The following is a 56220-nucleotide window of genomic DNA, read 5'->3' as shown; positions in this document are numbered from 1 at the left end:
GGCTGATCGAAGGCGGCAGCGTGGTGGGCGGCACCTTCGATCTGCTCGATCACGGCGCGCGGCCTCAGCTTTATATCGGGCAGGATCCCACGTATCGCGCCAATACCTATGCGTACCTGGTCTACGATTTGTCCCGCATCGGCTTTGCCGGCGCCTCGCAGCTAGTGATCAACGCGAACGTGCAGGCGTTTTCCTATGTGGGAGAAAATCCGTCCGGCTTCGCCATCAACAGCTTGTACATCACCCAGCGCTTCAACGACGGGCGCGTGCAGGTGCAATACGGATATGAAGAATTGGGCAACCAGTTTTATGGGTTTTCCCTGGGCACTAATTCCACTACTTCGCCGGCGGGTGTCGGCAGTTCAATTCCCTACGAGGTCGGTTTTATTTTCAACAAAACCGCGCCCGAGGCGAATCTGCGCCTGGCTTCGCCCAGCAAGCATTTCTACGACCGTATCGGCGTGACGCGCAGCGCGGATCCGGACGGACCGCTGGCGGACTGGCACAGCAATAATTTCTGGGGCTTGAAGTGGCATATCCCCGGCGCCGGGCCGCTCTATATCAATGAGCTGGGCTATCAGCTGGATGCCACGCCCCAGCAGCACATGATGTGGCTGCGCCAGGGCGTGATCTACAACCAGACACAGTTTGCCAATTTCCGCGGTGGCTATGCCGGCAGCAATTACGCCTATTACCTGGTGGGTGATTATCAAATTCTGCAGACCGATGCCGCGCAGGCGTATCGAGGGTTTTATATCAACGTGAAGGCCGATTACGCGCCGCCCGATCGCAATGTGTACGCCGGGGATGTCGGCGCCACCTTGTATATGCTGGGTCCGTTCGCGCGCCCCTATGACGTGATCGCGCTGGGCTACACCTTTAATCAGCTCAGCCGTTCGTTCGAGCACATGCGCCAGGCCGATGGTTTTACGGCGGTGGATTTCAGCCGCAACTATGCGCTGTCTTACGTGTACCGCGTGCGGCGCGGCATTTATCTATCCAACCAGCTGAGCTATACCGTCAATCCGATTCCCTCGCCGCAGCAGCCGAAGGCGCTGACGTGGATGAGTTCCCTGTCGTTCTCTTATTGAATCGGTGCTTGCGGCAATAAAAAACGATGGCTCGCAGAGCAGGGATCGCGAACCATCGTGGCGCAATCGGCGCAAGCGCTTGGCTCGCGCCGCCGCTTTAAATTACGCGAGTCTTTGCATCAATTGAGTTTGTAGTAGTGGGCCACGTGACCGGGGTCGTAGCAATTGGCGCCGCGCAGTGATTTGTCGCTCGCGTTGCCGGGATTCTTCGGATAGATATGGCAGGCGTCGTATTGCACATGGGCGCCGGCAAAGCGTACGGTGAAATGATTCTGGTCGTCGGAGGCGCTGACATGCACGCCGCCATTTGCCTGGATGGTCACCTGGCAGTCGATGGCCTGGGCTCTCTGGCAGTCCTGCAGTACCGTGCCCAGCTCTCCGCCGATACCGGCGTACATGCCGGATATCCAGTTGTTGATAGTCGAATTGGCATTGTCGTTCCAGACTTTGTCGGCATGAGCGGCCTGGCTGATCGCCAGTGCGCCGGCAAGAAGTATCGCAACCGGTAGTTTCATGGGTAGCTCCGAAAGATTCCGCGGTGAATGCCCGCCCCGTGTGGACGTGCGGAATTCGGAGTTGTGAATACTGCAGCCGGCTGCAGGGGATCTCTGGCGAGAGTCCCCTTTTTTTCAGCGTACTTCTGCGCTGTTTTACGCGCTACATAAAAGTAGCGCTCTCTTTGATGCAAAGGAGGCTTTGCATCATTTGAGTTTGTAGTAGTCCGCTACGTGACCGGGGGCGTAGCAATTGGCACCGCGCAGCGATTTATTGTTCACGTTGCCGGGATCCTTCGGATAGATGTGGCAACTGTCGTAACGCGTATGGCTGCCGGTAAAGCGTACGGTGAAATGATTCTCGACGTCGCTGTCACTGGTGTTGACACCGCGATTGGCCTGGATGACGACCTGGCAGTAGACGGCTTGTGCTGTTTGGCAGATCTGCAGCCAGGAACCCAACGGTCCGTCGATACTGGCGTACATGCCGGATATCCATTTATTGATATCCGGATTGGGATTGGCATTCCAGATTTTGTCGGCATGTGCGCTCTGGCTGATCGCCAGCGCACCGGCAAGAAGTACGGCAACCGGTAGTTTCATAAATAGCTCCGAAAGATTTCGCGTAGCGGATGCCCACCCCCCGTGGACATGCGGAACTTGGAGTTGTGAATGCCCTACCGCGCTCCCTTTTCCCTGGGGTATGGCTGAAGAGGCCCTCTTGCGAGGGCCCCTTTCAGCGTACAGCTACATCGCTTTACGCACCACCGAACAGCGCCGACGCCTGCTCGTTGAATCCATTGACGAAGCCATGCTCATTCGGTCCCACGTTGTTGCGGAACGGATGCGCCGATTCCACCAGCACCTCGTCCGTATCCTTGCCCAGCGCTTCCATCGTTTCGGCGATGAACTGATCGAGCGGCATGGCCTGTTCGGCTTCCTGGCTGTTCAACAGTTCGGTACGCACCCACGGCGGGGCGATTTCCAGCACGCGCACGCTGGTGTCGCGCAGCGCGAAACGCTGCGACAGGAGATAGGAGTGCAGCGCTGCCTTGGTCGAGGAATAAATACCGCTGACGGCCAGCGGTACGAAGGCCAGCACGGAGGTGGTGTAGGCCACCACAGCGTTGTTCTTGGTTTTCAGATGCTCGATCAGCGCAGACGTCATGCGGATCGGGCCGAGCAGGTTGGTGGTGATGGTGGAGGTGAGCAGGGCGTCGTCGATCTTGCCGGCCACCGAGTCGAGCTGCATGACGCCGGCGTTGTTGATCAGCACATTCAGTTCGGGGTGATCGGCGATCAGCTTTTTCGCCACGCGCTCGATGCTGGCCGGATCGGCCACATCCAGCTCCACCGCTTCCATGCCGGGATTGGCGGCGATGACGGCATTGAGATGGCTGCTGCGGCGGCCGGCGATAATCACCTTGTTGCCCAGCTTGTGCAGCGCTTCGGCCAGACCGCGGCCGATGCCCGAGCCGCCGCCGGTGATAAAGATCGTATTGCCATTGAGTTTCATGGGAAGTCTCCTCGTAGGATCAGGCAGGGAAGCGGTCGCCGAACATCGGCAGTCCGCTCTTGGATTCGGTTTGTGTCGCTTCGTCTTGCAGCACGTCCCAGTGCTCGGCGAGCTGGCCGTTCTCGATGCGCAGCACATCGGCGGCGATCCATGCGGCCGGCCGGCCGTGGCCGGAGAAGCGGCCATGCACGATTACGTAATCGCCCTCGGCCAGGATCAGGCCGTGCTCGTAGCGCAAGCCATCGGGGATGCTGCGGATCAGCTTGAACAGGCCATCGCGGCCGGGCTCGATATGCGCGCTGTGCTGGATGTACTGCGCGGACCAGAAGCGCTCGGCGGTGGCGTAGTCGCGCTGGTTGAACAGCGTGTCGAAGGCTTGAAGAACCAGGGCCTTGTTCTGGGCGGGCGAGGTGGTGGACATGGTCGGTTCCTCTGGGATGGCGCGAACACCGGGCTGGGTCGTCGCTGTGGCTTTCGGCACCGGCTGGCGCCGGAGGGAAATCACAATGGCGATCACCATTGACGTGGCGTAGAATGGGCGCGTCGCCATCCATTGTCAATGGTGATCACCATTGTGATGTGAAATAAATTCTCACCGGCCGTGGGCCAGGAGCCGCCAGATGGGCGTTTCAAAGCAGCAAGCTGTTGAAAATAAAAAGGCTATCGTCGCCGCTGCGGAAAAATTGTTCCGCGAACGCGGGGTGTCGGCGGTGGGGCTGAGCGAGCTCACCAAGGCCGCCGGCTTCACCCAGGGCGGCTTCTATAACCACTTCAAATCCAAGGACGCCTTGGTCGCGGCGGTGATGGACAAGGCGATGGAAGACGGCGCCGCCATGTTGCTGGGCTGCTTTGAGACGGCGCGGGCAGCGGAGGCCGACCCCATGCAGCAGCATGTGCAGGGTTATCTGTCCGCCGAGCATTTGGCCAATATCGAGGCGGGTTGTCCGATGACGGCATTTGCCGGCGACGTGCGGCGGCTTGGCGCGGAGGCGCGGCAGGCTTATGCGCGCGGGCTGGCGTGGAATTTCGACGAGATGGCCAAGCTGATCGATGGCGACAACCTGCCGGAAGGCCGGAAAAAGGCGGTGGCCGTGTTCAGCCAGATGGTCGGTTCGCTGGTGCTGGCGCGGGCGGTGGTGGAGGCGGATCCCGATCTTGCCGAGGAGGTCTTGAGGGAAGGGCGCCAGCAACTGCTGCGTGCTATCGATGGATAAATAAAACCTCGGCCATCCGCACTTTCGATGGCCGTTTGCAGACGGCTATCTAGCGCCAATGCTATGGTGCCGGGCGCAGGCGCAGCGCGGTTCGCCAAGGCGCGCGCGATTCAGGGATGGGGGAAGCATGAATTACTCGGATCCACGCGATGCCGGCATGGCCGGCGGCGGCCGCTCGACTATTCGCCGGCAGGCACTGCTAGGCCTGGTGCTTGCGGTATTGGCGCTGGGATATGGCGGCTACGTGTTCACCGGTTGGTACAACACCCGCAACGAGCGCAAGGCCAGCGCGGATTATTCGGCTTTCATGGCTGCCGTGGCCAAGGCCGACACTATCGCCGATCCGTTGCAGCGCTGCCTGAGCTATCCGGATTTGCCGGGGACTCATTGGGACAGCGCCACCACCCGCGCGTATTGCATGTATCTCAACCACAAGACCATCTCCTTGCAGGACATTGCCGCCTTGTTGAAGGCGGGCAAGGCCGATGAGGTGGATCGCATTTTCCAGGGTTATCTGGATAAGCAGCGCCACGATCCGCAGCAGCAAGGCCTGCTGGATATCGCTTTTCAGCATGCGGGATTCAATGACGCCAGCGATGAGGCGCGCAGCGTCATCGATGTGTGGAAGCAACAATCGCCTAATAGCGCTTTCGCCCTTGCCGCCAGCAGCGTGCAATACGTGGAAGCGGCACAGGAGGCGAGAAGCGAGGCGATGGCCGACCAGCTCAACGACCAGCAGGTGGATGGCATGCACCAGCAGCTGGACCTGGCATACCGGGATATGAATCGGCTGATGTCGATCGATCGCTCCATTACGGCGGTCTATCCCACGATGATTCACGGCGCCGGCATGGCGGGCAACGATACCCAGATGTATCAGGCGGCAGCGCTTGGCCTGAAGGCCGATCCGGTCAATTTCGCCATCCACATGGAGATGATGAATCACGCGCTGCCACAATGGGGCAGCCGTTTCGGCGGGATGGATGCGCAGCGTGCCAAGGATCTTGCGCTGGCGTCGAAAAATCCGCTGCTGCGGATAGTGGCGCAGACCCCTCTTGTTTACCGGGCGAGTTGCGACTGCTCAAAGACGGAAAGTCAGCAGCGCACAGTAGCGGCGCTGGATGGAAATATGAGTTCGGGCAAATTGATCAATATGGCATCCGACGTCTACGACTCGGACCGGCGCCTGGCGGTGGAGATCTATAGTGAAACGCTTCGTTTCGATCCCCAACACGTCGATGCACTGCGTTGGCGCGCACAGGAAATGATTGCGCTAGGCGATCGCAAGGACGCCACCGCCATGTTTGCGGCAGTGGCGCAGCGGTTCCCGGATAACAATCCGATGGCCGACGAGCTCGGCAATATTTACGCTCAGGCCGGCGATCCCCAACACGCCGAAGCCACGCTGCTGGCGGTGTTGCAGCGTGATCCGCACAACTATTACGGCATGGGCGTGCTTGGCGATCTCTACAATCATGCCGCTCATCAGCCTGAAAAGGCCGAGGCCCTGGCGGACACCATGATCAAGGAATACCCGGAGAAGCCCGGCGGTTACATCGTGCGGTCCTGCAACCAGATGGACCACAACCTGCCGGGTGTGTACGACACCATCCACTACTTTATCGATCACTTCGGCGACGACCCGCAATGGTCATCGCAAACGGCCGAGATGCGCGCGTATCTGGTCAAGCATCCGGAGAAGACCAGCGCTTAGTTCCGTGCGGCAAGTGCCCGGTGCATAAAGGCCGGGCGCTGGCACGCGCCCTAAGGCTCGATCGCCGCCAGCAAAGGTTCTTCCTGCAGCGACTCCATCACCGCCCGGTAATCGTCGGTCTGCAGATAATCCAGGAACGAGACCGGCGCGCAGTCCTCCAGGCTGTAATCGGTGCGCCCGGAGCTCAGCATCGCCGTGATCGCGCGCAGCAGGGGCAGTGAACGGGTGCGCTCCTCCACGAACAGAAACTGGCCGGCCTGGTTCACTTCCAGGAAATAGGCCTCGCCGTTGCGATCTACTACGAGATCCACGCAGCCAAATACGATATCCAGCCGCCGCATCAGGTCGCGCAGGCGGTCGGTCATGCTTTGCGACAGTTCGAAGGGTTCCATGACGGTTTCTTCGGCGAGCGCGCTCGGGCGCCAGTCCAGATAGGCCTCGCCGTTTTGCTTGAGCATGCGCACCGCGAAGAACTTCGAGCCGATGATGGTGACGCGCACGTCATAGGCTTTGTCGATATAGCGCTGGAAGATGCCGGGGCAGGTGGCGATGGCCTGTTCGGGCAATTCGCTATGCGCATCGAGCAGCACCACGCCGAGGCTGTAGATGCCGCCGGTGGAAGCGCTTTGCCAGCTTTGCGGATAGAAGGTCTTGTAGACCACGCGGCCGTGGCGCTCGATCAGCTCGCGTACGTCTGCGGCATCGTTGGTAACCACCAGTTCCGGAAATGTCAGGCCGGCCGCGCGTGCCGCTTGCAGTTGCACCAGCTTGCTTTCGGCCATCATGCCGGGAACCGGCTGGTTGACCCACAGCGTATTTCCCAGCTGCGCTCCAAGGTCGAACACGTTGCGCTGGAAATAGCGCCATTGGCGCGAGATAAATTCCCGATCCGCTTCCAGCTGCGCCACCGGTTCGGGAAACATGGGGCGCCGGTACCAGGCCGAGCGAAAACCGGTATCGTCGCCGGCGAAATGAGAGCTGTGCAGGCGGGTGTCCTGGTCGCTGCTCCAGATGGAATAGCGCGCTGCGTCACCGGTGAAAAGCGACGGGCTCATGACGGTGTCGACGGCGTTCTTTTCCAGTGCCCAGCGTACGGCGGCGCCGTGGGGATCATTCCAGGCGGACAAGATCAAGACGCGAGTATTCATGGCGTTCCCTGCGAATGGCTGGCGACCCGCCTGCAGGGCAAGCGGGCGCGGTTTGCTTTCAGCTGGGCGCGACGCTACATGTCACGCCCACTCAACACTTAACCGCCGTGCGGCACAGGATCGGCGGCATCGGGAATATCCGTTGCCGTAGACGCTGACTGCGGGGAAAGGAAATGCCCCTTCTCACCGAGCATGATGGTTTCCAGCGCTACCTCGGTAGCAACCAGACGGCCAAACGGACGCACTACATTTTCACTCTGATTATTCACGTGTAATCCCTCACTAAATTAGGAAGTAAACAGAGAAGTGTTGCTCCTGCTCGCACGTACGCCGTCCGGCGTTGGCGAGCGCACCAGCTTATGTCGTCCGGTGCGTGAAGGGATGGTCAAGGTTGCCGCGCAGCGATGCGATCTGCGTCATGTTTGCCGGCATGACTGATGGCATATCCGTCATGTGGAGTGTTATTTCGTAGGCGCAAGCCGGCGTGATCGAACGTCGGCGCATGTCTTTGCGACCTTACATAGCCCTGGTGCCATGGCAGGCTGGATATTTCGCGCAGCCCCAAAAGCTTTCTTTGGTCTTGCGATTTTCTCGCCGCACCATCTCTGCGCCGCATTTCGGGCATACATGATTTTGCGAGATCGCATGTTCAATCGGCGCCGTCATGACCGGCTCGATCCGTACCGCCGCCTTCTGCGCGGATCCCGGCGTCTGCACGGCACGCACCATCGCCAGCAACGCTGCGCCATGAATCAGCTCGATCGGCTTGCCCTGGGCGAAACGCTGCGCGTCCGCGGTGTAGTCGCCAATGGCCACGATCTTTACCGCGGCGGCGCCGCGATCGGTCAGCAGGCCGAACATTTCCCGCACGACTTTCACGTCGACACGCTGGTTCTTCCACTGCTTGCACTGCACCAGCGTGGTCTGGCCATGCTTGCGCAGAATCAGATCGATGCCACCATCCGCGCCGCCAAGGCCGGTCTCCTGCACGACGTAGCCCTGGCGACGGAAGGCTTCGCCCACCAGCAACTCGAACTCGCGCCAGCTGATCGCCCGCAGGCTGTCGAGCCCGGTCTGCGCATCCAGCAGTCGCCGGCGGCGGCCGCGCCCGATGAAAGAAAGGAGTGCGCCGATCCAGCACGCGCCCAGGGAGATCCAGGCCATCACGGCGAAAGCGCCGCCTGCGGCCTGCCTGCCGAGTGTTTGGGAAAAAGGATTGCTTTGCGCCAGCAAATACCAGCCGATGCCGTAGCGAAAGCCTACGTAAAACACGATGCCCAGCACGAAGCCGATGGGCCAGGGCACCGAGGCCAACAGCTCGATGCCACCTTCCTTGCGCCTAGCCATAACTCCCCCCGAGTAATGTGCTCGGCGGCCACCTTATCGCGTTGTCGCCCGGTTTGTTAGTAATGCCCGGCGATTCGGGGGCTTATTTGCGTAACGGGTCGAGCAGCGATTTCAGCCCGTTGTGATCGAGCTCCAGCATCAAGGCCAGCAGCTGGCCAAGTTCGCCGGGCGGAAAGCCCTTGCGGGCAAACCAGGCCAGATAGGCGCCGGGCAGATCGGCAAGCAGGCGCCCCTGGTATTTGCCGTACGGCATGCGGACGGTCACCAGCCGCTGCAGATCTTCCGGTTTCATGCAATGCGACCCAGGCCCATAATGGAAAGCCATCAACATTAGCGCAGTTTCGCCACTGCCGCCCGCGCCAGCATTTAGGAATACACGCATGCTTCCCCAGGGATCCCTGCCGGGCTTCGATCCTCCCGTCCCCACCGATCGCCTGTTTCTCGCTGTCTTTCCCGATGCCGCCTATGCCGCGCGGCTGGAGACTTTTGCGGCCAAGCATCTCGCTGCGCGTCGCATGCCGGGCGATCCGGTGGCGGCCAGCCGCCTGCACGCCACCTTGTTCCATCTGGGCGACTACACCGAGCTTCCGCCTGGCCTGATCGCCCAGGGCGCCGAAGCACTCGCTGCGCTGCAAAGCGAGCCTTTCGAGATCCGCTTCGACCATATCGGCAGCTTCAATCACCACCATCCGCGCGGTGACTTCGTGCTTACCGCCGGCCATGGCAACGAGCCCCTGCATGCGCTGCATCGGCAACTCGCCGCGCATCTGCATGCGGTGGCATTGAGCCAGCACACCAAGGGTTCGTTCACGCCGCATATGACCCTGGCATACAACAAGCCGGCGGTGCCGCTTGTAGCGATCGAGCCGGTGGTCTGGCCGGCGCATGAAGTGGTGCTGGTGCATAGCCTGCTGGGCAAGACGCGACACATTCGTCTGGCTGACAAAGCATTGCAGTGATATCTGCGCGGGCGAGGGACGCTAATTGTTCGTTATTTGGAATTGGAAAATTCCAGTTGGATGCGCCGCCGCTTTGGAGAATCTTCGATACCAGCCCCATAACCGCATAGCCGGTTCGAAAACTTAGGCTGGCCCTGGGCGTATTGCCACAGGATCGACTCACCACCCGCGCAGTTCGGCGTACCGCATCTCTCCCGTTCCTGCAGTTCAGCCGTACTCCGCTGATCGAGACATGACGATGAGCGCATGGATATCGGACGCTGTTGTACGGTGCATCGGCATAGCTGCCGTTGGCATCGCGGGATTCGCTGCCGGTATTTTCAGGCGGATGATGCATTGGCTGCTATTGCCATGGCTGCCCACGCATGACCTCGAAGAGCCGGACAAGCCTTGCGCTTCGAAGTCGCGAAAGTGCCGCCGACGCAAGCGCTTCGATACCGATAGCTGATAGAGGCAAGGGCGCAGACAGCCCGTGCAGCGTGATTTGCCGCTAGCGTGCCAAGCCACAGGCGGATGCTGCCCGAAAAAAAACATCGCATCGACAGCTGGCGGCCCAGCATGGCGTGCACGATCAGGTAGAGGGGTTTTTACTCATTTCTGCCTTGATCATGCGACTTTGGCCCAGCGCCAAAACGGAGGAGCGCCATGCAACGATGGATCATTGTGCTGTGTCTTTTGCTGGCTTGTGCAGGCGTGCATGCGCAGGCCGCGGTCTGGCAGCCCAGTGCCGGACATACGCAAATACCGCTATGGCCCGGCGCCGTGCCCGATGCCCAGGCGCTGCCGGGACCGGAATCGGCGTCCACCGACCCCAAGGCGCTGATTGGCGGCAAGCCTATGCTGGCCGAAACCAATGTGTCGCAGCCGACCCTGACGGTGTATGCACCCAGCGGCAAAAATACCGGTGCGGCGGTAGTGGTGTATCCCGGCGGCGGTTTCCAGATCCTGGCGATGGATCTGGAAGGCACCGACGTCTGCGATTGGCTCACCGCCAAGGGCATTACCTGCATCGTGCTGAAATACCGTGTTCCGGGCGTGCCGTATGTATGGCGATGCGATTGCCGTCCGCACAATCTGACGGTGCCGGTACCGGCCCTGCAGGATGCGCAAAGGGCGATGGGCCTGGTGCGCCTGCACGCGGCGCAGTGGCATATCGATCCGCATAAAATCGGCGTGCTCGGCTTTTCTGCTGGCGGCTATCTGGTGGCGGAAATCAGCACGCATTTCAAGCGCCGCTTGTATGCGCCGGTGGATGAGGCCGACCGGCAAAACATGCGTCCCGATTTCGCGATTGCGATTTATCCCGGCCATCTGGCAACCGAGCAGGACACCTTGAATCCCAACGTGCCTGTCACCCGCGAAACGCCACCCACCTTCCTGCTGCAAGCCGAAGACGATCACGTGGATGGCGTGCAGCAATCGCTGGTCTACTACAACGCATTGCGCAAAGCGGAGGTGCCGGCGGAAATGCATTTGTATGCGCAAGGCGGGCATGCGTTCGGCTTGCGGCCGACGCGGCTGCCGATTACCCATTGGCCGAAGCTGGTCGAGTTGTGGTTGCAGACCATCGGCGTGGTGCCGGGCTGAAACGCGGAACTCTCCTTCCCCGGCGTGAGCAGGGGAGGGGCGGGCTGTATCCAGCTTGACCCAAGTCGACTTGCCCCTCACGATCCGCCCACCAGGGGCGCAGCAAGTACATCAGGGTACCGTTGCGAGCTTGCTATTGCTCTGCGTTCTCAATCACCCGAACGGTATTTTCGCTGCATGGTTGACCGGTCTTCTAGCGACAAAAATGTGCAAATTCGTTGGTGCCCAGCGACGCAATACCTGGGCGGCGACTTTCCCGATCTTCATCTGATCGTGCCGGAGTCAGAGGTGCGGCGGACGCGATGGCGTTCAGTCATCGATGCGTACGTGGCGCGATGCACGCCGGAGCGGATAGCGGCATGGGCCGGTCAGCGCGATGCACAAGTGCTGGTGTTATCCGCGGAGCTGGAACCGGCTGCCCGCTACTTCGCCCGCGTGCTCGGCGCCCGCTTGATGCAAACGGACGATGGCATCTCGGCAGAGCACCCCCTTTACGTATTCGGCAAGCCGCAGGTCATGACCAACCGTACGCTGACCACCCTGCGCGATCAAGCAGAGCGGGTCAGCTTCCTGCCCGCCATCGATCTTGCCGGCGCGAGCTTTATTGCCGCCAAGTTGATCCTGGCCAGCTTGATGGATAAGCCCGCAGGCTATCTGTGTGGCGACGCCATTTTCGGCAGCCAGGCCGATTTTTCACCCCTGATTACCGGCCCGGATGCCGAGGACGAACTAGGCACCGTGATCGTCCAGGCGCATGGCGATGGCGCGCACGCCAATCTCGGCAGCGTAGTGCTGTGCGGGCGCGTCGGCGAGGTGGAGCAGTTATTCGATGGCAACGCCATCCACGGTTGCGAACAGCGCGCGGATGGCGCGCACTGCAAGCGCAGAGGCCCCAAGCATGCCGGCATCTGCGCGCTGCAGGATCTGCGCGCACGGCAGCTGGTATTGCTGACCTGCAACAGCTTCACCATTGGCGATGGGCAATATCCTTCGACTTCGAATTTGGTGGTGGCCGCGCTTGAGGGCTATGCCTCGTCGGTGGTGGCCACGCATGCCAGCTATATCCTCAACCCGGCCGAAATCGCCCTGGTCGAGGCGGCCGCGCGCGATGGCGTTGCACCCGCCCAGCTTTACCTGAAGCTGCGTGCGTTGCATCGGCAGCTGGGCGACCTGGATCCATTTGTGTATGCAGGACTGATCCAGCCGGAAGCGCAGCGGCATGCGCAACTGCCGGGCGCCGATGAGGCAGAGCTTGCGGCAGAGCAGGAACTCGAATCCGCGTTGATCGCCTGGCAAGACCTGCTTACCGGCGTAGGGCAACGATTTATCGAACATCTCTCGGCATTGCAGCTGATTCGCCGCAAGGAGCAGGCCCAGGCGACGGAGCCAAGCGCCAACCTGCTCGCAGCCTATGAAGCGCATACAGCCAGTTACACGGCGTTATTGCAGGCCTTTCATTCCGAGGCTGAGGCCTGGCGGCTCAAGCGGGCCGGCCGGGAGAATGCGTTGCGCCTGCTCCATCAGGTCATCCAGCAGGGCAAGGAATGCGATGCATCGCTGGCGAAAAGCCTGCTCTGGCGCTTCCGCAACAGCGACTACACCTTGGGTGAGTTCGGCAAGCGCAAGGGCGAGTGGAAGAATACGCAGCGTCCTTGTGCGAGCTGCGGCAACGATCTGTTCAAAACGGTGCTGCGCTCATTTCTGTTTCCCAATCTCACCGGCCATCGTATGGCATGCCTCACTTGCGGGGCGTTCGAGGTAGCGCTTCCCGCTGCGGGCAAACTGTCGCTATCTGCGAAAACGACCTGGCAGCGTGGCGACCGCGTGCCGATCAGCGCCAGCTTGCGCCCCACCGGCCGCAGCGGTTCCTTGTGGGAGCAGGTGGGCTGGGGCGCGCAGTTCGGCTTTCATATCACCCATTACGGGCATGCCCCTTATCTGTCCACGCTGGTCGAGCCGCCAGCAGGCGCAGATGCGGCGGTCGAATTTGTATGCCCGGCGGACATGCATCCGGATATTTATTCGATCACGGTTGCCGCCATGCTTGGCGGCCAGATCTCGATCAAGCGCATACGCACGCGATGCTTATAAGAAGCGGCCTGCGGATGGCGCACGATTAACGCTATCCGCAGGCCGGTAGAACTAAAGCTTGGCTAAGACGCCATCAGCTCCACGAATTGGTGTCGTCCGGGCAGAGTCCGGCCAGCACATCGTCGAGGGAGCAATCGGTCGCGCTGGCCGTCGTCGCATGCATGGCGGCTTTGGTTGCGGCCTGATGCATGGCCATGCTGCCGGGTGCGATGGCAGCGATGGCAGCGGTGGCGAAAACCTTGCCCATGATTTCCATTTTCTTGCTTTTCATTCCAGATCCTCTGGCTGTTTCGTGAGGCCGTGCCCAAGGCACGGCCGTCTATGGACATGGACTATGTGATCTGAGCTCTTGAAACAAGCCCAGCAGCACATGGCCTGATGGCGTATCAGCGCGCCATCAGCTCCATGAAAGGTCGTCGGCGGTGCACAGGCCAGCCAGAATATCGGCCGCCGAGCAATCCACCGCGACAGCAGCGGCAGCATGCACGCCCGGCTTGGCTGCTTCCTGATGCATGGCCATGCCGGCAGGCGCTACGGCCGCGAGCGAGGCTGCGGCGAAGATCTTGCCCATAAGTTCGACTTTTTTTCTTTGCATTGAAAATCCCCTGGTTGTGAATCGGGCTGCGCACCTTGCGCAGCCCGATACGAGCAAATCGGCCGGATGGCGTCAAGCCTTAGGCCGCTTAGAAGCTCCAGGTGAAATTCATTCGCGCCGCCTGGTCCTTGGCGCTGCCGGCAAACTGGCCGTTGTAACTGACGTCGGCGGAGAACGTCGGCGACAGCGCAAAGCTCACGCCCGCATCCACCACGCCCGCGTGACGCGCCAACGGCACGCCCGCCACCTGGAAGGCATTGCCGCCGCTTTCGAACTGCACCGTGCTTTGCGTGGCGATATCGCCCCAGGCGCGCTGCCAGCCCACGCTGGCATGGGCATTGATGTCGCCGCGCGCATCCAGGGCGAACACGCCGCGCAGGCCCAGCTGCGCTTCGTTGCTGGCGCTGGTCTGTGCATTTACGCGCAGTGCCGCTGCATCGCTGCTTTCATCGGCGGCATCGGTATGCAACTGCACGCGGGCAAGGTTCACGTAGGGAGACAGCGTGCTGCGGCCGAGCGAGAAGGCGTAGCTGGCATCGACGAAGGCCTGCGCAGTATCGGCGTCGTAACGGCTGGCCGGTGTGGCGTTGAAACCCTGGAAGGCGATCGTGCGGTTGGTGCTCACCTGCTGCCAGGCGTAGCTGGCGCCGCCCAGCAACTGGAAGGCATCCAGGCGGATGCTGCCGTAGGCACCCAGATGCGTGCCGGTGGTGTGCGATGACGAATCGAGCGTATCCAGACGCGCGCTGTTCTGGCTGCTGCCAGCCACTACGCCCACATGCGCCGTACCGAACGGCATGTCAGCGCCGACCAGCAGGCCGCTGCCATCGGCCTGCAGCCGTGCCGCATTGCTGTTGCCATTGTGGTCGCCCCAGTGGCCCCAGCCGTCGGTCCACGCGGTGATGCCGTTGTCGGCGGTGGCATTCAAGCCGTTGGCGCCATTGGCCAGGCCAAGCAGATGGGCCTGCACAGCCTCGCGCACGTAGCGGCTGTCGTCGCTGAGCGCGGTGCGCGTGCTGGCGTAGATCTGGCCGGAGAGCTGGTCGAAGGCTTGTGCGGCGGTGGCGGCATTGTCCAGCACGATGGCGTTGTAGACCGCGCTGTTCCAGCCCAGGCTTTCTATCGCACCGGCAGCTTCGCGTTCGTTGGGCGTTTGCGCGACGCTGGCGAAGGCCGCGTCGTTGCGTTCCAGCGACAGCGTCACGCTATCGGCGGCGTAACTCAGCTGAGGCGTAAGGAAGGTGAGGCTGGACGTGGCCGAGGCGAATTGCCCGCTGATGCCGCCGGCCGCCGTGAGGATGGTGTAGTTGGTGCGCGGTGCCCAATTGCCCGATTGCGCCAGCACGACCGTGCTGCCCTGGATCGAGGCGCTGCCTTTCACCAACAGCAAACCGGATTGGCCGCTGGGCGTGGCGTCGATATTGAGCACGCCCTGCGCGCCCTGGGTGTAATTGCCGTTGATGGTGAGCGTACCGATCGAGCCGCCGGGCCACACTGTGCCGTTGTTCACCACGTTGCCGCCAATGCTGCCGTGACCGCGCAAAGTGCCGCCCGCCGTTACGCTGACATTGCCGGCCACGGCGGCGCCCGGCGTGCTGCTGTCGCCCACTTCCAGGGTGCCGGCCTGCACGGTGGTCGTGCCGGAGTAAGTGTTCACACCATCCAGTATCAACGTGCCGCTACCGGTCTTGCTCAGGCCGAACGCACCGCTGATGGCACCGGCCTGGGTGGCGCTGTTGTTGCCGTCCACTTCCAGCGTGGTGCTGTTGTCGGTCAGCGTGATGGTGTTGGGCAGCACGATGCCGTTGCCGTACGCCACGTTCGCGCCGCTGCCGGTGATCAAGCTGCCGGTACCGATGGCGCTGTTATTGCCGAGCACCAGGGTGCCGCCGGTAAGTGTGGTATTGCCGCTGTAGCTGCTGGCGCCGTTGAGCGTGACGGTGCCCGCACCGAGCGTCACGCCGGCGAAATCGGCGATGGCATCGTCATAGCTGAAGGCATTGCCCGCACCCGGGGTGATGGTAAGCGTGCTGCTGCCGGTGCCGCCGTCGATATTGCCGTTGATCTGCGCCGAGCCGCCCAGGATCTGCAGGCTGCTGTTGGCGCTGCCCAGGTATACGGCCAGGTGGCTGCTGTCGGCGGTGATGGTGCCGTAGTCGATCACGCTGGCCTGGTTGGCGCCGGTGTTGACGGCCGCCGCGGTGGCGCCGCCGCCTTCCAGCGTGCCGCCGGCAAGATTGGTGATGGTGACGGTGAAGGCATTGGCGGCACCGGTCACGGCAATGGCCGAATCGCTCTGGCCGCGAATCAGCCCGCTGTTGGTGACGGTGGTATTGCCGTAGATGCCCTCGATCGGAATCGGGTTGCCGGTGGTGGGATCTTTGTCGATGCCGGCCAGCGTGATGCCGCGGCCTATGCCGGTATTGGCGGTGCCGTCGGCATTGGTGGCGCTGTTGAGGCCTACGATGGTGCCGCTGTTGACGATGCTGCCTCCGCCGACGGTGATGCCTTCGCTGTTGTCGTCGTAGGCGTGCAGCGACTGGATGGTGCCGGTGTTGGTGATATTGACCATGCCATCGACGTCCACGCCATCGCCGTCGCGGGTGACGCCATTGCCGGTGATGGTGCCGTGGTTGACCACCGTCACCACTTCGTTGGCATTGAAGCCATCGATATTCATGCCCGAGCCGTCGTCGCCCTGGATCACGCCGCCCTGGTTGTTGGTGACCGACATGGTGTAGGCGCCATTGGTGGTCACATCGGTGTTGCCGCCGGTGATGCCGTGTCGCGCGCCTTCGATCTTGCCTTGCGTATCGTTGACCACGCTGATGCCGGTATTGCTCTGCGCGTCCACGCCGTCGCTGCTGTCGGTGCTGCCGGGATTGTTGGTCGCCAGGATCAGGCCGTTGTTGTACACCTGCCCATTCACGCCCGGGCGCACCGCATCGGCCTCGTTGGCCTTGATCACGCCGGTGGCGTAGTTGTTGACGATATTGACGCCGCTGGTGATGGCGTTGAAATCGATCGCCTGCGCGCCGCCGGCCGACTGGTTGAGCGAATTGAGCGTGCCGTAGTTGTTGAAGGTAACGTTGCTGTTGGCCTTGTTCATCTGGATGACGTCGTCATCCGCCGTCTGCATCAGCGCGCCTGCGCCATTGGTGACGGTAAGCGTCAGGCCGCCGGTGTTGTCGCGGATATCGCGCGCGGCGTTGTTGCCGGTGGCGGTCTGTTCCAGCGTGCCGTCATTGACGATGGTGGCGTTGCCCGACACCGTGATCGCGTTGCTGGTGCTGCCGACGATCAGCGAGCCGCCAGCCTGGATGGTGCCGGTCTGGCCACCGTTCAGCGCCTGCGCGGTGGTGACGGTTTGGCCATTGATGACGGTAAAGCTGGCGGTGGCGGCGCCGTGGGCGGGATTGGCCTGGATCAGCGCCAGTACGATCACCGCGGCTAGTGCTTTTTGCTTCATTACGACAGTCCCCTGTTTGCACAAGCGCGGGAGTGTCGTGGATGAATTGCACACTATTTATGACACTGGGGTGACATCGTAAGGCTCATGACAGAAGTCATGGCCGTCTATACTCCCCGCTGCCGGCTGCTCAGCATCTTCTTGCGACGGAAGTGGCGATCGGCAAGGTGGATGACGCACATGGCGCGATTTTTTACGGACGGAGAATGAGCATGTCAAAGACAGTCATGCCGCAGCATCGATCCATGGGCTGCCGCTTGCCGATCAGCCTGGTTGTGCTGGCGATGCTGTTTTTCGCTCAGCTGGTGCATGCCGACGCGGCCCAGGATTTCGGCATGAGCGGCACCGTCGGCAGTTATCCGATAGCCATGCAGATGCGGGTGCGCGAGCAGGGCGAGATCGTGCAGGCGCATTACTCCTATGCCAGCAAGGGCACCGAGATTCCCTTGACGGTGGCCACCGCTGCCGATGCGGTGACGCTGACGGAGCCGGGCGGCGGTGTGTTCCATCTGCATTTTGTCGGCTCGCCCGGCGAGCCTGCGCACGATATGCAGCACGCCATCGGCCTAGCCGGCACTTGGGTGAAAGGGGCGGTGACGCTGCCGGTGAAACTCCAGCTTGAGGCCGCCGAGGCCGCCGGGGCCAATGTGCCCGATTGCGCTTATTACCCCGCGCTGACGGCGCCGGGGAGCAAGCCCGCTTTCCCCGACGCCGGCTGCACGCATATTCCCGATCAGACCGTACTGGATCGCTGCATCCAGGCAAGTTTTACGACGACGCACGCAGTCAATCAATGCATCACGCAGGCGGTTCGTCCATGCCGGGAAGATCAGGCCGACCAGAATCGCTGTGTCGGCAATCTGATTGCCTATCTGGATGATTCGATTCAACGCATGCTGCGGACCGGTAGCGCCACCACCGGCGCGCTCGATGCGCGTAGCTACCCGGCATGGCATGACGCGCAGGTGGCCCGTTGCAAGAAGGGCAGTGCGTTCTCGCCTGGCGGCTCGGGCTACGGTGCGGATATCGGCTACTGCATGGCCGGGCAGATGCTGGGATTGGTGCAGCGCCGCCTGGTGCCAGGCTGATGCGTGGCTTGCCCACGGCATTCAGGCACTCCCCATCGCGGCAGTTCCCTGGTACATCTGCCAGGGAACCCGCACACGGCCTTCCCGTATGAAAATCACAGGCGCAAAAATAGTGAGCGCGATGGGCAAGGCCGTGTTGTACGTGTTCATTGCCGCCGGCGTGCTGTTCCTGCTTGCCGAGCGCTTTCACGAAACCAGCGTCGTGAATTTCATTCGCTCCCTGATGTAAGGGCGGTATGGAAGCGAGCAACGGCCGCTACGTATGGGGCTTGTCCGCCGCGGGAACGTTGATCGAATAGACCACGGCGGCTATTTTCCAGCCATCGTTGGTGTGCACCGTACTCCAGATAATGCGGCCATGGCCGATCTTGGCCTTGTAGTCGAACGAGACGGTGCCGACTTCGCCATCGGTGTGAATGGACAGGTTTTCGATCTGGTCGGGCGGCAGCTTCACTTCGCCGGTCACATCGTCCTTCGCCGTCATGCGCATGGTGCGCGGCACGGCCTGTTTATTGGCGGCCGAGATCACGGCATAGGATCTGGGGGCGATGGCGCCCACCACGGGAACGTCGGCATCGACGTACATGGTCAACAGTGCCGCGGCATCCTTGCTGGCGACCGCATGTTCATAGCCGGCCCATAGCGCGTGCAGTGCCGAAGTGTCATCGCCTGCCGTGGTCTGGGCGGCGGAGCTGGCTGCGATGGCAGGTGGCATCACCGACATGCCTGCCAGGCAGGCAAGCGCCATATACGTCTGCTTCTTCATTGAGGATTCCCGGAGACGCGCACGCCATGTGGTGCGCCCGAAGCTTGACCGTGGGCGGTAAATCGAAGTTCCGCCAGCTGCAAGCAGGGCCCAGTTTTTAGGCGGTTTCAGGCGGCCGGGGAGGGCGATTGGCGCCTCTGCTTGACATTATTCATCACTTGATTAAAATATTAATCACGTGATGAATAGAGGTCCCCATGGCCAAGCCCGTCCCCCGCAAAGCAGGCCGTCCCAAAGACGACAACCCGATGCTGCGCGAAAAGCTGCTCGATGCCGCCTTGATCAGCTTCGCGTCGAATGGCGTAGCGGCCACCTCGGCCCGTTCGATTGCCGCCGACGCCGGCGTCAATGCCGCCTTGCTCAGTTATTACTTCGGCACGAAGGCCGATGTAGTGGAAGCGGTTTTCCATGAGCGGGTGGGGCCGGTGCTGGCCGGTTTCTTTGGCTCACTGCTAGCGGTCGAGGCCGATGTCCACGATTTCGCAGCGGCGTTTGTGGCGGGCATCAGCGGCATCATCGCGGCCAATCCCTGGTATCCGTCGCTGTGGGTGCGCGAAGTGCTGTGCGAAGGCGGCGCCTTCCGGGAAATGTTTGTCGCCAAGACGGCCGAAGTAGCACCACGCATCACGCGGCGCTTCGTCGATGCGCAAAAGGCCGGTGACATGAATCCCGAACTCGATCCTACGCAAATGGTGGTGTCGCTGCTGGGCCTGACGCTGGTGCCGGCCGCGACCATGTCGTTGTGGCAAGTCGGCTACGGCGCCAAGTCGGCGGCCGAGCGCGATCGCCATGTGCTCGCCCTGCTGCGGCGCGGCCTGGCGTGAACCATGTCCATGTCTCTCCAAACACTCCGGGTGACGCTATGAAAAAGGCCACGACACCGCCTTCGAAGCCGCGGTTCTGGGACAACCTGATACCGCTGCGCGCAGACAGCACGGGCCATCAGCTGGCCGGCTGGCAACCGGCCGCCAAAGCCATGCAGGGGCTAGGCTGCCAGATCCTTGCCGACCAGCGCGTGCCGGTGGAGGGCGGCATGCAGCTTGCGGCCGATGTGTATTTGCCCAAGCCGGCCGGACGCTATCCGGCGATCCTGGTGTTTGGCGCTTACACCAAGGAATTGCACAGCGCGGGTATTCCCGCCGGCACCAACGAAGTGGGTTGCCCGCCGGTATTTACCGAGCGCGGCTATGCGCATGTGATTGTCACGCGCCGCGGCATGGGGCAGTCGGACGGTGCGTTCGATGTGTTCTTCAACGAGCAGGAAATACGCGACCACGAAGCGGCGATTGCCTGGGCTGCCGCACAACCGTGGTGCAACGGCGAAGTGGTGATGTTTGGCACGTCTTACTATGGCTGTGTGCAAGCCAATGTGGCGGTAAGGCGGCCTGCTGCGTTGAAAGCCTTCTTCACGCATGAGATGTGCACCGACTATTTCCGCCACATCGTGATGTATGGCGGTACACCCAATACCGAATTTCTCAGCCTGTGGCTGGGCTCCAATTTTACCGATGCGGTGATGCGTCTGCGGATTGCGCCGCTGGTGCGGGCGGCGATCAGCCAGGTGCTCAATTCAGGCCTGAAAAAAATCTGGCAGCCGCGCCTGCGCAAGCAGATCAGGAAGATCATGGTGACTTTCACCAAGAAGACGCCGGCGCTGGCGGCGCGGCAGGTGTTCGCCAACTGGCTGATCGACGGCAAGACCCGCGCCACCAACCGGATGCCGGCCGGCCCGTCGGAACAGCTGGGCAATATCGACGTACCGTTCGTGGTGGTGCAGAACGAAGCCATGTGGAACCTGCATCAATTCGGCAGCTTCGATCTTTGGCAGCACGCCTCGACGCCGCGCAACAAACAATGGCTGATCATCGGCCAGGCGACCTACTCCTTGCCGGCTTACGAGTGGCAGCAGGAAGCGCTCGCCTTCTTCGACCATATTCTGCGCGGTACGCCCAATGGCTATGCCGAACAGCCTCGGGTGCGCTACTGGGTGGAGGGCGCCGGACGATTTGAGGGAGCCGAGGACTTTCCATTGCCCGCGGCGACGCGCAAGCGCTTCTATCTGACGGCCAGCGCTGACGACCGCGATCTGCATGAGCTTGCCGAGAACGCTCCCAGCGAGGGCACCAACAGCTGGGCTGCTGTGCCACTTGGTGCCACCACCACGGGCGGCTTCGACGAGGTGGTCAACCAGACGCTGGTGTATCGCTGGACGGCGCCGCAGGACATGGCATTCGCCGGCCCCGTGACGGCGGCGCTGAGCTTCAGCTGCAACGAGATCGATTCGCACGTGGTGGCGCGGCTCAGCCATGTGTCTGCCACGGGTGTGGAGACCTTGCTGTCGATGGGCATGATGCGTCCGGCGCGGCGGCGCATCGACGAGCGGCGCAGTACGGCTTGCGAAATCGCGCTGGACACAGATGTGGCCGAACCACTGGTGCCGGGCGAAGCGGTGGCGTTGAAGTTCAGCCTTACGCCGGCACCGGTACGGGTGCGTCGCGGTGAGCAACTGCGGTTGGCAATCGCCAGCCGCACCGATCTGCTGCGCAGCGACCAGTCGCACGATCACGCGCATTTCGATTGCCAGGTACCGCCGTACTTCTCGCGCAACACCATTCACTGCGGCGCAGACAGCTATGTCGAGCTCGATGCGGTTTAGTCGGCCGACATGGCCTGGTCGGCGGCGGCAAAATGCGCCATCTGGTCGGCATGTGCCTGTACGAAGCTGGGACGGGTCGTAGCGCGCGCGACATAGTTGCGGCAGGCCGGATAAGCCGCCAGGCCATCGAAGCGATCGACCAGACGCAGCACATCCGCCATGGCGATATCGGCTATGGAGAAGCCGCCGGCCAGCCATTCGCGTTGCGCCAGGATCGGTTCCATATGTTGCAGGCGCCCTTTGAGAAAGGCGTCCATGCGCTTGCGTCCCGGCGTTTCTTCGCCATCGCCGGAGAACCTCAGGATGGCCCAGGGCAGGCTGGCCATTTCCACGGAATTGAGCGCCGCGAACACCCACTCCGTGGCGGCGCTGCGCCGGCGCGGATCGGAAGGCAGCAACGCATCGCTGAGCTGGCCCAGATGCAGCAGGATCGCGCCGCTTTCAAAGATCGAGATATCGCCATCGGTCAACCACGGCACTTGGCCGAACGGCTGATGCGCGAAATGCTCGGCGTTGCGTGCGTCGAACGGCACGCTGGCGACGCGATAGGGCAGGCCGGCTTCCTCCAGCGCCCAGCGCACACGGATATCGCGCACGTAGCCGCGCGGTATGTCGGGGACCCAGTTGAAGGTAGTGAGGGTCAGCGCGGTCATCGGAGCTCTCCGTGTGCAATACCTGGCGTGCGGCTGGGACGGCTAGCGTATCGCCACCCGTGGTTTGTTGCAGAGAGAGGTGCGCAACGGACGTGGGCGGACGTCCGCGGACAGCCTGGCTTCGTCTAACTGCCTGTATTGGGTGGCGGCACGAGTCTTGCTGTGAGGAGCTCAGTTGGCTTTTGCCGAATGGGAAGGGGATGTCTTCGTGAACATGTCAGTCTGTGCCACGACCAAGCGTGATGAGGTGATGGCACCTCGTGCCGGCTCAAAGTTGTTGCACACCGTGTCGTGCGGCGCGTGGTTGGCAACGGTATGCATGGCCGCCGCGCTGTGCTGCCGACCGGCTGCCGCGCAGGATGCGAGCAGCACGATTCCTCCTTCCGCGGTGATCGGCGTGCAAGAGGCGATGCTGTCGCCGGATTACTGGATTGGCCGCGCCCATGCCGTAGACGATGTGCTGATGACGCCTGCGCAAATCGCCGCGCGCAATCGGCTGACCTCAGTGCACGATCAGGCCCTGGTCGATCTCGAAAGCCTGCCCACCACGCTGACGCGCGAGCAGATCCAGGGCTGGGTGAAATCCGCGGCGAGCCCCTTGAATGCGCCGCTGGTCGACATGCACGGCGATCCGCTCACGGCGCAGACCCTGGCCGCGATCCAGGCCAATGTCGGCATGCAGCAGATCCCTGCGAGCGAGCCGGCCCGCTACGGCATGGCCGTGCGACGTGCGCAACTGCGCACCTATCCGACGACGGTGCGTGCGTTTGCCTCCAAGGAATCCGTCGACTTCGAGAGCTTCGAGGGCGGCACGCTGTTTCCGGGTGATCCGGTGGTGATTGCGAAGGCCAGCGTCGATGGCAAATGGCTGTTGGTGGTCAGCTACCAGGGGCCGGCCTGGGTCGCCACCACGGATATTGCCGAGGGCAGCGCACAGGCGGTATTCGGCTATGCGCAAAAGTCGCCGGCGCGGGTGATTACCGGTGACGAGGTGCGTACGGTGTTTACGCCGGAAGCGCCGGAAGTTTCCGAGTTGCAGCTCGATATGGGCACGCGCCTGCCGCTGGCCAAGGTGCCGCCCGATCAGCCCGTCAATGGCCAGGGACCGTACGAGTCGTGGGCGCTGGAACTGCCGGTTCGCGGCAATGACGGTGCGCTGAGCTTCAAGCCGGCCTTGTTGCAGAAGATGCGCGACAGCGCGCCGGACTACTTGCCGCTGAGCCGCGCCAACATCATCCGCCAGGCCTTCAAGTTCCTGGGCGAGCGCTATGGCTGGGGGCATGCCTACAACGCGCGCGACTGCAGCGGCTTCACCAGCGATGTCTACCGCAGCATGGGTGTGCTGATGCCGCCGAACGCGAATGCGCAAGGCAAAAGCCCGGCATTCGCGCATCGGCTATTCACCGCCGCCGATTCTCACGCAGCGCGGATCGACGCCATCATGCACGCCGATGTGGGCGATCTGATCGTAGTGCCCGGGCATGTGCTGATGCTGCTGGGCCAGGTCGATGGGCAGCCTTATGTGATCCAGGACGTGCCCTTTGTGATCTACCGGAACCCGCAGGGCGGTGTGCATTGGACCAAGGTCAACGAGGTGTCGGTGACACCGCTGTTGCCGCTGCTGGCAGACGGGAAGCAAAGCTACGTGGATGCGATGACCAGCCTGGTGCATGTCACCGCGTCATCCACGCCAGCAGATAAGTGAGCAGCCAGAATATGATTTGTGCGGCAAGCACCGGCGCGATCCGCCTGATTTCCTTGCGGCCGGTTATCAGCAGGCTGGCGACGACGGGTAGCTGGCCGAACATCAAAAATATGGCGATGTGATCGGCGCTGCCTTCGTCGTGGTGTGGCGCATGCAAACCATGACGAAGCAGGTCCAGCGCGATCATCACCAATACTGCGCCGGTCATCAGCAAGGGCAGGGCGCCGTTCCAGCGTTGAAGGGGCGGAGTGGGATCGTTGTGCGGTGCGCGGGTCAACATGGTTGTCGCTCCTGCGGCACGCGGTGCGCCGTCGATCAGGAAAGGGTATGCCGGTAGAACGATCCGTCAGGGCAGATCGCCATGATCTGCTTGCTGTGGAAGTAAGTCGATTGGCCAGATCGTGGCCGCGCCATATGACAAGACTGTGGTCGCAATGCGCTGAAGTCATGCGGTGGAGAAGGCGCGACGATGGCGGTTTCGGTGGTGGCAAGCTTTTAGCTGCAGTTGCCGATAGCGGAGTCGTCGGCGTTACATTCGATATCGGCACTGCCGCTATCGCCAGCAGTTCGCAGCCGAGCGCGCTGCAATTTACGTGACGCCATGCAATGCCGATGATGACGCGGTGCATGGCGCAGCGGCTTGATCCGATGGTGTGCGCTGCTGTCTTTTTGGCTGCGTGCGAGGCCTCTGCTGACAAGCGCTTGCCCGCAAAATGTTGCGCAAAAAAACGTCACGGCTTCTACACATCGTGCACAGCATCCTCGCCGGGTGGAGCGAGCAATTTGAATCGATACGGGGCGATTCGCATTGCATACGGGACGTGAAGACGCGCTGCAAACACTGCGACTGAGCGTTCGAGGGATAACCATCGTTACCTGCCTATTGCGGCTGCGCTGCCGGCGCGGCACGGGGGTGTTTTGCCAAAAACATCCCATGCGAAAAATTTTTATTCGGAAGCAGGTAGGGATGGTTAATCGCAATCCGTATTAATGGATACGGGTGGTTTTGTCGGTCGTCCACGACATGGATCGATGCGTCCGAAACAGCCATTCGCGCAGTGGGGGAGTTGTTTGCATGGAGGCAAATCGTTGTTGGAAATACCGGGGTTTCCGGATGGTCCGGAACCTCTCCTTTCACCGATAGCCATTTGCATACTGGGGAGATTTATCAATGCAAGCCAAATTGAAACTGATGTTCCTGGCCGGTCTTGTGAGTGCCGCTTTTGTTCCCGCCGTTTTCGCGGCCCCGGCCTCGGATATTGCTGGTTCTTCTTCCGATCAACAGGTTGGACCGATTGAAGCGGTAGCGCGTCAGGCCTGGCGCGAAGATATGGCGCAGATCGCCACGCCGGCGGACGGCTGCTACCACGCTTCCTATCCGAGCATCGTGTGGCAGCAGATTTCCTGCCGCAACCTGCCGGCCCGCGCGCATTCCGTGCCGCACTACTATCTGTTCGGCGCACCGCAGACGGCCGGCAACGGCAACGACTACACCTTGCAGTCGGGCTCGCACCTGATCACCAAGGCCGTCGGCAGCTTCCCCACCGTAACCGGCGTGACCTCTGAAAAGGGCGTTGGCGTAGCCGCTTACGGCGACGGCGGCATCCTGGGTGCGAACGAGTACTCGCTGCAGATCAACTCGCAGTTCACCTCGACCACCACCGCCTGCAAGAGCAAGTCCGGTTGCACCGTGTGGCAGCAGTTTGTGTATGCCCCGGACTATGAAGTGCAGGGCGAAGCCGCCGTGTTCATGCAGAACTGGCTGATCGGCTATGGCAGCAGCCGTTGCCCGAGCGGTTTTGCCAGCGACGGCGAAGGCGATTGCTACGGCAACAGCTCCGCCGCCACTGCGCCGGACGTGAAGGCCACCTCGCTGGCCAGCATGGTGCTGACCGGTACGGCTGCTTCGGGCGGCAACGACACCGCCGTGCTCACCTACGACGGCGAAGCCTACAGCGCCAGCCAGAAGGACAGCACCCTGTATCTGTCGCAGGTGTGGAACACGGTGGAATACAACATCGTGGGTAACGCGGGCGGTTCCGAAGCGCAGTTCAACAGCGGTTCGTCCATCACCGTGAATGTGGCCGTGACTGACGGCTCCACGGCCGCTCCGTCCTGCGTGGCCGACTCCGGCACCACCGGCGAAAGCAACAACCTAAACCTGGGCAGCTGTACCGCTTCCAGCGGTTCGACCCCGTCGATCAAGTTCACCGAATCGAACTGAGGATCGACTGGCGCAGCCTGCTGCGTTTCAGTGAAATAAAAGCCGAGGGGGCAACCCCTCGGCTTTTTTATGGCTTGCCGCGCGCTTCGCTATAAGGCGTATCGCCCAGCGCGGCGTTGACGCCGCTGAAGCCGCGTTCCAGCACCCGCATGAAGGCAGGAGCGGGCTCCCGGTTGTCGTGAAAGGCGCGCAGTGCATCGCGGTAAGCAACCACCAGCGTATCCATCAGCATGGCCGCGGCGAGACTCGCATCGGGATCGGCGTGCGATCGGCCCGCTGCGTCGGCAAGCATGGCGGCCAGATCATCGGCGAGTGTCACCTGCAGTTCGCGTGCGCGCGTGGTGAGCGCCGGACTGGCGGCGACCGCGCGCCAGAACTGCGCGGCGCGTTCGCTGATCAGGAACAGGGAATGCCGTTCTTCCAGCAGTCGGCGCATCAGCGCCTGGAATGCATCGACCGGCGCCTGCTCGCCGCGGTCGGCAAGTGCCTGACGCACGATCTCCCGTACTTCCTCTTCGCGATCGAAGACCAGGTCTTCTTTGCGGGGAAAGTAGTTGAACACCGTTTTGCGGGCGACCGCCGCCGCGCGCGCGATGTCGTCGATCGAGACTTTTTCAAAGCCGCGCTCCACGAATAACTGCGTGGCGACGTTGGAAATCGTCTGGCGGGTGGCGGCCTTTTTGCGGTCCCGCAGACCGGGCTGATTGGGCGTACTGGTGCTCATGTCCTGAAAATATTACACTGAGTATAAATTTTTAGCCATGGTTGGCCGTATCAGCCTGGCGCGCGCCTGAGGAAATTACCTTGATTTATGACGTCGTTATCGCCGGAGCCGGTCCGGTGGGCCTGTTTCTCGCCTGCGAACTGCGGCTCGCAGGCCGCTCCGTGCTGGTGCTGGAACAGGCCGAAGATCCGCATTCCCCCTTGAAGCGCCTGCCGTTCGGTATGCGCGGTCTGTCCGCGCCCACCCTGGAAGCCTTGCATCGGCGCGGCTTGCTGGATGATCTGGCGCCGCTGCCGAAAAAGGCTGCTGGCGGCAGCACGCCGGCTGCCGCGCATTGGATGGAACAGCCGCGCCAGCCGGGCGGCCACTTCGCCGGCATCCAGTTCTATCAGGACCGCATCGACGTTTCGAAATGGCCTTATCGCCTGCCAAGTCCGGCCGGCACCAGCATGGCGGTCGAGATGCAGTCGCTGGAATCCCTGCTGGCTGCGCGCGCGAGTGCGATGGGCGCGGAAATCCGGCGTGGCCTGGGCGTGGAAGGCGTCGAGCAGACGCATGCAGGCGTCACTGTTCGCGCGCAGGGCGAGACCTTCCAGGGGCGCTGGCTGGTGGGCTGCGACGGTGGCCGCAGCACGGTACGCAAGGCCGCAGGTTTTACCTTCGCCGGCACCGATCCGGAATTCACCGGTTATTCGCTTGAAGTGGAACTGGCCGATCCGGAGCAATTGCGTACGGGGCGCCATTACACGCCAACGGGCATGTATACCTACGCGCAGCCCGGCACGATTGCGATGGTCGAGTTCGACGGCGGCATTTTTCACCGTAGCCAGCCGATTACGCGCGAACACGTGCAGGCGGTATTGCGTCGCGTCTGTGGCATCGACATCGACGTGACCGCACTCAAACTCGCCACCACCTGGACGGATCGCGCCAACCAGGCCACCACTTATCGCCAGGGACGTGTGTTGCTGGCCGGTGACGCCGCGCATATCCACTCGCCCCTGGGCGGCCAGGGGCTCAATCTCGGGCTGGGCGATGCCATGAATCTTGGCTGGAAGCTCGCTGCCACCTTGCGCGGCGATGCGCCGGCCGATCTGCTGGACAGTTATGCGGATGAACGGCATCCGCTGGGGCAGCAAGTGCTCGACTGGTCGCGTGCGCAGGTGGCGCTGATGCGGCCGAGCCCGAGTTCGCGTGCGCTCGAGGCGGTTATCCGCGACCTGATCGACACGCGCGATGGCGCCACCTATTTCGCCGAGCGCGTGTGGGGCGTTGCGCTGCGCTACGAGCTCGGTGACAGCCATCCGCTGGTGGGCCGCAGCGCTCCCGACTTCGCATTCGCCGATGGCACGAGGCTCGGCGAACATTTGCGCACCGGCCAAGGCCTGCTGCTGGATTTCGATCCGCGCGCACCGTTGCAGGCATGGGCCGCGCGCTGGCATGGCCGGATCGCTTATCGTGCCGGCGACGCCAGCGAAAAGCCGGGCTTGACCGCCGTGCTGGTACGCCCCGATGGCATCGTCGCCTGGGTTGCCGAGGCGGCTCCCGCCCCCGATGCGCTGACGCAGGCCGCCGCGCGCTGGTTTGGCGAGCCAGGCGCGTTGCATCAGCCTGGCTAGCGCGCGACGGCTTTATGTATGCATGCCGTGCGCGCGGCCGCCATCACGCGCCCTAAAGAAATGCGCGCATCCGCCGATCTCACTGCAGATCCTGTTTTATGCCGGCGCCCGCGTGAGCCGGCCTTCAAGGCCGATTGACGCGAAGGCAATGGAAACTATGCAACAACGGCCGCTGGGCAGTCCGGAAAGGGCGGATGGGCTGCCAGCGTGATGTTCGGAACGGCCGCCCGCGGCCTGATAGGGATGTGGCATCTACCTTTTCATTCATGAGTGGCGATCCGTTTTTTTTGCTGCGGTCGCGGTGAGCGTGGTTCGAGCGAATGTCCTGGAAAGAGCTTCCTGATCTGCTGGCGGTCGGACTGCTGATCTACGCCTTCATCTCGGTGGCGCGCCCGGCCGGCGCCCCTATCACCCGGCTGTGGCTGGCCGGGTGGATCTGCGTAGAACTGCATTTCGCCGCCTACTCGTTCGTCGACCTGCCGGGTACACCGGGCATCGTCGCCGACATCGTCGGCACTGCCGCCCTGGTGTGGTGCGCGCAGCTGTTTTTCTGGTCGATGGATCCCAGGCCCGAGCAATGGGGCAGCCGCTGGCTGTTCTGGGCGATTTCGGCGGTTTACACGCTCTATCTTGCGTTGGCGACGCTGCCGGTGCTGCCGGCAGCGCCGATCATGGCCGCCACCGCCAGCTTGTTTGCGCTGGTGCCGCTGGCGATCGTCACCGCCACGCCGCGCGCGCAGCGGCCGCCTAGCCGCTGGGTGGCGGTGGTGCTGAATGCGGCGCTGGCGGCCGCCTTGCTGCATTGGCAATTCTCGCCGCACGGCCCCGACCTGATGTTCGTGCTGCCGTTGTTCGTCACCTATTTCATCTGCTGCCTGCAGTTCGCGTTTTCCAACCAGCGCAAGACCGGCGGCTTCGTGGTCACCGTGCTGGGCCTGCTGGCGTGGTCGCTGGTGTTTCCGCTGGGCATGGCCTTCGACATTCTGCTGCCTACCGCGAAGGTGGGGCCGGAGGTGTGGAACCTGCCCAAGTATCTGGTGGCGGTGGGCATGATCCTGCTGTTGCTGGAGAGCCAGCTGAAGCAGAACCAGCATCTGGCCTATCACGATGCACTGACCGGGTTGCCCAACCGGCGCCTGTTCCAGGACCGGATCAGCGGCGCGATCGAGCGTGCGCGCCAGCGCAATGCCACTACCGCGGTGCTGGCCATCGACCTGGATGGCTTCAAGGAAGTGAACGACACGCTCGGCCACCATGCCGGCGATGAAGTGCTGCAGCAGGTGGCGCGCCTGTTCGCCACCCGCCTGCGGCGCATCGATACGCTGGCCCGCACCGGCGGCGACGAGTTTTCGGTGATCCTGGAAGGACCCATTTCGCGCGGCGAAGCCACCGCGGTGGCCTGCACCCTGAAGCGTCTGCTGGATGCGCCCATGACGGTGCGCGAGCAAAGCACGCAGATCGGCGCGAGCATCGGCGTGGCGATGTTTCCGGACGATGCGCAGACGCCGGAAAACCTGTCCATCCTGGCCGACGAGCGGATGTACGCCGCCAAGCGCAACGGTGACTGCAAAGTGCAGACGGCCTGACCACGCTGCCGAACCGAAGCCGGGCATCGCACGGTCTTGCGATCCGCTTTTTTGTATCCCTGTTTGCTAAATTTCCACAGCCGACCCTGCGGATGCGGGGCTGTCGCGCGCTGGCCAGGGACGGTACGTCAAGGCTCGATCTTGCAGACCGGGAAATTATGACCGCACTGTCCGAACTCCAGGCTCGGCTCATCCAGGCGTTCAATCGCCATGACTGGGCCGTGGTAAAGCAGCTGGCGCTGCAATTGCAGCCGCTTGCGCCGACGGACGCGATGGCGCCTTTCATGGGCGGCGTAGCGCATATGCAGCTGCAGCAGTTGCCGGAGGCGGCGCACTTGCTGGGCCAGGCCATGCAGCTGGAGCCGGCGCGAGCCGAATATGCGGTGGAATATGCCAAGTCGCTGGCTTTGATGCGGCGCATGCGCGAGGCGCAGGAGATAGCGCAAAAAGCGCTGGCACTGGGACCGGTACATCCGGCAACACTCAATACGCTGGGCGTGGTGTTCAGTCAGGCGCATGCACATGCACTGGCCGTGGAGGCATTCCGCCGCCAGGTGGCGGCGCTGCCCAATCAGGCGCAGGCGCGCTTCAATCTGGCCTATGCGTTGACCGTGATGGGCGACGAGGCCGAGGCCGAGCGCGAGCTGGAAATGTGCATTCGCCTGGATCCGCGTTATTGGCAGGCGCATTGGACGCTGGCGCAATTGCGCCGGCAGACGCCGCAAAGCAACCATGTGGAACGCTTGCGCACCCTGCTTGCGCAATATCCGGGTCAAGCCGCGGCGCAGCTTTATGTGAATATGGCGCTGGGCAAGGAATGCGACGATCTGGGCGACTACCCGGCGGCGTTCGAGCACTACCGCCGCGGCAAGGCGGCCGCGAGTGTGGCCGGCAAGCAGTCGGCGCAGCGCGACGAGGCCATGTTCAAGCGGCTGATGCAGAGCTTTCCCGCCGGCGCGGAACACATCGCCGACGGCGCACACGGCAGCGCGCCGATTTTCATCATCGGCATGCCGCGCAGCGGCACCACACTGCTGGACCGCATACTTTCCAGCCATCCGGCGATTTATTCGGCCGGCGAGCTGCAGGATTTTCCGGCTACCTTGCAGCGTGTTTATGGCGGGGCCACGCCGATCCTGCTCGATCCGGATTTGCCGGCGCGCGTGCGCCAGCTGGATTGGACGCAGCTAGGCGAGCGTTATCTCGATGCCACCCGTGCGCATGCCGAACAGGCGGCGCATTTCATCGACAAACTGCCGCACAATTTTCTTTATGCGGGCTTTATCGCGCGTGCCTTGCCCGGGGCGAAAATCATCTGCCTGCGCCGCGATGCCATGGACACCTGCCTCGGCAATTTCCGCCATCTGTTCGAGCGCAGCACGTCCTACTACGACTATTCCTTCGACCTGCTCGACACCGGCCGTTACTACGCCGGCTTCGATCGCCTGATGGCGCATTGGCAACAAGCGCTGCCCGGGCGCGTGCTGGAAGTGGCGTATGAAGATCTGATCGACGCGCAGGAAGCCACCATCCGCACCCTGCTGGATTTCTGCGGCTTGCCCTGGGATGACGCCTGCCTGCAATCGGAGCGCAATGCGGCGCCGGTCAATACGCCCAATGCGTGGCAGGTACGCGCGCCGGTGTATCGCACCGCGATCGGGCGGTGGCGGCACTATGCGCCGCAGCTGGAGGAATTGCGTCAGCTGTTGGCCGAGCAGGGTGCGCTGTCACCCGGGGATTAGCGCAGTCGCGGCGTATCGCTGAGGCTCAGGCGTGGGCGCCCGGCCGAGAGATCCAGCCGCAGCTGGTGATATTTCACCAGATAGCGAACACCGACTGCGGCGGACAGCAGGCCCGCGACAGCGCCCACGCACAGACCCCAGCGCGGACCGAAGGTGTCGGCCACCCAACCGATCATTGGCGCGCCCAGTGGCGTGCCGCCCATCACGATCGCCAGGAAGATCGCGATCACCCGGCCGCGCATCGCCGGCTCCGCCGACAGCTGCATAAAGCTGTTGGTGGAAGTGGTGAAGGTTTGCGCGGCCATGCCGATGCCGACCAGCACCACGCCGAACAACCAGTAATCGGGCAGCAGCGCGGCAATGCCCAGCAACACGCCGAACACAGCGGCCGACAGCGGCAGCAAGGTGAAGTACGGCCGTGCGCGATGCGCCGCACGCAAGGCGCCGATCACCGTACCGATCGCCATGGTCGAGGTAAGAAAGCCGTAGTGCCCCGCGCCGATATGGAACACGCTGACCGCCATGGTGGAAATAAAGATGGCGAAGTTCAGGCCGAAGGTGCCGAACAGAAACAGCATCAGCATGATCGCCCGCATATCGGGCCGCGCCCACACATAGCGGAACCCTTCCAGCAGGCTGGCGCGCGTGCGCTGGGCGCGGTGTTGCGGATGCAGATCGCCGATGCGCAACAGGGTCAGTGAATAGAGCACCGCCGCAAACGACACCGCATTGATCACGAACACCCAGCCGCAACCTACTACCGCAATCAGCAGGCCGGCCACCGCGGGGCCGATCATGCGCGCGGCATTGAACGAGGTGGAATTGAGCGCTACCGCATTGGAGAGATTTTCCTCGCCGACCAGCTCGGAAATAAAGGTCTGACGCAGCGGTGCATCGAACGCGGTAACGCAGCCGAGCAGGAATGCAAACACATACACCTGCCACAGCTGCACCAGTCCGGTTACGGTAAGCGCGCCCAGGCTGAGCGCCAGCGTACCGAGCAAGGCCTGGGTGACGAACAGCAGTTTGCGGCGATCCATATGATCGGCCACGAAGCCGGTCAGCGGCAGCAACAGCAACTGCGGGCCGAATTGCAGCGCCATCACCACGCCGACGTCGGTGGCGTTGTTGTGCGTGAGCTGGGTCAGCACCAGCCAGTCCTGCGCAATGCGCTGCATCCAGGTACCGACGTTGGATACCAGCGCACCGGCGGCCCAGACGCGGTAGTTGTAGCCACGCAGCGAGCGGAAGGTATTTTTCATCGAGACTGCGGACCGGAAAGGGGAGGTATGGCGATCACGGCTCGACCAGGCGCTTGAGCAGCGGCAGCGCTTCGGCGAGCTGTTTTTGTTCGGCCGCCGACAGCTTGCTGTGCATGCTGTGCGCCAGCCAGTCTTCGCGCGCTGCGCGATGGGCCTTGATCCATGCACGGCAGGCCGGCGTCAGCGAAAGCAGGATCTGGCGCCCGTCGGTGGGATGCGCCGCGCCGTTGACGAAGCCGACCGCCTGCAGCGCGGCGACGGTGGCGCCCATCGATTGCGAGCGCATGTGTTCGGCCTGGGCGAGCGCGGTAACGGTGGCCGGTCCATCGCGTTCCAGCCGGAACAACACGGAGAGCTGCGATGAGCTGAAATCGCCGGTGCTGGCTTCATCGCGCAGCCGCCGCCTGAGCTGGCCGAGCAGTTCGCGCAAGGCGACCGCGGTGGCGGTGGTGCGTGGCGAAGGCGGGCGGGTCTTGTCCATCGCGCCATTCTGCCAGTTATGAAGCAAAACTACAAAGTTTACCTTCGTAATTTATCGCGCCGGTTCCCGCCGCGAGGCTCAGGTATCGGCGTGCAGGTAGCCGATCTTCTTGTGCTTGGGCAGTTGCTTGATCGCCCATTCGGCGCGCGAGGCGGCGGCACGGTCTGCGTAGGGCCGGGCGCCGACCAGCCGCAGCGGTGGATGCGAGCGGGTGTAGCGGGCGCCGCGTCCTTCCAGGTGTGCCTGATAACGGGCGGTGAGATTGTTGGTAATGCCGGCATACAGCGAGCCGTCGCGGCATTCGATCAGATACAGGTACCAGGGCGCGTCATCGGGGCATGCATTCATGGCGGCGATGGTAGCCAAGCCTGGTGCCGTACGTGCAGGTGGCGCCGGTGGTGCTCAGCTTGCGCTGCGCACCGTGGCGGCGGCGTGCACGTGACCGGCGACGGCCGGCGCGGCAACCTTGGAGGTGAGCATGGAGCCGAAGGTCAGCACGCACAGCAGCAAGGTGGCGGCGAATAGGCTATGCAGCATCAGGGTCTCGAATTTCATGGCGGTTCTCCTAAGCAAAGTGATGGAAGCCTTCGCTGGGTATATGGCAAGCCCTGTGCCAACCCGTGCCATGCGTGAAAAACCGCATGGCAAAGCCATTCTTTCGCTGGCGCCTCGGCGCGGCCGGTTGTCCGCGGACGGTCTGGACGTCTGACCGGACATGCCGCGGACAGCGGACAGCACGTGAGGGTCTTGTGAAGATGGCATGGCTGCACGGATATGTGCAGAATCGACCTCCATTCGGCAGGGTGAGGCGTATGCGAATCGGATTCGCTGTTCGTAGTGCGGCAGGGTTGCTGTGCGTGCCGCTGCTGGTGGCCTGCGGTGTGCGTGTCGTGAAAGAGCAGGCGGCGGCTTCGTTTGTCGATACCGGGCAAAAGGCGCTTACCTCGACGCGCCAGTTCTACCAGGACCTGGTCAATGCCAATGGCAGCTACAACAGTTTTCGCTGGGCGGTGGATCCGCAATGCCCGCTGCTTTCGCCCGGCGAGCGGCTGACCGCGCCGGGCCTCGACGACCCCACCGCCTTGCCGTTGGCGATCGAGCGGTTGCCGTCAGGCCGCCCGCCGCGTGCGTGTTCTGCCTATGTCGCCGAGACGTGCCGGCACGATGCGGGTGGCCTGCGTTGCCATCCTGCGGCGGGCACGGTCACGGCCAACGGATTCTTTTGCCCGAGCGACGCTGCGCAGGCCTGCGCACCTGCGCTGGCCACGGCGGACTGGAAGCGCGTTTCCCGCTATAGCGACAATCCGCTCAATCCGTCTTCCAGCTACGTGTCGCTGGCCGACAGCGATTTTTCTGCCGACACCGCCAGCATCCAGATCCTGACCAAGTATCTGGATTCACTCGCTGCACTCGCGCGCAATCCGGATCAGGATCTCTCCACGGCACTGGGCGGCGATGCCGATGCACTGCAGGCGTTGACTCAACATCTGCATCCGGCGGCAACGCACAAGACAGCCACGGCAACGGCCAAGACGAGTAGCGCATCGTCCACGGCCGCCACCTCCGGCGCGACGGAAGCCAAAACAAAGGGCGATCTCGCCGCACCGCTGGCATCACTTGCCGGAGGCATTAAAAACACCATCAGCCAGGGCGGCTCTGCCAGTGCCATTGCGAAAGTGTTGCGCCAGCCCGGCATGCAGGATCAAGTCAACGCTGCGATCGAGCAATTGGCGCGTGCGGTGGACAGCAAGTTCTGCACGACGCAGCCGGTGGATGCCTTGCGCAGCGCGGCAGATATCAACAGTTATCTGGGTTTCGGCTATGGGCCGAACGATTTGCCGGCACGCGAAGCGCTGGTGAAGCAGTCGATCGGCTACAAGTCGCTGGTCGAATCCAACCTCAAGGCTTGCGAGGATGCGCAGCAGGCCACCGCCGCCGATCCGTATGGCACGTATCACCCGGCGTCGCCGGCGGCGATCCTGCTGTTGGGGGTGAAGCGCGCCAACGATGCGCTGGTCAAGGAAATCGTCAATGGCGAACTCAGCGATGCGCAGCGCAAGCAGGCCCTGAAGATCAGCTTCGACGAATTTGCCGCGGCGGCCGAACAGGTGGCCAGTCTGGCTACCAGTCTGCAAGAGCTGTGATCGATGTCCCTCTTCGTATTGTCTGGAATGAAGCGCGATGAATACTTCTAGTCCCGCATCCGGCCTGGCAGCACTGCGCGACCAGCTGGCCAGCTGTGCAACGGCGTGCGCAAGCGCTGCGCAGCGGGCGGTGGATCCGCATCTGCAATCCCGCCTGGCAGCGTTGTCCGGCCAGGTCGACGCGATGAAGACGCGGGTCGACGACTGCATCCAGGCGAATGCGCAGATTGCTTCGGCGATGCTGCAAGCCCTGACCAGGCAGGCCGGCAGTGCAGCAGTGGCCATGCAGGGCGCCACGGGCGACGATGGGTTCTATCAGGCGATGCCTGCGCTGCAACGGCTTTGCGCAGCGATCCAGAAAGAGCTGCCTGCAGCGTAATGTTTGCCCCCGGTACGACACGTTTCCGTGCATGGCACGAAGTGCAGTGCGCGCCCCAGATCCCGTAGCAGGGATGTTTGCAGAAGAGCTTGTTTGCTTTATTGACGAAATGCCAATCTGACAAGGAGTTTGTTATGAAATTTGCATTGATGGCGTTTGCCGTGGTCGGTCTTGCCGGGATCTCGCTTGCGCCGCGCGCCGCCATGGCCACGGCGACGCCGGCCAGCTGTTATCAGGGATATGAGCAGTGCATCGCCGAGGGCGACATGCCCAACAAACAGGCTTGCGAGTGGGCCTACCAGGCGTGCTTGAAGATTGCCCAAGGCGGTGGCCGTGCGCCGGTGGCCGCGGTGGACAATCCGCAGGGCGGCCTGAAGTAATCGCCGTACGCTCGACAGCGTTCCCGTTCTGCGGGAACGCTTTGCGCCAGCCTCAACGGCGACTGCCGTGCACCATCGCCAACAACTCGTTGCCGCAGATCAGCTCGATCGGCTTGCCGTTGACGAAGCGCTGTGCATCGTCGGTGTAATGGCCGATCGCAATGATCTTCACGGCATTGGCGTGATGGTGAAACATCAGGCCGTACATCTCGCACACCAGCTTTACATCCACCAGCCGCGTACGCCATTGCCGGCAGCGCACCAGGGTTATCCGGCCGTCTTTGTGCAGGATCAGGTCGACGCCGCCGTCGTTGCCGCCCATGCTCGTTTCGCGCACGCTGTAACCCTGCTGCCGGAAGGTATCGCGCATCAGCATTTCGAAGGTGCGCCAATCCAGCGCGCCCAGTGCACCCAGCCCGGTCTGCATGCCCAGCAAATGGCGGCGGCGGCGGTTGTCCAGGAACGAAATCAGCGCGGCCAGCCAGCAGGCGCCCAGCAGCAGCCAGGCGATCGGCGCATAGGTGCCGTCGGCCAGCGTGGTGCCCAGGGTTTGCCCGACCGGGCCGCCAAAGGTCGACATGCACCAGCCCAGGCCATAGCGCACGGCGGCATAACCGGTCACACCGAGCACGATGCCGGCTTGCCACGGCAGGCCGGAGACCATTGGGATTCCGCTGTCTTTGCGCCTTGCCACCGCTCCCCCTGAGCACCCGGCTGCGGGCGGCCATGCCACCTGCAGATTGTTCACGTGCGTATGTTTTTATCGGCGTAGTGCCGTCGGGCGTAGAGCAAGCAGGAACTGGGCCAAGCGCGGGCGCGGCGACGGCAGGGCATACCTATCGAAAACCATCCGCATGAGGCTGGCGGAAGTATCTGTTTTCCCTGATACGGGGCGCCGGCAGGACCAGGGCGCTGCGCGGTATTCCGGTGGGCGATCCGGCCGGGCTGACTCGCTGCGTCACCCCGCGGGCGTCGGGTAATGACCCAAGTGGATGTGTGTCGCAGGCTTGACCTGCAGCGGCGGCTACAGGGCGACTTTCAAACGGTTCAAGGCAATGCCCAGCGCGATCTTGTAGCTGGCGACGGTGTCGCCGTTGATCACCACGGTGGCGAGCGGGCCGCGGCATGCATGCTCGGCGGCTTCCAGGGTGTTGTCGCAGTCGTCCTGCACTTCGATATACGGCATGGCCAGCGCATCGAGCGCTGCGCCGAGTCCGGATTCCGGCTGGGTCTGCACCTGTCCGGCCAGTTCGCCGGGCGCCAGCAGCATGAACTCGGTAGTCTGCGGCCGCGCCGTGCGAATGCGTGCCACGAAATCGCGCAGACCGTTGCAAGTGCATACCTCCACCGTGCGTCCCGCCGACAGGGCGAGTTGCTTGAGATGGCCCAGCAGTTCCTTGCTCAGCGAGCGCGAAGTGGCATGGGGGCCCTGGATGATCATGATGGTCACGATGGCAGGCTCTGGCGGCGAAGACTGGGGCGATATGTTCCAGCCGACGCCGATAAAGGCGCTATAAGCGCGCCACCGCGCCGCGTAAATTTTCCGCAATTTATTGTCGGGCGCAGCGCCTTCTGCACGGGAAAGGCGGATAATGCATAGCCAGCAAGGCCATCGTCGGATTCCCTGACCCATCGCCTGATCACTGCCCCCATCCAGCCAAGCCGCGCACACGTGCCAACGTCGCGCCGGCACTCGCCACCCATGACTCTTTACGCCACCATGCCTCCCATCCAGGGGGAGAACGCCATGCCTAGGTCCTTGCGCGAAGTCCAGGTTTTTCCAGCTGCCGCCGGCGCAGGCTGACGCACGCGTTTGTCCGGTGACGGCACGCGCCGTACCGGCCTTATGACTTCCATCTTCAAAGTGTCTGCAGACGGGCCGCCGCGTAGCGCGGTGCGTTATCTGCTGCGCACGTTTATTTGCTGCCTAGCTAATGGAGATCGTCCATGTTGAATTTACCTCCCAAAGGTCCGAACAGTTTTTCCGGCCGCTTCGGTGTCGGTGGCCTGCTGCTGGCGATCGTTATCGTGCTGCTGCTGGTGAACAGCGTATTCGTGGTATCGCCCAGCGAAGAGGCCGGCACGCGCTGGCTGGGCGGCACGCCGATGACCACTGCGCCGCTGACCACGGGCGTGCATTTCAAGGTGCCGTTCTTCGAGTCGGTGGATCGCCTGCAGACCAGCCGTTCGGTCTATACGCTCAATGGCCTGGATGTCTACACCAATGACAACCAGAAGGTGACTATCGACGTCAGCCTGATCTACCAGATTCCCAGTTCCGCCGTGATGAACCTGCTGTATCACATCGGCCGCGCCGGTGCGGTGGATATCGAGGCTACCGTGCTGCCGGTGGTGCGCGACCGCGCGCTGGCGGCCTTTGCGCAATACAACACGCTGACCATTTCCGATCAGCGCGCGCAGATCACGCAGCAGATGCGCAAGGATATCAGCGAAGCCTTGAGCCGCCTGTTCGGCGTGGACGTGATCGACGTGCAGCTGGTCGGCATCCACTACTCGCCGATCTTCGATCAATCGATCGAGGAAGCTGTGCGCGCCAAGAACCTCGTCGTGCAAGCCGAAAATACGGTGGCGCAGAAGAAGTTCGAAGGCGAGCAGAAAACCGTGACGGCAAGTGCGGAAGCGGCCGCCGCCGTCGAGCGCGCCAACGGCGAGGCGCAGGCCACGGTGCTGCAGGCCCAGGCCCAGGCCAAGGCGATCGATACCGTCGGCGAGGCGCTGAAGGGCAATCCGGAATATGCGCACTTCTATGGCTTGCAGCATTGGAACGGCAGTCTGCCGCAAGTGGTCGGCGCCGGTTCGATCCCGATGATCGACCTGAGCAAAGGGCAGGATGCGGGCAAGTAAGGCGCCATGCCGCCCTCTGCACCGGCAGAGGGCGGCAACGCCGTCACGCACTCAGGTATTGCGCATGCTGGCCATGATCCCGGCTACCCGGCGCACCGCCGCTTCGGAAAACGCGCGGTCCGGCGTGAGGTCGGGGTTGTTGAAGTTCCCGCTGTCGCCGAAGGCCTGCACCAGCAGACCGTCGCGGCGTGGAATCACGTTGACGTTATGCGCTACCAGCATGTAGTTCACTTCCGGCTGCGGGATCAGGCGAGCGGTCTGGCCGCGCACGGGAATGATCGAGTTGTCGTTGAACAGGGCGCGCGCACCGTAACCCGTGGCATTAATCAGGGTGCGCTCCGGCAACGCCATCAGTTCGTGCGGATGATGGAATTCGCGCACGACGATTTTGCCGCCGGCCAGCTGGAAATCGGTCATCAGCATGCGCGCATAGTTGGTGATGTTGAACATCATGGTGCTGAAGCGCCGCACCGGCTCCGGAAACGGTGTGCTGCCTTCGGGCAGGTCGACCGATTGCGGCCCCAGGTCGTTGATGCGCTCGCTGAAGTCGGCGTAATCGGGCTCGTCGGAAACGTTTGGCAATTGACTGGCCGCGGTGAGCACATGGTAGCCGTCGATCCATTCGACCGGTTCGCCCGGCAGGCCCAGCAGGCTCTGGTATTTGGTAAAGGACGTGCGTGCCATCTGTTCCCAGCGATCGCCGAAATCGGCGGCGTGCTGTGCATCGCAGATGCGCGAGTCCGGCGTCCACAGGCCGGTGGCACGCATCGAGAACACATCCGGCGGCAGCGCCTTGGCGTAGATGCGTACCGACAGGCCGGCACGCTGTGCCAGCAGGGCCGAGGTCAGCCCGAGTGCGCCGCAGCCGATCACGCCCACTTCGCGCACGCCGGTGTCCTGCGCCATGCGCACGGCCAGTGCACTCGAACCCCACGACAGCGACCAGCCACTGCCGCCGTGCCCGTAGTTGTGCACGATGGCCTTGTGATCCAGTTTTTCCAGCTCGATGCGCGGACCGGCGGCGCGGAAGGGGCGCGTGCAGACATAGACGCCGGTGATGCGATCCACCTGGGCGCGGATCTGTGCCAGTTGCGGCGCTGCCGGGGCCAGCCGTGCGGACGGCGGCGCTGCTGCCGCCGGGGCGCGAGGTAGTACGGCTTGCCTGGCGCAGCCGGCCAACCCGGCGGTAGACGCCAGCGCCAGCGTGGTGCTGGCCTGGCGCAGAAATTGACGTCGTTGCACGGACATACTCCCTTATGACGTGGAAACAGCACGGTTGGCAGGCAACGCGTTGCTTGAGTCGGCGAAGCGTAACCCAGGCGACACGCGCCGGCACAGCGGCGGAAAACCGGTGTCAGCGATGCGAACCGATGCCGGGATGGCGTGCAGCGGGTGCGTCAGCTTTGTGAAAATGATACTTGCAGCAAACTTGCGCGTGGGCATTGCCGGCCGTCACCACGCGATGATCTCGCCTGCATGCGCGCAGCGTCTTTCACATCCCCTCAACGCCACGCGGAACTTTGCCTTGCTGTTATGGCGCTTTAAGGGCGGCAAGCTGTCAAGCAGCTGTCGAGAAAAAAGCGGCCGCGCGGCAGCACACGCTCGGATCATGTTTGTGAGTGATGTGTACACGCGTATCCGCTTTACGCGCGCGCGTGCACACTGATGAACTGCACCTAATTTCGGCAGCATTGCGCTGAACGCAAATGCTTGACGCTACTTTGCGCGCTCAATAATTTCGATGCGTTCGCCAAGGGAGTCGGCGGCGAACGATTCCATGGCGACGCGCATCTGCATCCGTCGCTCGAGCGCAAGATCGGCGTTGCCTGCGTCGGGGACGCAGGGGGAGCGGCAGCCTACCGGGCTCGGGGAATCGCAAGGCACTTTCCAAACCAATCGGAGTCGCGTGCGCGCGACATGTCTTGTCATGGGGTTTTACGCGGCCCCAACGGGGTCGCTTGCCTCAAATTCAGGAGTAAAGAAATGCCGAGTCATCTTCGTCTCAAGTCGTTGATCATTGCCCTTGGCGTGGCCACTGCCGCATCGGCGTTCGCCGCATCGCAGGGCGACACCGCATCCATGGTCGCCATCAAGCACGCCACGGCATTGCGCCAGGGCGATACCGTGGTCGGGCCGCTGGCGTTTGCGCAGCCGATGCATATCGTGGTGTCGCTTAAGCTGCGCAATCAGGCGCAGCTGCAGTCGTATCTCGCCAAGCGCGGCCAGAAGCCGCTGAGCTCCGCGCAGTTCAATGCGCAGTACGCACCGACGCAGGCACAGGCGCAGGCGGTGGCGGATTATCTGACCCGGGCCGGCTTCAGCAAGGTGAGCATTGCGCCCAATCGCATGCTGGTCGAAGGCTATGGCCGCGCCGATACGGCGCAGGCGGCATTCGGCACCAGCTTCGTGCACGTGCATACGCATGATGGCCGCGACGCCTACGCCAATGCCAGCGATGTGAAAATCCCCGCGTCGCTGCAAGGCACGGTGCTGGAGGTGCTCGGCGTGCAGACCGTGCATGTGGCGCATACCTTTGCCCACCGCATCAATCCCAATGCCGTGCACAGCAACGCCAGCGGCTCGGCCGTGGCGCACAACCCCACCGATTTCAATGCGATCTACGGCGCCAGCAGCCTGTCGCCGGCGACTTCGATCGCGGTGGGGGTGATCACCGAGGGCAGCATGAGTAACGTGGAGAGCGATCTGCAGCAGTTCGCTTCCAACAATAACCTGGCCACCATCAATGTGCAGGTGGTGGGCAGCGGCAGCAGCGATACCAGCGGCGATGGCGAGTGGGACCTGGATACGCAGGATATCGTCGGCATCACCGGCGGGGTGAGCAAGCTGGTGCTGTACGACGCCACCTCGATGAGCGATTCGGATCTCACCACCGACTACAACGCGGTGGTATCGGCCAATGCCGTGCCGGTGATCAATGTATCGCTGGGCGAATGCGAGAGCGACGCGCCGACCAGCACTGACGACCAGATCTTCGAGCAGGCGCAGTCGCAGGGCCAGACCTTCTCGGTATCCTCCGGCGATTCCGGTGCGGACGAATGCGGCAACGGCGGCATCACGCCCAGCTATCCGGCCAGTTCGCCGTATGTGGTCGCGGTGGGCGGTACCGAGCTGTATACCGGCGGCACCACCACCTGGACCAACGAAACGGTGTGGAACAACCTCAGCTCGAACGAAGGCGCCACCGGCGGCAGCCCCAGTACGATCGAGTCGATTCCAAGCTGGCAGCAGGGCGTAGGCCAGAACGGCAGCTCGCAATACCGCGGCGTGCCGGACGTTGCCTTCGATGCCAGCCCGGATACTGGGTCACTGGTGATCGTGGACGGGCAGGCCAATCAGCAGATCGGCGGCACCAGCCTGGCCTCGCCGCTGTTCGTGGGATCGTGGGCGCTGATCCTGCAGGCCGACGGCAATCTGGGCTTTGCCGCGCCGCTGTTGTACCAGGATGCAGCGTCCAACTATGCCAGCGATTTCCACGATGTGACCTCGGGCAACAACGATGGCGAAACGGCTGCGGTGGGCTGGGACTACACCACCGGCTGGGGCAGCCTGGTGGTGGGCAATGTTGCTGCCAATCTGAAGCAGTAGTGTCTTGGCTCCCTTCCCCGGCAACGGGGAAGGGAGTGCTTCAACACGTGCGCCACCGCGGCGCTCTCGTATTCAGAGCCCGACGACGCGCTCGTCGGCATCGCCGGAAATATTGATGACCACGCGATTGCGCCCATCGCGTTTGGCGCGATACAGCGCTTCATCGGCGGCCATCAGCAACTGGCGCAGGTCATGGCCGTGATAGCGGGTGGAGGCGATGCCCAGGCTGGCCGAGAGCGGAATCTCGCGGCTGTCATCGCTGGATACCGCGCAGATGGCGCGGCGAATCTGATCGGCGCGTTCCATCGCGTCTTCCATCACGCATTCGGGCAGCACGATGCAGAATTCCTCGCCGCCCAGGCGGCCGAATATGTCGTTGGAATGCAGATAGCGTTTGCAAATGGCCACCACGCGCTTCAACGCCTGGTCGCCGGCGGCATGGCCGTGGGTGTCGTTGATCGCCTTGAAGTGGTCCAGGTCGATCAGCACCAGGCAGGTGCATTGTGCGGACTTGCTCGCCTCGCGCAGCACCCGCTCGGCCTCGGCGATAAAGTGCTGGCGGTTGAAGACGCCGGTCAGGCCATCGCGGCGCGACATGCGCATGAAGCGCAGTTGCGAGCGCTTGGTGCGATACAGCCAGAACGCGACCGAAGCCAATACGGTCAGCAGCAGCACGATGTACAGGCGGCTGGTTTGCATCGCCTTGAAGTCCAGTGTCTGCTGCAGCTTCAGGATCTTGTTGCGCTGGCTGAGCGTATCCAGCTGCACTTTCTTGGTATCGATCTGCTGCTTGACCGCCTGGTAGGCCAGCGCCTCTTTGCTGACATCGTCCAGATGCCCTTTGTTCACGTCCATGTATTTTTCGTGGTAGGCCAGCGCGTTGCGCAGATCGCCCTTCTTTTGCGCGATCTGGTACAGCAGCTGATAGGCGTGATCCAACGGTTCGATGAAGTTGCCCTTGGTGGCGAGGTCCAAGGTGGCGTCGGCATATTTTTCCGCGTGGGCAGCGTCGCCTTTTTTCCAGTAGGCCATGGCCAGCAGATCGTTGTATTCGGCTACCAGATTCAGATAGCGCACTTTCAATACATCGGCGTAATTGTTCTGCAGCAGGCTGATGGCGTCGTCGGGCTGGCCTTGCTGGATGGCGTAGTTCGCCATGTCGCGCCGGATCGTATCCGCGCTCAGGCTGTCGCCGGCCGTGACGCAATCGGCAACGCCGTCGCGGAACTGCGCGGGCAGGGTGCTCGACTGTCTCTGACGCAGTTCGGCATGCAGCTTTACCATCGTGCCGATGCAGGTGTATTCGGCACCTGGATTGTCGAGCAGGATATCGTCGGCGTAGGTGATGGCCAGGTCGTACTGGCCGGCCTCGGTCAGCAGCTGGGATGCTTCGGCCAGCACGTGGAAGCGGGTGGCCTTGTTGCTGATGTGCGGCAATTCCTCCAGCGCCTGGTCGAGATAGGAGAACGCCTCTTCATAGCGGTGCTCCACGCCAAGGATGTTGATCAGCGTGCCCTTGGCCTGCATGCGGATGTTGGTGTCGGGCGCCTGCCGAGCCACGGCGGCGAGCAGGGATCCGGCCTTTTCGTTCTGCCCGGTATAGGCGGCCTGCCAGGCTTCCAGATAACGCAAATGCCAGCGTTGTGCATCGGACAGCTGGGCATCCCGGTGTTCGAGCCGGTCGATCAGTCCGGCGTAGCCAACATTGTCGATGGTCTTGATGTCATCGGCGCGGGCGAACAGCTGTGCAGTGTCATCCTGGGCCTGCGCGGCGAACGGCACGACGCACGCGAACAAGATCGCTGCCAGCCATGCCCGGCCGGCGGCGCGCATGCCTGGACAAATGACGCGGAGCGCGGCGCGCTCCGGCGGTGCCTGGCGCGACCTCACTTCTCGGTCGCGTAATTAAACGGTTCGCCATCCTTTGCGATATCCGATATGCGGCCGGCCATGTTGCGTTCGCCGCCTTTGGGCGTGGGCGCACTCGTTGCGCCATAGCCGGAAATATTGATCACCACGCGGTTGCGTCCATCGCGCTTGGCACGGTAAAGCGCCTCGTCGGCGGCGGCCAGCAGGTCGCGCAGGTCGTGGCCGTGATGCGCACTGGAGGCAATGCCCAGGCTGGCCGAAATCGGAATGTCCTGGCTCTCGTCGGCGGAAGCCGAATAGATCGCACGACGGATCTGCTCGGCCCGCTCGATCGCGGTTTCGGCGCTGCAATCGGGCAGCAAAATACCGAACTCCTCGCCGCCGAGGCGGCCGAATACGTCGCCGGACCGCAGGTAGCGCTGGCATACCGCCACCGTGCGCCGCAGGACCTGGTCGCCCACGATATGTCCATGCGTGTCATTGATCGCCTTGAAATGATCCAGGTCGATCAGCAGCAGGCTGGCGCAGCGCGTAGCCTTGGCGGCGCTGCGCATCGCCTGCTCGGCTTCGTCGACAAAATGCTGGCGGTTGAAGATGCCGGTGAGGCCGTCTTCGCGCGCCATGCGCATAAAGCGCAGTTGCGAGCGCTTCAGGCGATACAGCCACAGGCCGATCGATGCCAGCAAGGTCAGCAGCAACACGATGTAGAGCCGGCTGGTCTGCACGGCGTTACGATCCAGTGCCTGCTGCAATTGCAGGATCTGGTTCTGCTTGTTCAGCGTGTCGAGCTCGGTTTTCTTCGCGTCCACCTGCTGCTTGACCACCTGATAGGCGAGCGCTTTCTCGCGCACGTCATCCAGGTGGGCATTGTCGGCGCTCATGAATTTTTCGTGGTACATCAGCGCATCGCGCAGATCGCCTTTCTGTCGGGCAATTTGATAGAGCAGCTGGTAGGCACTGCTGAGCGGCTCGGCGAATTCGCTCTTGGAGGCGATGTCCACCGTTGCCACTGCGTATTTTTCGGCTTGTGCGAGATTGCCCTGTTTCCAGTAGGCCTCGGCGAGCAGTACGTCGTATTGCGAGGCAAGGTCCTGGTACTGCAGTTTCATCATGCCGCTGTAGCTGTTTTGCAGCAGCGCGATGGCCTCGTCGCTTTTGTCCTGCTCGATCTTCAGCGCGGCGATGTCGCGCCGCAAGGTGTCGGCAGACAAGGTGTTGCTGTTGGCCAGGCAAGTGGTGACGGCATGTTCGAGCAAGGACAGCAGCTTGTCGGTGTGCGGTCCCTTGTGGAATTCCGCACCCACCCTGATGCGCATGCCAGTGCAGCTATAGCCGCTGGCGTCCGGTATCTGCAGGAGCTGGTCGGCGTAGTTGATCGCCAGGTCGTATTGGCCGGCCTCCGTGAGCAACTGCGCGGCCTCGCCCAGCACCAGCTGGCGGGTGCTGTTGCGCGTGATGTTGGGAAGTTCGTCCAGCGCTTGGTCCAGGTAGGCAAACGCTTCTTCGTAGCGATGTCCCAGGCCCAGGATATTGATCAGCGTGCCGCGCGCCCGTTCGCGCAAATCATCGGTGGGCGCCTGCTTGGCAATCGCTTCGAGCAAGACGCGCGCCTTGTCGTTCTGCCCGACAAAGGCGGTCTGCCAGGCTTCCAGGTAGCGCAAATGCCATTTGTCCGTCTCCGACAGCGAGGCGGACTTGCGTTCAAGCTGTGCGATCAAGCCCACGTAGGCGGTGTTGTCGAGCATCTTCAGCGGCGTGTCGGCGCGGGCAAACAGTTGCGCCGTGTCGTCGGTCTGATTGGTGGCTGCGGGCGCGATGCCCGCAACCATGCTCAGCAGCAGGGTGCCTGCTGCCAAGCAAATCCGGCGCTTGATGCCGGTGGTGCCCATGGCTCGTTACGGCGAAGAGCTTGACGAAGGAACGGGCGAGCGACCGGCATGGGGTGCCTTGTGCTCGTCGTGAGTTTCATCGTCTTCCTCTTCCTCCTCCTCGGGTTCGGGTTCTGCCGGTACGGGCACTTCGTGCGGCCCGGGAAGCTGTTCGCCGTTCAACTGGATCTGCCCCAGCAAGGCCTGCAATCCGGTGCTGTCTTTGGCCAGAATCGCATTGCACATCGGTGCTTCGATTCCTTGCTCGGCCAGCGTCTGTGCAATGTCTTCCAGCGATGCATCGCGCCAGCGCGCATCGCTGCCCATTTGTTCCAGAAAATCGACCACACTCGACATCGAGCTAACCCCTGTTTTCATCAGCTTATTTGCGTTTCCCCTGGCGCCCTCGCCGCGTAGGTCCGAGAGCCGCGGGGCGCCGCCCATCATAGCCTGCCATGGAGTCGCGCGCGGCGCGGACCCGGCGGACTCAACCATCCACCTCGTTCCGATCCAGCGCATCCAGCCGCTTGAGGACATCGGCATCCACCTGCAGCTCGCTGGCAGGTGGCACGACCAGCGTATCCAGGGCCTTGATGTCAGCCCCCGGCAAGGCCGCCAGGGCCAGCCGCCGGATATGCGGCGACTGGATCGGCAAGGTAGCGGCCTGGTAGAGGATCACCTCATGTTTCAGGGGATAGTGGCGCGCCAATACGTCTACCAGCACCTGCCGGTAGGCCGGCCCGGTGGCCACGCGGCGGTTGGTGTTGTCACCCGCCAGGCCTACCTGCCACAGGATCAGCCAGGCGGACGGATCGATCTGGCGCCGGTAGATCATGAACTGGCTGGTGGCGAAGTACTGGCAGCCATGGCTGCCGGGGTCGATGCCCAGGTCGGCGTAGAGGCAGTCCGCGGACGAGATGCCGGGCTCCATGTGGGCCGGGTAGCCTTCGCTGCGCGCCACTTCGATCGCCTTGTGCGGCGCCCAGGCGAATACGCCCGGATGGCCGTAGAACACCCCGCATACCCGCTTGCCGGCGCGTACTTCGGCGAGCATGGCGGCGACCATCTCCTGGTAGGTTTCCACCCGTGATTTGCCTTCCTGGTAATACGGCTGCAGGCTGCGGGCATCCTTGTTCATGCCCTTCAGCCACAGCTCCACGACCCCGTCGGAGACGCCCATGAAGATCACATCGGCCTGCTCGATATGGCTGCGGGCGAGGGGGCTGATATGCGCGCCTAGCGTGATGCCGATCCCCACGCAGACCAGGCTGCCCCCGGATGATGCCTTGTTCAACGACTTACCCCTGCTACGACTACCTGGGCAGTATTGCGGGTCGAAGGATGCTGGTCGAGCGACATTGGTCATTGCGGGGATGGGGTGAGCGAGCAGGACGAACTGGATCTTTGGCGCACCGGCCGGCGCGGGCGCACCTTTGTCTACGTGCTGCCGTGCCAGGGCGAGGACCTCACCAAGGTCGGATTCACCCATGATCCGGTGCAGCGCCTGCGCACTTTCTACCCGCGCTTTTTCACGCTGTTCGATCTGGACCGAGGCCTGCTGGTGGAAACCGGGCGGCTGGCCGAGGCCCGGCGCATGGAACGCCTGCTGATCGAGCGCTGGCCGGCGCACCGGGCCAGCGCCCCCTTGCTGGTTTCGGCGGCGGCAGGTGGCCATACCGAGTGGTTCCGGGGCATTGCCGAGGAAGCGGGCACATTCGCCGGGCGAATCGCCGAACGCTATGGCTACCGAGTGCACGCACCGCTGCGCGACTGGCTGCACCAGCGCTTCGCCGAGCGCGCCGATGCCTTGTTCGAATGGTCCTCGCGCATGCTGGCAATGATCGAATGGCAGGTGCTCAACCTGCCGCCGCCGGCCCAGGACGGACGCTATGCGCAGGCGCTGGGCGATACGCTGGACGCCTGCGCGGCGGCCGGCATGGACCTGGCCGCACTGCTGCCGGCGGAAGTCATGGCATGGCAGCGGCGCCGCTGCTGACACGATGCTGTCAGCAGGCCTCGCCCACGCTGTGCGCACCTTTCCGCAACGAGCACGGACATGCCCGCATCGAATCTTGTTTTCTACGCCACCCGCCCCGGTTTCGGCATGCCCGATACCAGCCCGTTCGTGCTCAAGACGGAAGTGCAATTGCAGATGGCCGGGCTGGCCTACCAGCGCGAATCGACCATCCCGCCGCTGGCCCCCAAAGGCAAGGTGCCCTACATCGTCGACGATGGCGAAGCGGTACCCGATTCCACCTTTATCCGCGCGCATATCGAGCGCAAGTACGGCGTGGACCTGGACGAAGGCCTGGATGCACGGCAGCGCGCCGAGGCCTGGGCGATCGAACGGCTATTGGAAGACCATCTGTATTTCGCCATGGTCTGGTTCCGCTGGATCGTGCCGGAGAACTTCGCCAAAGGGCCGGCACGCTTTGCCGACAGCGCACCGGAATCAGAGCGCGAAGCATTGCGCTGTCAATTGCAGGAGCGCAAGGAAGCCGATCTGCGGGCACATGGCATCGGTCGCCATAACGGGGAAGAGATCGCCAGCCTGGGCCGGCGCTCGATCGATGCGCTGGCCGCGTTGCTGGGCGAACGCAGCTATCTGATGGGCGAGCGTGTCAGCAGCGTCGATGCCACCGCTTTAGGGGTGTTGGCCTCGATTCTTACCCCGTATTTCGACACGCCGCTGCGCCAGACCTTGCTGGGCCATCCCCGCCTGGTGGCCTACGTACAGCGGATGATGCAGCGCTTTTATCCGGATCACGCCTGGGCGCCGCTGGCGGCGTAAAGGGCCGGTTGCATGGGCGGCGAGTAATATAGGCAGTTCGCTAGTAGAGCTGCAGGAGGCCTTATGGCTACCGGATGGGCTGGCGATGGTGCCGTGCAGGACCAGATCGACGCCACCGTCAACGACGCCGTCCAGCGTGCGCGGCGGCAATTGCGCAAAGGCCCCGGCCTGACGCATTGCGAAACATGCGACGCCCCGATTCCCGCGGCACGGCGCGAAGCCGTGCCCGGGGTACGGCTGTGCGTGGCCTGCCAGCAGGAGCATGATGCCGAACGCAGCGCCGGGCTCTTCAACCGGCGCGGCAGCAAGGACAGCCAGCTGCGCTGAAAGGACCGCCGACAATGACCGAAACCGCGCGTGCACTGGCGGCCAAGCTGATCCGCAATATCAACACTGCCGCCACCGTGCAGGAACGGCGCGATCCGCTGTACGACACCGTGTGCGCACGCCTCGGCACGGGTACGGCGGCGAGCAAGCTCGGTGCGTCGATCGATACCGTCGCACCTGGCAAGCGTTCGTGCCCGTATCACTTCCACTACGCACAGGAAGAAATGTTCGTGGTGCTGGCCGGCAGCGGCACCTTGCGCGTAGCCGGGGAACTGCTGCCGATCACGGCCGGCGACGTAATCTTCATTCCGCCAGGGCCAGAGTATCCGCACCAGCTCATCAACAGCTCGGACGCGCCGCTGCAATATCTTTCGATCAGCACCCGCGAAAGCCCGGACCTGGTCGAATACCCCGATTCGGGCAAATATGCGGCGATCGCCCGCACGGACGGCGGCCACACGGTCAACCGGATCCAGCGAGCCGGCAGCGACCTCGACTATTGGGACGGCGAGCCCTGAACGGCGTGGACGCGCCCATGACATCGTTCTGCGCCGCTTGGTGATAGGCTCGGGCCATCCCCACTCAAACAAGGAGGCGCCCATGGAAGTCAGCTTCAACAACTGGGGTGACGCCGTGACGTTTCTTTCCAAGCGCACCGATATGGCGCTGGAAGGCGTGATGGCACTGAGCGCGCAGCAGATGGTGGATCAACAGGTGATCGCCGCACTGCTTGCCTCCCATTCCCATTTGCGCGACGCCGCCGACACCTGGCGGCAGATGGCGTCGGCCACCTTGCCCATCACCCTGGTGCGCAGCCTGCAGGACGATCAGCCCGAATCGGTACGCGAAGCCTATTCGGAACGCATGGCCTATTGGGAAGAGGTTTTCCGCAAGGCCATTCCCGAGAACGAATAAGGCAATCCGCGGGCAAAACCTGCGCCGCAGGTGCATTGAGCAAGATGGCGTGCAACCATATCGCGCCATCTTCCCCTGTGGTGTTTTTCGACCATGCATCATTCATTACGGCGTGTTATCGCCTCTGTCGTTTTGCTGATCAGCGCACATGCCGCGCTGGCGCAAGCGCCGCCAACCGTGCAGTTGCAGAACCTTACCTGGACCGAGCTGCGCGAGCAGATCCGCGCCGGCAAAACCACGGTGATCATTCCCATCGGCGGCACCGAGCAGAGCGGTCCGTATATCGCGGTGGGCAAGCACAACGTGCGCGCGGAATACCTGGCGCAGAAGATCGCCCAGCAGCTGGGCAATGCGCTGGTTGCGCCGGTGGTGGCCTATGTGCCCGAAGGCAGCTATGCGCCGCCGACTTCGCACATGCGGTTTCCCGGCACCATCACCATTCCCGATGACGTATTCGAAAAGCTGCTCGAATCGGCGGCGAACAGTTTTGCCGTGCATGGCTTTCGCAACGTGGTGTTTCTCGGCGACCACGGCGGTTACCAGAAAGATCTCAAGCAGGTAGTGGCGCATTTGAACAAGACCTGGGCCAATACCAGTGCACGCGCGATTCTGCCTTCGGAATACTACGACGCGGCGTCGGACGGCTATGCGCAGATCCTGCGCCAGCATGGCTATCGCGATGACGAAATCGGCACCCATGCCGGGCTCGCCGATACCTCACTGCAGCTTGCCGTAGCGCCGCAGATGGTGCGCCTGAGCGCGCTCAAGGCCAGCCCCAGGCTGGGCGCAGCCGATGGCGTGTATGGCGGCGATCCGCACCGGTCCAGCGCCGAACTCGGCCAGCTGGGCGTGGATGCTATAGTTTCGCGCACGGTCGAGGCCATCCGGAAAGACACAGCGGGGCGGTGACGTCGGCCGCTGCGCAAGCAGGTTTCGCCATCGGCAGGCGGTATGCGTCGATGGCCATTCATCGTGGTTTCTATTGCCCTCTCTACCTAGGGAATTTGCTGTGAAATTTGATCGTTTTGGGCGTCTTGCCTCGTTTGCCGGCGTTGCGCTGGCTGGTATGTGCGTGTCCGCCGCGGCGCTGGCGCAGAGCGTCACCACCGTTCCCGGCATGCCGTCGGTAACCAACCCGCAGAACATGTACAGCGATGCCGGCTACAACATGTTCAGCCCGGCGGTGAAGGGTGCGCCTGCGCGCATCTACGTGCCGAACCTGCGTTCGAACGACGTGTACGTGATCGATCCGTCCAGCTTCCAGGTGGTCGACAAATTCAAGGTCGGCCGCAGCCCGCAGCACGTGGTGCCGGCGTGGGATCTCAAAACGCTGTGGGTGACCAACAACGCCGAAGGCCATAACGACGGCAGCCTCACGCCGATCGATCCGTTCACCGGCAAGCCCGGCAAGGAAGTGATGGTCGACGATCCGTACAACATGTACTTCACGCCCAATGGCAAGGAAGCGATCGTGGTGGCCGAGGCGCATGCGCGCCTGGATTTCCGCGATGCGCACACCATGGCGCTGAAGAACGCGCTGCAGGTGCCGGAGTGCAAGGGCATCAATCACGCCGATTTTTCGATCGACGGCAAGTACGCGATCTTTACCTGCGAATTCGGCGGCAAGGTGGCCAAGATCGACATGGTCAACCAGAAGGTGCTCGGCTATCTGGAGCTGCGCAAGGGTGGCATGCCGCAGGACATCCGCGTGTCGCCGGACGGCAAGGTGTTCTATGTAGCGGACATGATGGCCGACGGCGTGTTCCTGATCGACGGCGACAGCTTCACCAAGATCGGCTTCATCAAGACCGGCATCGGCACGCACGGCATGTATCCCAGCCGCGACGGCACCAAGCTGTACGTGGCCAATCGCGGTTCGAACAAGGTGCATGGCCCGCGCAACGGTCCGGGCAGCGTGTCGGTAATCGATTTCGCCACGCGCAAGGTGGTGGCCAACTGGCCGATTCCCGGCGGCGGCAGCCCCGACATGGGCAATGTCACGGCCGACGGCAAGTGGCTATGGCTGTCGGGCCGCTTCGATGACGTGGTGTATGCGTTCGACACCAGCACCGGCAAGGTGAAGATCATCAAGGTCGGCATGGAGCCGCACGGTCTGGCCGTGTGGCCGCAGCCGGGACGCTACTCGCTGGGGCATACCGGCATCATGCGTTGAGGTATTGATAAAAAAGGCGGCGCTGGCTCAGCCAGCGCCGCCTTTTTTTGTTTCGGTACGTTGGGTGTCGGTTCGATTTACGATTCGACCACGTCGAAGCGCACATCCGGATTCACATCCGCTTCGTAGTCGACATCCTTGCGATCGAAGCCGAACAGGTTGAGGAAGTCGTGCTTGTAGCCGGCGTAGTCGGTGTCTTGCCACAGGTTTTCCGTGGTGACGGTGGGCCATAGCGCCTTGCAGGCCTGCTGCACGTCCTCGCGCAATTCCCAGTCGTCCAGGCGCAGGCGGCCCTCACTGTCGGTTTCCGGTGCGTTGCCGTCGAGGCGGTACAGGCGTTCGTGGAACAGGCGGTTGATCTGTTCGATGGTGCCTTCGTGGATGCCCTTTTCCTTCATGATGCGGAACACCATGGAGACGTACAGCGGGATCACCGGAATGGCCGAGCTGGCCTGCGTCACCACCGACTTCATCACGCCCACATAGGCGTGCAGGCCTTCGGCGGCATGGTGCGTGCGCAGTTCGCGCGCGGTGTTGTCCAGATGCTGCTTGGCCTGGCCGAGCGTGCCGTGCCAGTAGATCGGCCAGGTGATTTCGGTACCGACATAGCTGTAGGCGATGGTGGTGGCGTTCTTGGCCAGCACGCCGGCCTTGCTCAGCGCGTCGATCCACAGCGCCCAGTCTTCGCCGCCCATCACGGTGACGGTGTCCTTGATTTCCTGCTCGGTCGCCGGTTCCACCGTGGCCTGGATCACTGCATCGCGATTGGTATCCACCGAAGAAGCGGTGAAGGTGTTGCCGATGGTCTTCAACGCCGAACGCACCAGCTCGCCGTTGTCGGGCAGCTTGCGCACGGGCGAGGCCAGCGAATACACCACCAGGTCGATCGGACCGTCCATGTCGTTCTTGATCAGCTCGATCGCGCGCTGGCGGGTTTCATGCGAAAACGCATCGCCATTGATCGAGCGGCTGTACAGGCCGGCCTGCTTGGCCAGCTTGTCGAAGGCGGCGGAGTTGTACCAGCCGGCGGTGCCGGGCTTGCTCTCGCTGGAAGGCTTTTCCAGGAACACACCCAGGGTGGCGGCGCCATAGCCGAAGGCGGCAGTGACGCGTGAGGCCAGGCCATAGCCGGTCGAGGCGCCGATCACCAGCACCCGCTTGGGGCCGGCCGCGAATTCGCCGCTGGCCTTGGTGATGCCGATTTGTTCCTGCACGTTTTTCTCGCAGCCGAGCGGATGCGCAGTAACACAGATAAAGCCACGAACCTTGGGATGGATGATCACGAAGAATCCTCACGCGACGACAAGCCGCCTATTCTAAACGGGGAGGCCACCATGCGCTGGCGCAGGGTGGTCGAGTCGTCAGCAAAACTACTGCGCGGCCGCCAGGCGGGCGCGGTCGGTGCTCGGAATCCTCATGTACGGCCAGTACACGCCGGTTCCTGCGCGCCACCCGCACCCGCCTGGCGACCGCTCGCTACGTTTTGTTGGCGACTCGATGGCAGTCAATGTCCAGTGTCAGGCCCCATCGGCCACAAAGCCCGCCTTGGCATGGCTGCCGTCGCAGAACGGCTTGTTCTGGCTGTGGCCGCAGCGGCACAGGAAGGCGCTGGTGATGCGGGCCACTACGCGGCCGGTGCCGCTGGTGATTTCCAGGTTGCCGCGCACTTTCAGCGGCCCGTTGAGCTGGGGATCGATGTGCAGCGGTCCGTCGCGCACGGGCAGCGCATCGGCACTGCCGGTGGGCGGTTCGCCGGTGGCGGTGAAGGGGATGTCGTGATGGGAGCCGTCGCAGAACGGCTTGTTCTTCGACGCACCGCAGCGGCATAGCGTGGCGCGATAGCCGGCGAACGCACCGGCGAGGCGCAGGTCGCCGCGGAAGCCGTAGGGGCCCGCTTCGCGGATGGCGGCGAGGTTGACCGGCGGCGCGGTTTCTTCCGGACGTCCATCGCGGCGCTGGTAGCGGATGGCGCCGGAAGGGCAGGCGTGGGCGATATCCACCAGCCGCTCCGCATCCATCGCATCGGGATGAATCCAGGGACCTTGCACATTGGCCAGGAACACCTTGGGCGCGCCGGTGACGCAGAAGCGCGCGTGGATGCAGCGCTTGGTTTCGTAGAGGATGGTGATCTTCTCGCCTTCCACGCGTTCGACCCCGTCCTGCACCGTGCTCGCCGGTGCAGGCGCGGGCGGCGCTGCTACGGCGGCGGCCGGTGCGGCGGCAGGCACCCATGGTGTGGGCCTGGCCAGATCGAAATCCTGCTCGGCGCGCTGCGCCAGCCTGGAAAGAATCGACGCGGCCTGGATCGCGCGCGGATCGCCGCAGGCCGCGAGACGTTCGCCGGCTTCGGCCAGTTGCTGGAAACGTTCGCGGAAAAAGCGCCGTGCACCGGGACCGGGCGGCAGCGCCGAGGCATCGCGCAATGTGATAAAGGTGACGCCGGCGTGGCAATTGGGATTGGACGGTCCGGCCGGCAGGCGCGCGGCGCGTTCGGCCAGCGGCGTCAGCGCATGCATCAGGCCGATGGCCAGATCCAGCGACACGCTCTTGTCCGGATCCTGCGTGGGTACGGCGTAGGTGTACGCCAGCAGGCGCTGCATCAGGCCATAGGCTGCGTTGGCCAGGTCCACAGTAGCGATGGCGCGTTCGTCCTCCAGCCACACGCGACCTTCGGGGCGCGGCGGGCGACGCAGTACGGGATTGGTCGCGGCCGGAAACGCCGGTACGAACGAAGGATCCGCAGCCAGCAGTTGCTCGTATTCGGTGCGGATCGCCGCGAATTTTTGATAGTGCGAATCCACCGTGTTCTGCTGCGCGCCTTCGCCTTGCGTGACGATCGCATCGAAGGCGGCCAGCGCGGTCTTCATGCAGATCACGCGCTTGGCGCCGGGCAGGTTGACTTCGTTGGAAGAGAGTTGCAGCGACGGGTCGCCGCACATGGCGCCGCTTTCGCCATGCTGCTCGGCAATCAGGCGCAGGCCTTCGGCCAGCAGCTGATAGAACTGGCCGACGGTGTCGTAATTCATGCCCATCGGTGTGAGCCGCGGACCATCGGCGCCGCGCACGAAGGCGCGCTCCGGTGCAAAGCCTTCGCCATCGGGTTCGCTGGAACCCGCCGGGCGTTCCAGAAAAATGAAATGCTGCAGCGTGGCCATGTTGAACGGCGCCAGTT

The 56220-nt window shown here is 63.0% G+C and carries 55 protein-coding genes and 1 other RNA gene (2 of these 56 only partly in view); 28 read left to right on the top strand and 28 right to left on the bottom strand.

The window, feature by feature from the left end:
• Positions 1-1091, top strand: the 3' portion of a protein-coding gene (locus IGX34_RS05810; protein WP_192554743.1) for a carbohydrate porin. 304 nt of this gene lie to the left of the window's left edge; the window shows 1091 of its 1395 coding nt (coding positions 305-1395); its start codon lies off the left edge, out of view; the stop codon is at positions 1089-1091.
• Between the two features lie 119 nt (positions 1092-1210).
• Here IGX34_RS05810 and IGX34_RS05805 read toward each other — a convergent pair whose 3' ends face one another.
• The 4 genes from IGX34_RS05805 to IGX34_RS05790 all read right to left on the bottom strand — a co-directional run bounded on the left by IGX34_RS05805 (position 1211) and on the right by IGX34_RS05790 (position 3522).
• Positions 1211-1606 carry a hypothetical protein gene (locus tag IGX34_RS05805; RefSeq protein ID WP_192554742.1) on the bottom strand — a complete coding sequence of 132 codons (396 nt, stop codon included), beginning with the start codon at positions 1604-1606 and terminating at the stop codon, positions 1211-1213.
• A gap of 186 nt (positions 1607-1792) precedes the next feature.
• Positions 1793-2188 (bottom strand): hypothetical protein, encoded by a 396-nt coding sequence (locus IGX34_RS05800; RefSeq protein ID WP_192554741.1) that lies wholly within the window; start codon positions 2186-2188, stop codon positions 1793-1795.
• A 154-nt stretch (positions 2189-2342) separates the two neighbouring features.
• Entirely contained in the window at positions 2343-3101 is a 759-nt protein-coding gene (locus IGX34_RS05795; RefSeq protein WP_192554740.1) for an SDR family oxidoreductase, read from the bottom strand.
• Between the two features lie 19 nt (positions 3102-3120).
• Positions 3121-3522 carry a nuclear transport factor 2 family protein gene (locus tag IGX34_RS05790; protein ID WP_192554739.1) on the bottom strand — a complete coding sequence of 134 codons (402 nt, stop codon included), beginning with the start codon at positions 3520-3522 and terminating at the stop codon, positions 3121-3123.
• Positions 3523-3721: 199 nt separating this feature from the next.
• Between IGX34_RS05790 and IGX34_RS05785 the strand changes: the two genes are divergently transcribed.
• Together IGX34_RS05785 and IGX34_RS05780 are read left to right on the top strand one after the other, a co-directional pair.
• Positions 3722-4315 (top strand): TetR/AcrR family transcriptional regulator, encoded by a 594-nt coding sequence (locus IGX34_RS05785; RefSeq protein WP_192554738.1) that lies wholly within the window; start codon positions 3722-3724, stop codon positions 4313-4315.
• A gap of 127 nt (positions 4316-4442) precedes the next feature.
• Complete coding sequence (locus tag IGX34_RS05780; protein WP_192554737.1) at positions 4443-6029, top strand: tetratricopeptide repeat protein; 1587 nt, start codon at positions 4443-4445, stop codon at positions 6027-6029.
• 50 nt (positions 6030-6079) lie between these two features.
• Here IGX34_RS05780 and IGX34_RS05775 read toward each other — a convergent pair whose 3' ends face one another.
• The 4 genes from IGX34_RS05775 to IGX34_RS05760 all read right to left on the bottom strand — a co-directional run bounded on the left by IGX34_RS05775 (position 6080) and on the right by IGX34_RS05760 (position 8816).
• Positions 6080-7177, bottom strand: a complete 1098-nt coding sequence (locus IGX34_RS05775) for an ATP-grasp domain-containing protein (RefSeq protein WP_192554736.1) — start codon at positions 7175-7177, stop codon at positions 6080-6082.
• Between the two features lie 98 nt (positions 7178-7275).
• Positions 7276-7446: a hypothetical protein gene (locus tag IGX34_RS05770; protein ID WP_192554735.1), complete on the bottom strand. Its 171-nt coding sequence runs from the start codon at positions 7444-7446 to the stop codon at positions 7276-7278.
• 247 nt (positions 7447-7693) lie between these two features.
• A complete protein-coding gene (locus IGX34_RS05765; protein WP_192554734.1) occupies positions 7694-8524 on the bottom strand; it encodes a restriction endonuclease in 831 nt (276 codons plus the stop codon).
• A gap of 82 nt (positions 8525-8606) precedes the next feature.
• Positions 8607-8816: a DUF3820 family protein gene (locus IGX34_RS05760; RefSeq protein ID WP_192554733.1), complete on the bottom strand. Its 210-nt coding sequence runs from the start codon at positions 8814-8816 to the stop codon at positions 8607-8609.
• A gap of 88 nt (positions 8817-8904) precedes the next feature.
• Between IGX34_RS05760 and IGX34_RS05755 the strand changes: the two genes are divergently transcribed.
• From IGX34_RS05755 to IGX34_RS05745, 3 genes are all read left to right on the top strand, one after another.
• Positions 8905-9483 (top strand): 2'-5' RNA ligase family protein, encoded by a 579-nt coding sequence (locus IGX34_RS05755; protein WP_192554732.1) that lies wholly within the window; start codon positions 8905-8907, stop codon positions 9481-9483.
• A 645-nt stretch (positions 9484-10128) separates the two neighbouring features.
• Positions 10129-11070: an alpha/beta hydrolase gene (locus IGX34_RS05750; RefSeq protein ID WP_192554731.1), complete on the top strand. Its 942-nt coding sequence runs from the start codon at positions 10129-10131 to the stop codon at positions 11068-11070.
• A gap of 327 nt (positions 11071-11397) precedes the next feature.
• Entirely contained in the window at positions 11398-13161 is a 1764-nt protein-coding gene (locus tag IGX34_RS05745; RefSeq protein WP_192554730.1) for a hypothetical protein, read from the top strand.
• A gap of 73 nt (positions 13162-13234) precedes the next feature.
• Here IGX34_RS05745 and IGX34_RS05740 read toward each other — a convergent pair whose 3' ends face one another.
• The 3 genes from IGX34_RS05740 to IGX34_RS05730 form a co-directional block, all read right to left on the bottom strand.
• Positions 13235-13432 carry a hypothetical protein gene (locus tag IGX34_RS05740; protein WP_192554729.1) on the bottom strand — a complete coding sequence of 66 codons (198 nt, stop codon included), beginning with the start codon at positions 13430-13432 and terminating at the stop codon, positions 13235-13237.
• Between the two features lie 126 nt (positions 13433-13558).
• Positions 13559-13732: a hypothetical protein gene (locus IGX34_RS05735; protein WP_192554728.1), complete on the bottom strand. Its 174-nt coding sequence runs from the start codon at positions 13730-13732 to the stop codon at positions 13559-13561.
• Positions 13733-13844: 112 nt separating this feature from the next.
• Positions 13845-17225 carry an autotransporter domain-containing protein gene (locus IGX34_RS05730; RefSeq protein ID WP_192554727.1) on the bottom strand — a complete coding sequence of 1127 codons (3381 nt, stop codon included), beginning with the start codon at positions 17223-17225 and terminating at the stop codon, positions 13845-13847.
• Between the two features lie 212 nt (positions 17226-17437).
• Here IGX34_RS05730 and IGX34_RS05725 point away from each other — a divergent pair, with 212 nt between their 5' ends.
• Both IGX34_RS05725 and IGX34_RS05720 read left to right on the top strand, forming a co-directional pair.
• On the top strand, positions 17438-18313 hold the full coding sequence (locus IGX34_RS05725) for a hypothetical protein (protein ID WP_192554726.1): 876 nt from the start codon (positions 17438-17440) through the stop codon (positions 18311-18313).
• Between the two features lie 88 nt (positions 18314-18401).
• Positions 18402-18542, top strand: a complete 141-nt coding sequence (locus IGX34_RS05720) for a hypothetical protein (RefSeq protein WP_192554725.1) — start codon at positions 18402-18404, stop codon at positions 18540-18542.
• A 27-nt stretch (positions 18543-18569) separates the two neighbouring features.
• Here IGX34_RS05720 and IGX34_RS05715 read toward each other — a convergent pair whose 3' ends face one another.
• Positions 18570-19079, bottom strand: a complete 510-nt coding sequence (locus tag IGX34_RS05715; RefSeq protein ID WP_192554724.1) for a hypothetical protein — start codon at positions 19077-19079, stop codon at positions 18570-18572.
• 197 nt (positions 19080-19276) lie between these two features.
• On the opposite strand from IGX34_RS05715, the gene IGX34_RS05710 reads away from it, so the two are divergent.
• Both IGX34_RS05710 and IGX34_RS05705 read left to right on the top strand, forming a co-directional pair.
• Positions 19277-19903, top strand: a complete 627-nt coding sequence (locus IGX34_RS05710) for a TetR/AcrR family transcriptional regulator (RefSeq protein ID WP_192554723.1) — start codon at positions 19277-19279, stop codon at positions 19901-19903.
• A 38-nt stretch (positions 19904-19941) separates the two neighbouring features.
• Positions 19942-21735, top strand: a complete 1794-nt coding sequence (locus IGX34_RS05705) for a CocE/NonD family hydrolase (RefSeq protein ID WP_192554722.1) — start codon at positions 19942-19944, stop codon at positions 21733-21735.
• Here IGX34_RS05705 and IGX34_RS05700 read toward each other — a convergent pair.
• A complete protein-coding gene (locus tag IGX34_RS05700) occupies positions 21732-22388 on the bottom strand; it encodes a glutathione S-transferase family protein (RefSeq protein ID WP_192554721.1) in 657 nt (218 codons plus the stop codon). The two genes, IGX34_RS05705 and IGX34_RS05700, sit on opposite strands and share 4 nt — an antisense overlap.
• 319 nt (positions 22389-22707) lie before the next feature.
• Between IGX34_RS05700 and IGX34_RS05695 the strand changes: the two genes are divergently transcribed.
• A complete protein-coding gene (locus IGX34_RS05695) occupies positions 22708-24093 on the top strand; it encodes an SH3 domain-containing protein (protein WP_225737257.1) in 1386 nt (461 codons plus the stop codon).
• On the opposite strand, the gene IGX34_RS05690 is transcribed toward IGX34_RS05695, so the two are convergent.
• Complete coding sequence (locus tag IGX34_RS05690) at positions 24062-24373, bottom strand: hypothetical protein (protein WP_192554720.1); 312 nt, start codon at positions 24371-24373, stop codon at positions 24062-24064. The two genes, IGX34_RS05695 and IGX34_RS05690, sit on opposite strands and share 32 nt — an antisense overlap.
• An 891-nt stretch (positions 24374-25264) precedes the next feature.
• On the opposite strand from IGX34_RS05690, the gene IGX34_RS05685 reads away from it, so the two are divergent.
• Positions 25265-26317 (top strand): hypothetical protein, encoded by a 1053-nt coding sequence (locus IGX34_RS05685; RefSeq protein ID WP_225737256.1) that lies wholly within the window; start codon positions 25265-25267, stop codon positions 26315-26317.
• Between the two features lie 67 nt (positions 26318-26384).
• Here IGX34_RS05685 and IGX34_RS05680 read toward each other — a convergent pair whose 3' ends face one another.
• Positions 26385-27041: a TetR/AcrR family transcriptional regulator gene (locus tag IGX34_RS05680; RefSeq protein ID WP_192554719.1), complete on the bottom strand. Its 657-nt coding sequence runs from the start codon at positions 27039-27041 to the stop codon at positions 26385-26387.
• An 80-nt stretch (positions 27042-27121) separates the two neighbouring features.
• On the opposite strand from IGX34_RS05680, the gene IGX34_RS05675 reads away from it, so the two are divergent.
• The 3 genes from IGX34_RS05675 (at position 27122) to IGX34_RS05665 (ending at position 31988) form a co-directional block, all read left to right on the top strand.
• Positions 27122-28660: an FAD-dependent monooxygenase gene (locus IGX34_RS05675; protein WP_192554718.1), complete on the top strand. Its 1539-nt coding sequence runs from the start codon at positions 27122-27124 to the stop codon at positions 28658-28660.
• A 320-nt stretch (positions 28661-28980) separates the two neighbouring features.
• A complete protein-coding gene (locus IGX34_RS05670; protein ID WP_192554717.1) occupies positions 28981-30246 on the top strand; it encodes a GGDEF domain-containing protein in 1266 nt (421 codons plus the stop codon).
• A 158-nt stretch (positions 30247-30404) separates the two neighbouring features.
• Complete coding sequence (locus IGX34_RS05665) at positions 30405-31988, top strand: tetratricopeptide repeat-containing sulfotransferase family protein (RefSeq protein ID WP_192554716.1); 1584 nt, start codon at positions 30405-30407, stop codon at positions 31986-31988.
• Here IGX34_RS05665 and IGX34_RS05660 read toward each other — a convergent pair.
• The 4 genes from IGX34_RS05660 to IGX34_RS05645 form a co-directional block, all read right to left on the bottom strand.
• Positions 31985-33250: an MFS transporter gene (locus tag IGX34_RS05660; RefSeq protein WP_192554715.1), complete on the bottom strand. Its 1266-nt coding sequence runs from the start codon at positions 33248-33250 to the stop codon at positions 31985-31987. The two genes, IGX34_RS05665 and IGX34_RS05660, sit on opposite strands and share 4 nt — an antisense overlap.
• A gap of 34 nt (positions 33251-33284) precedes the next feature.
• Positions 33285-33731: a MarR family winged helix-turn-helix transcriptional regulator gene (locus IGX34_RS05655; RefSeq protein WP_192554714.1), complete on the bottom strand. Its 447-nt coding sequence runs from the start codon at positions 33729-33731 to the stop codon at positions 33285-33287.
• Positions 33732-33809: 78 nt separating this feature from the next.
• On the bottom strand, positions 33810-34079 hold the full coding sequence (locus tag IGX34_RS05650; protein WP_192554961.1) for a GIY-YIG nuclease family protein: 270 nt from the start codon (positions 34077-34079) through the stop codon (positions 33810-33812).
• Positions 34080-34133: 54 nt separating this feature from the next.
• Positions 34134-34286 (bottom strand): hypothetical protein, encoded by a 153-nt coding sequence (locus IGX34_RS05645; RefSeq protein ID WP_192554713.1) that lies wholly within the window; start codon positions 34284-34286, stop codon positions 34134-34136.
• A 257-nt stretch (positions 34287-34543) separates the two neighbouring features.
• On the opposite strand from IGX34_RS05645, the gene IGX34_RS05640 reads away from it, so the two are divergent.
• From IGX34_RS05640 to IGX34_RS05630, 3 genes are all read left to right on the top strand, one after another.
• A complete protein-coding gene (locus IGX34_RS05640) occupies positions 34544-35875 on the top strand; it encodes a hypothetical protein (RefSeq protein ID WP_192554712.1) in 1332 nt (443 codons plus the stop codon).
• 37 nt (positions 35876-35912) lie between these two features.
• Positions 35913-36254, top strand: a complete 342-nt coding sequence (locus tag IGX34_RS05635; protein WP_192554711.1) for a hypothetical protein — start codon at positions 35913-35915, stop codon at positions 36252-36254.
• A 134-nt stretch (positions 36255-36388) separates the two neighbouring features.
• Positions 36389-36634 carry a hypothetical protein gene (locus IGX34_RS05630; protein ID WP_192554710.1) on the top strand — a complete coding sequence of 82 codons (246 nt, stop codon included), beginning with the start codon at positions 36389-36391 and terminating at the stop codon, positions 36632-36634.
• A 52-nt stretch (positions 36635-36686) separates the two neighbouring features.
• On the opposite strand, the gene IGX34_RS05625 is transcribed toward IGX34_RS05630, so the two are convergent.
• Both IGX34_RS05625 and IGX34_RS05620 read right to left on the bottom strand, forming a co-directional pair.
• The gene (locus IGX34_RS05625; protein WP_192554709.1) at positions 36687-37298 is read right to left on the bottom strand and encodes a restriction endonuclease; all 612 of its coding nucleotides are present in this window, start codon (positions 37296-37298) and stop codon (positions 36687-36689) included.
• 360 nt (positions 37299-37658) lie between these two features.
• Positions 37659-38084, bottom strand: a complete 426-nt coding sequence (locus IGX34_RS05620; RefSeq protein WP_192554708.1) for a hypothetical protein — start codon at positions 38082-38084, stop codon at positions 37659-37661.
• Positions 38085-38581: 497 nt separating this feature from the next.
• Here IGX34_RS05620 and IGX34_RS05615 point away from each other — a divergent pair, with 497 nt between their 5' ends.
• Positions 38582-39499 (top strand): prohibitin family protein, encoded by a 918-nt coding sequence (locus IGX34_RS05615; RefSeq protein WP_192554707.1) that lies wholly within the window; start codon positions 38582-38584, stop codon positions 39497-39499.
• Positions 39500-39550: 51 nt separating this feature from the next.
• Here the strand turns inward: IGX34_RS05615 and IGX34_RS05610 are convergent, their stop codons facing one another.
• Complete coding sequence (locus IGX34_RS05610; RefSeq protein WP_192554706.1) at positions 39551-40741, bottom strand: FAD-dependent oxidoreductase; 1191 nt, start codon at positions 40739-40741, stop codon at positions 39551-39553.
• A gap of 741 nt (positions 40742-41482) precedes the next feature.
• Here IGX34_RS05610 and IGX34_RS05605 point away from each other — a divergent pair.
• Positions 41483-43105 (top strand): S53 family peptidase, encoded by a 1623-nt coding sequence (locus tag IGX34_RS05605; RefSeq protein ID WP_192554705.1) that lies wholly within the window; start codon positions 41483-41485, stop codon positions 43103-43105.
• A gap of 72 nt (positions 43106-43177) precedes the next feature.
• Here IGX34_RS05605 and IGX34_RS05600 read toward each other — a convergent pair whose 3' ends face one another.
• From IGX34_RS05600 to IGX34_RS05585, 4 genes are all read right to left on the bottom strand, one after another.
• Entirely contained in the window at positions 43178-44902 is a 1725-nt protein-coding gene (locus IGX34_RS05600) for a GGDEF domain-containing protein (protein ID WP_192554704.1), read from the bottom strand.
• Positions 44903-44991: 89 nt separating this feature from the next.
• Complete coding sequence (locus IGX34_RS05595) at positions 44992-46830, bottom strand: GGDEF domain-containing protein (protein WP_192554703.1); 1839 nt, start codon at positions 46828-46830, stop codon at positions 44992-44994.
• A 39-nt stretch (positions 46831-46869) separates the two neighbouring features.
• A complete protein-coding gene (locus IGX34_RS05590; protein ID WP_192554702.1) occupies positions 46870-47220 on the bottom strand; it encodes a hypothetical protein in 351 nt (116 codons plus the stop codon).
• 109 nt (positions 47221-47329) lie between these two features.
• Positions 47330-48136 carry an SAM-dependent methyltransferase gene (locus IGX34_RS05585; RefSeq protein ID WP_225737255.1) on the bottom strand — a complete coding sequence of 269 codons (807 nt, stop codon included), beginning with the start codon at positions 48134-48136 and terminating at the stop codon, positions 47330-47332.
• Positions 48137-48220: 84 nt separating this feature from the next.
• On the opposite strand from IGX34_RS05585, the gene IGX34_RS05580 reads away from it, so the two are divergent.
• The 7 genes from IGX34_RS05580 (at position 48221) to IGX34_RS05550 (ending at position 53048) form a co-directional block, all read left to right on the top strand.
• Positions 48221-48838: a GIY-YIG nuclease family protein gene (locus IGX34_RS05580; RefSeq protein WP_192554700.1), complete on the top strand. Its 618-nt coding sequence runs from the start codon at positions 48221-48223 to the stop codon at positions 48836-48838.
• 60 nt (positions 48839-48898) lie between these two features.
• Positions 48899-49633 carry a glutathione S-transferase family protein gene (locus IGX34_RS05575; RefSeq protein ID WP_192554699.1) on the top strand — a complete coding sequence of 245 codons (735 nt, stop codon included), beginning with the start codon at positions 48899-48901 and terminating at the stop codon, positions 49631-49633.
• Positions 49634-49696: 63 nt separating this feature from the next.
• Positions 49697-49960, top strand: a complete 264-nt coding sequence (locus IGX34_RS05570; RefSeq protein ID WP_192554698.1) for a DksA/TraR family C4-type zinc finger protein — start codon at positions 49697-49699, stop codon at positions 49958-49960.
• Between the two features lie 14 nt (positions 49961-49974).
• Positions 49975-50478, top strand: coding sequence for a cupin domain-containing protein (locus IGX34_RS05565; protein WP_192554697.1), 504 nt, complete (start codon positions 49975-49977; stop codon positions 50476-50478).
• 82 nt (positions 50479-50560) lie between these two features.
• Complete coding sequence (locus IGX34_RS05560) at positions 50561-50875, top strand: hypothetical protein (RefSeq protein ID WP_192554696.1); 315 nt, start codon at positions 50561-50563, stop codon at positions 50873-50875.
• Between the two features lie 93 nt (positions 50876-50968).
• Entirely contained in the window at positions 50969-51784 is an 816-nt protein-coding gene (locus tag IGX34_RS05555) for a creatininase family protein (RefSeq protein WP_192554695.1), read from the top strand.
• Positions 51785-51884: 100 nt separating this feature from the next.
• Positions 51885-53048 carry a YncE family protein gene (locus IGX34_RS05550; RefSeq protein WP_338015419.1) on the top strand — a complete coding sequence of 388 codons (1164 nt, stop codon included), beginning with the start codon at positions 51885-51887 and terminating at the stop codon, positions 53046-53048.
• Between the two features lie 77 nt (positions 53049-53125).
• On the opposite strand, the gene fabV is transcribed toward IGX34_RS05550, so the two are convergent.
• On the bottom strand, positions 53126-54331 hold the full coding sequence (gene fabV, locus IGX34_RS05545) for an enoyl-ACP reductase FabV (RefSeq protein WP_192554694.1): 1206 nt from the start codon (positions 54329-54331) through the stop codon (positions 53126-53128).
• A 133-nt stretch (positions 54332-54464) separates the two neighbouring features.
• On the opposite strand from fabV, the gene IGX34_RS05540 reads away from it, so the two are divergent.
• Positions 54465-54540, top strand: a non-coding RNA gene (locus IGX34_RS05540) — sX9 sRNA.
• A gap of 25 nt (positions 54541-54565) precedes the next feature.
• On the opposite strand, the gene IGX34_RS05535 is transcribed toward IGX34_RS05540, so the two are convergent.
• Positions 54566-56220: the 3' portion of a ferritin-like domain-containing protein gene (locus IGX34_RS05535; RefSeq protein ID WP_192554693.1), read on the bottom strand. 328 nt of this gene lie beyond the right edge of the window; 1655 of the gene's 1983 nt are visible here — the last part of the coding sequence; the start codon falls outside the window, past its right edge; the stop codon is at positions 54566-54568.

The organism is Dyella acidiphila (assembly GCF_014863405.1).
GTDB lineage: Bacteria > Pseudomonadota > Gammaproteobacteria > Xanthomonadales > Rhodanobacteraceae > Dyella_B > Dyella_B acidiphila.
Note: the sequence above shows the minus strand (reverse complement) of the source record. Positions and strands in the feature narration are given on the sequence as shown.

Coding starts and splice junctions, on each gene's coding strand:
- IGX34_RS05805 (WP_192554742.1), bottom strand. CDS start 1,606: ATGAAACTACCGGTTGCGATACTTCTTGCCGGCGCACTGGCGATCAGC.
- IGX34_RS05800 (WP_192554741.1), bottom strand. CDS start 2,188: ATGAAACTACCGGTTGCCGTACTTCTTGCCGGTGCGCTGGCGATCAGC.
- IGX34_RS05795 (WP_192554740.1), bottom strand. CDS start 3,101: ATGAAACTCAATGGCAATACGATCTTTATCACCGGCGGCGGCTCGGGC.
- IGX34_RS05790 (WP_192554739.1), bottom strand. CDS start 3,522: ATGTCCACCACCTCGCCCGCCCAGAACAAGGCCCTGGTTCTTCAAGCC.
- IGX34_RS05785 (WP_192554738.1), top strand. CDS start 3,722: ATGGGCGTTTCAAAGCAGCAAGCTGTTGAAAATAAAAAGGCTATCGTC.
- IGX34_RS05780 (WP_192554737.1), top strand. CDS start 4,443: ATGAATTACTCGGATCCACGCGATGCCGGCATGGCCGGCGGCGGCCGC.
- IGX34_RS05775 (WP_192554736.1), bottom strand. CDS start 7,177: ATGAATACTCGCGTCTTGATCTTGTCCGCCTGGAATGATCCCCACGGC.
- IGX34_RS05765 (WP_192554734.1), bottom strand. CDS start 8,524: ATGGCTAGGCGCAAGGAAGGTGGCATCGAGCTGTTGGCCTCGGTGCCC.
- IGX34_RS05760 (WP_192554733.1), bottom strand. CDS start 8,816: ATGAAACCGGAAGATCTGCAGCGGCTGGTGACCGTCCGCATGCCGTAC.
- IGX34_RS05755 (WP_192554732.1), top strand. CDS start 8,905: ATGCTTCCCCAGGGATCCCTGCCGGGCTTCGATCCTCCCGTCCCCACC.
- IGX34_RS05750 (WP_192554731.1), top strand. CDS start 10,129: ATGCAACGATGGATCATTGTGCTGTGTCTTTTGCTGGCTTGTGCAGGC.
- IGX34_RS05740 (WP_192554729.1), bottom strand. CDS start 13,432: ATGAAAAGCAAGAAAATGGAAATCATGGGCAAGGTTTTCGCCACCGCT.
- IGX34_RS05735 (WP_192554728.1), bottom strand. CDS start 13,732: ATGGGCAAGATCTTCGCCGCAGCCTCGCTCGCGGCCGTAGCGCCTGCC.
- IGX34_RS05730 (WP_192554727.1), bottom strand. CDS start 17,225: ATGAAGCAAAAAGCACTAGCCGCGGTGATCGTACTGGCGCTGATCCAG.
- IGX34_RS05725 (WP_192554726.1), top strand. CDS start 17,438: ATGTCAAAGACAGTCATGCCGCAGCATCGATCCATGGGCTGCCGCTTG.
- IGX34_RS05720 (WP_192554725.1), top strand. CDS start 18,402: ATGAAAATCACAGGCGCAAAAATAGTGAGCGCGATGGGCAAGGCCGTG.
- IGX34_RS05715 (WP_192554724.1), bottom strand. CDS start 19,079: ATGAAGAAGCAGACGTATATGGCGCTTGCCTGCCTGGCAGGCATGTCG.
- IGX34_RS05710 (WP_192554723.1), top strand. CDS start 19,277: ATGGCCAAGCCCGTCCCCCGCAAAGCAGGCCGTCCCAAAGACGACAAC.
- IGX34_RS05705 (WP_192554722.1), top strand. CDS start 19,942: ATGAAAAAGGCCACGACACCGCCTTCGAAGCCGCGGTTCTGGGACAAC.
- IGX34_RS05700 (WP_192554721.1), bottom strand. CDS start 22,388: ATGACCGCGCTGACCCTCACTACCTTCAACTGGGTCCCCGACATACCG.
- IGX34_RS05695 (WP_225737257.1), top strand. CDS start 22,708: ATGGCCGCCGCGCTGTGCTGCCGACCGGCTGCCGCGCAGGATGCGAGC.
- IGX34_RS05690 (WP_192554720.1), bottom strand. CDS start 24,373: ATGTTGACCCGCGCACCGCACAACGATCCCACTCCGCCCCTTCAACGC.
- IGX34_RS05685 (WP_225737256.1), top strand. CDS start 25,265: ATGCAAGCCAAATTGAAACTGATGTTCCTGGCCGGTCTTGTGAGTGCC.
- IGX34_RS05680 (WP_192554719.1), bottom strand. CDS start 27,041: ATGAGCACCAGTACGCCCAATCAGCCCGGTCTGCGGGACCGCAAAAAG.
- IGX34_RS05670 (WP_192554717.1), top strand. CDS start 28,981: ATGTCCTGGAAAGAGCTTCCTGATCTGCTGGCGGTCGGACTGCTGATC.
- IGX34_RS05665 (WP_192554716.1), top strand. CDS start 30,405: ATGACCGCACTGTCCGAACTCCAGGCTCGGCTCATCCAGGCGTTCAAT.
- IGX34_RS05660 (WP_192554715.1), bottom strand. CDS start 33,250: ATGAAAAATACCTTCCGCTCGCTGCGTGGCTACAACTACCGCGTCTGG.
- IGX34_RS05655 (WP_192554714.1), bottom strand. CDS start 33,731: ATGGACAAGACCCGCCCGCCTTCGCCACGCACCACCGCCACCGCGGTC.
- IGX34_RS05650 (WP_192554961.1), bottom strand. CDS start 34,079: ATGAATGCATGCCCCGATGACGCGCCCTGGTACCTGTATCTGATCGAA.
- IGX34_RS05645 (WP_192554713.1), bottom strand. CDS start 34,286: ATGAAATTCGAGACCCTGATGCTGCATAGCCTATTCGCCGCCACCTTG.
- IGX34_RS05640 (WP_192554712.1), top strand. CDS start 34,544: ATGCGAATCGGATTCGCTGTTCGTAGTGCGGCAGGGTTGCTGTGCGTG.
- IGX34_RS05635 (WP_192554711.1), top strand. CDS start 35,913: ATGAATACTTCTAGTCCCGCATCCGGCCTGGCAGCACTGCGCGACCAG.
- IGX34_RS05630 (WP_192554710.1), top strand. CDS start 36,389: ATGAAATTTGCATTGATGGCGTTTGCCGTGGTCGGTCTTGCCGGGATC.
- IGX34_RS05625 (WP_192554709.1), bottom strand. CDS start 37,298: ATGGTCTCCGGCCTGCCGTGGCAAGCCGGCATCGTGCTCGGTGTGACC.
- IGX34_RS05615 (WP_192554707.1), top strand. CDS start 38,582: ATGTTGAATTTACCTCCCAAAGGTCCGAACAGTTTTTCCGGCCGCTTC.
- IGX34_RS05605 (WP_192554705.1), top strand. CDS start 41,483: ATGCCGAGTCATCTTCGTCTCAAGTCGTTGATCATTGCCCTTGGCGTG.
- IGX34_RS05590 (WP_192554702.1), bottom strand. CDS start 47,220: ATGAAAACAGGGGTTAGCTCGATGTCGAGTGTGGTCGATTTTCTGGAA.
- IGX34_RS05575 (WP_192554699.1), top strand. CDS start 48,899: ATGCCCGCATCGAATCTTGTTTTCTACGCCACCCGCCCCGGTTTCGGC.
- IGX34_RS05570 (WP_192554698.1), top strand. CDS start 49,697: ATGGCTACCGGATGGGCTGGCGATGGTGCCGTGCAGGACCAGATCGAC.
- IGX34_RS05565 (WP_192554697.1), top strand. CDS start 49,975: ATGACCGAAACCGCGCGTGCACTGGCGGCCAAGCTGATCCGCAATATC.
- IGX34_RS05560 (WP_192554696.1), top strand. CDS start 50,561: ATGGAAGTCAGCTTCAACAACTGGGGTGACGCCGTGACGTTTCTTTCC.
- IGX34_RS05555 (WP_192554695.1), top strand. CDS start 50,969: ATGCATCATTCATTACGGCGTGTTATCGCCTCTGTCGTTTTGCTGATC.